The organism is Streptomyces sp. YJ-C3 (assembly GCF_053891275.1).
Window position 1 is genome coordinate 3,430,975 of record NZ_CM132685.1, and the last position, 54,563, is coordinate 3,485,537.

Consider the following 54,563-nt stretch of genomic DNA (forward strand, 5'->3'; position numbering starts at 1 on the left):
CGAGCGATCCGGCCTCGAACCGGGCGCGCTGTGCCTGGAGGTGACCGAGTCGGCGCTGATCGGCGCCGACGACGACCTGCTCAAGCCGCTCAGGCGCCTCTCGGAGATGGGCGTCGACATAGCGCTCGACGACTTCGGGACGGGTTACTCGAACCTCGCGAACCTGCGCCGCCTGCCGGTGAACGTGCTCAAGCTGGACCGGTCCTTCACCCAGGGCATGCAGCAGTTCCCCGCGGACCCGGTCGACCTGAAGATCGTCGAGGGCATCGTGTCGCTCGCCCACAGCCTGGACCTCGCGGTCACGGTCGAGGGCGTCGAGACGGGCGCGCAGGCCGAGCAGCTGCGCGAGCTCGGCTGCGACACGGCGCAGGGCTGGTACTACGCCCGCCCGGGCCCGCCGGACCGGCTGCACGAGCTGGCGCTCGCGGACGCGACGGGGTGAGCGCGTGAGCCCCGCCGGGATCCGCTGGGCGTACGCCTTTATCGACCGGCCTTACGAGCACTTCGGCGCGGCCTGCGACTTCTGGGCCCGGGCCACCGGGTCGGTGCTGTCCGCACCGCGCGGCGAGCGGGACGAGTTCGCCACGCTGCTGCCGTCCGGCGCGGACCCGTGCGTCAAGGTGCAGGGGGTCGCCGAGGGGCCAGGCGGCGCGCACGTCGATCTGGCGGTCGAGGACGTACCGGGGCAGGCGGGGCGGGCCCGCGAGCTGGGGGCCACCGGGGTCTTCGCCGCACCGGGTCTGGAGGTGCTGCGCTCTCCCGCCGGGCATCTGTTCTGCCTCGTGTCATGGGAGGGGGAGCGGGTCGTACCGTCGCCGACGGCCCCCTCGAACAGGCTCGACCAGGTGTGCCTCGACACGGCGCCGGGCGCGTACGACGCGGAGGTCGCGTTCTGGGCCGAGCTCACCGGGTGGCCCGAACTCCCGTGCACCGGTGCGGAGTTCCGCAGGCTGGAAGCGTCGCCGGTGCGGCTGCTCTTCCAGCGCCTCGACACGGACGCGCCGCCGTCGGCCCATGTGGATCTGGCCTGCGGGGATCGCTCCGCGGTGCGGGTGCTGCATGAGTCGCTGGGGGCGGAGTTCGTGCGGGACGGGCGGGCGTGGACGGTGATGCGGGATCCCGCCGGGGGTCTTTACTGTGTGACGGACCGCGCGCCGTAGGGGCGCGGGGAACTGCGCGACCGGCCACGACGAAACCCGCACCCGGCGACGGGACGCGACCACCCGAGCTGGATTCCGCCCGCGAGGGCCCCGCACTCGGCGACCGGGCGCAACGCCGAACCGGATACCGCCCGCGAGGGCCCCGCACCGTCACCCGTCCCGCCCCACCAACATCCGCTGAAGCTCCCGCGCAGCCCGCGGCGGGGCCACGTCGGAGCGGTGTGCCAGCGCGATGGTCCGATGCAGACCGGGCCGTGCCAGAGGGGTGACCCGGAGATCCGCCCCGGCCCGCGTCGCCACCATCCGCGGCACCACCGCGACCCCGAGCCCCGCCCGCACGAACCCCAGCACCGCGTCCATCTCCCCGCCCTCCACCGCGAAATCCGGCTCGAACCCCTCCGCCCGGCACGCCGCGACGGTCAGCTCCCGCAGGTCGTACCCGTGCCGGAACATCACCAGGCGTTCGCCCTCCAGGTCGCCGACGCGGACGGACGCGCGTCCCCGGCCGGGCGGGGACGCGCCGGGCGACGACACCACCACCAGCTCCTCCCGCAGGAGCTCCACCGTCGTCAGCGCGGGCGCCGGCGCCGGCAGCGGCAGGACGACGAGGGCCAGGTCCAGCGCGCCACGCGCGAGCTCCCGTACGAGGTCGTGGGAGCCGCTCTCCTCGATGAGCAGCTGGATGCCGGGGTACCGGTCGTGGAACGCGCGCAGCACGTCCGGCAGCAGGCCCGTGCACAGCGACGGTGTCGCCCCGAGCCGCACCCGCCCGCGCTTGAGCTGGGCGAGCTCCTGCACCTCGTGCCGCGCCGTGTCCGCGTCGGCGAGGATCCGCCGGGCCAGCGGCAGGAGCGCCTCGCCCGCGTCGGTCAGCGTGATGTTGCCCCGGGCCCGCTGGAACAGATCCACCCCCAGCTCCCGCTCCAGCGCCCGGATCTGCTGGGACAGCGACGGCTGGGCGACATGCACCAGCTCGGCCGCGCGCGTGAAGTGCCGGGTCTCCGCGACCGCGACGAAGTACGAGAGCTGTTGGAACTGCATGAGGCCCAGGATAGGCGTTGATAGAGAGTGCCTATGGAAATGAGCCGGACCATGTCTTGGACCGATCGGGCCCTTCGGCCCTACCGTCTGGTGACATGGCTCTGGCAACGCGGACGGACCGACGACCGTCCATGACGCGCACGATCTGGGACAGCTCCCTCGGCAAGAAGACCGTGATGGCTGTCAGCGGACTCGTGATGCTGCTCTACCTGGTCGCGCACATGATCGGGAACCTCAAGATCTTCTTCGGTCCGGAGGAGATCAACCACTACGCCCGCTGGCTGCGCACCATGGGCGGCCCGGTCCTCCACCACGAGTGGGGCCTGTGGATCGCGCGGGTCGTGCTCGTCGTCGCCGTCGTGGCCCACGCGACGTCCGCGTACCAGCTCAGCCGCCGCGACATCAAGGCGCGCCCCAGCAAGTACGTGCACAAGAAGCCGCGTGCCAGTTACGCCACGCGCACGATGCGCTGGGGCGGCATCATCCTCGGCCTGTTCATCGTCTGGCACATCCTCGACCTGACCACGGGCACCGTGCACCCGGGCGGCTACGAGCACCTGCACCCGTACCAGAACATCATCGACACCTTCTCGACCTGGTACGGCAACGTCATCTACATCGTCGCGATGCTCGCCCTGGGCCTCCACGTCCAGCACGGGTTCTGGAGCGCCGCCCAGACCCTCGGCGTCGGCAACCGCACCCGCGACCGCGTCCTGAAGACCGTCGGCAACGCCCTCGCCGCACTGCTCACGCTCGGCTTCATCGCCGTGCCCGTGGGCGTCATGACCGGATTGGTGAGCTGAACCATGACCACGTACGCGGAATACTCCACCGGCGAACCGGTCGTCGACACCAAGGCGCCGGCCGGGCCCGTCAACGAGCGCTGGGACACGCGCCGCTTCGAGGCGAAGCTGGTCAACCCGGCCAACCGGCGCAAGCACACCGTCATCGTCGTCGGCACCGGCCTCGCGGGCGGCAGCGCGGGGGCCACGCTCGCCGAACAGGGCTACCACGTCGTCCAGTTCTGCTACCAGGACTCGCCGCGCCGCGCCCACTCGATCGCCGCGCAGGGCGGCATCAACGCGGCCAAGAACTACCGCAACGACGGCGACTCCGTGCATCGCCTCTTCTACGACACCGTCAAGGGCGGCGACTTCCGCGCCCGCGAGTCGAACGTGCACCGCCTCGCCCAGATCTCCGTCGAGATCATCGACCAGTGCGTCGCCCAGGGCGTGCCGTTCGCGCGGGAGTACGGCGGTCTCCTCGACACCCGGTCCTTCGGCGGCGTACAGGTGTCCCGTACGTTCTACGCCCGCGGGCAGACGGGCCAGCAGCTGCTGCTCGGCGCCTACCAGGCACTCAGCCGCCAGGTCGCGGCAGGGAACATCGAGTTGCATCCGCGTACCGAGATGCTCGACCTCGTCATCGTCGACGGCAAGGCACGCGGCATCGTCGCCCGCGACCTGATCACCGGGAAGATCGACACGTACTTCGCGGACGCCGTCGTCCTCGCCTCCGGCGGCTACGGCAACGTCTTCTACCTGTCGACGAACGCCATGAACAGCAACGCCACGGCGATCTGGCGGGCACACCGGCGCGGTGCCTACTTCGCCAACCCCTGCTTCACGCAGATCCACCCCACCTGCATCCCGCGCACCGGCGACCACCAGTCGAAGCTCACGCTGATGAGCGAGTCGCTGCGCAACGACGGTCGCATCTGGGTGCCCAAGGCGAAGGGCGACACCCGCCCGGCCAACGAGATCCCCGAGGACGAGCGCGACTACTACCTGGAGCGCATCTACCCGTCCTTCGGCAACCTCGTGCCCCGCGACATCGCCTCGCGCGCCGCGAAGAACGTGTGCGACGAGGGCAGGGGCGTCGGCCCCGGCGGACAGGGCGTCTACCTCGACTTCGCCGACGCCATCGAGCGCATGGGACGCAAGGCCGTCGAGGCGAAGTACGGCAACCTCTTCGACATGTACCAGCGGATCACCGACGAGGATCCGTACCGGGTGCCCATGCGGATCTACCCGGCCGTGCACTACACGATGGGCGGCCTGTGGGTCGACTACGACCTGCAGACCAGCATCCCCGGGCTGTTCGCGATCGGCGAGGCCAACTTCTCCGACCACGGCGCCAACCGGCTCGGCGCCTCCGCCCTGATGCAGGGCCTGGCGGACGGCTACTTCGTCCTCCCGGCCACCATCAACGACTACCTGGCGAAGCACCCCCACAAGGACGAGGTGAACGCCGCGCACCCCGCGACCGTCGAGGCCGTGCGCGAGACCGAGGACCGGCTCGCGCGGCTGCTCGCCGTCGACGGGGACCGCACCCCGGACTCCTTCCACCGTGAACTCGGCGAACTCATGTGGGAGTTCTGCGGCATGGCCCGCACCGAGGACGGTCTGCGCAAGGCCCTCGACCGGATCCCGCAGATCCGCGAGGAGTTCTGGCGCCGCATCAAGGTGCCCGGCGTCGGCGAGGAGTTCAACCAGTCCCTGGAGAAGGCGAACCGCATCGTCGACTACCTGGAGCTGGCCGAGCTGATGTGCCTCGACGCGTTGGCCCGCGCCGAGTCCTGCGGCGGCCACTTCCGCGAGGAGTCGCAGACGCCCGACGGCGAGGCCGCCCGCAGGGACGAGGAGTTCTCCTACGCGGCCGCCTGGGAGTTCACCGGCACCGGCGAGGCACCCACCCTGCACAAGGAAGACCTGGTCTTCGAGTACGTCCACCCCACTCAGCGGAGCTACGCATGAAGCTCACCCTGCGCGTCTGGCGCCAGAAGAACGCCGACGCCGAAGGCGCCATGTCCACGTACGAGGTGGACGGGATCTCGCAGGACATGTCGTTCCTGGAGATGCTCGACACCCTCAACGAGGAACTCATCGTCAAGGGCGACGACCCCGTCGCCTTCGACCACGACTGCCGCGAGGGCATCTGCGGCGCGTGCTCGCTCGTCATCAACGGCGACGCGCACGGCCCGGAGCGCACCACCACCTGCCAGTTGCACATGCGGTCCTTCAAGGACGGCGACACGATCGACATCGAGCCGTGGCGGGCCTCCGCGTTCCCCGTCATCAAGGACCTGGTCGTCGACCGGACGGCCTTCGACCGCATCATCCAGTCCGGCGGCTACATCACGGCGCCGACCGGAGCGGCCCCGGAGGCGCACAGCACGCCCGTGCCCAAGCCCGACGCCGACTTCGCGTTCGAGCACGCCGAGTGCATCGGCTGCGGCGCGTGCGTGGCGGCGTGTCCGAACGGCGCGGCGATGCTCTTCACCTCCGCGAAGATCAACCATTTGAACGTGCTGCCGCAGGGCGCCCCCGAGCGCGAGACTCGCGTCCTCGACATGGTGGCGCAGATGGACGAGGAGGGCTTCGGCGGCTGCACGCTCACCGGCGAGTGCGCGACGGCCTGCCCCAAGGGCATCCCGCTGTTCTCCATCACGAGCATGAACAAGGAGTGGCTGCGGGCGAACCGCAAGGTCAGCCGCGGCTGAGCCACCCATGACGTCCCGCGAACAGCGCGGGGTGGGCGGGACCGGGAGTGGTGCTCTCCCGGTCCCGTCATCGTGTCCGGCCCGGAGCACGCGCGGCGGCGTTGTCAGTGGCCGGGGGTAATCTGCGCGCATGATCATGAACCGCAAGGGGAGGGAGCGGTTTCTCGACGCCGTCACGGGCTTCGAGACCGCTGTGCGCGAGCAGGACGGTGCCCGCTCGGAGCAGGAGTTCCAGAAAATACACCGGCACTTCGGGGACGCGAAGCAGGCGGAGATCGACGCGGGCGCGCCCCGCCTCGCCGCGCTGCTGACACAACTCCCCGCGGGCCCGCGGGGGATGGTCGCCGTCACCGTCGGCGCCTGCGTCGAGCGCGGCGCCGACGCCGGCCGGTGCGCGCCCGCCCTGCTCGACGGGCTCGCCGACGCGGTGCGCGGCGCCGGGGAGTTCTGCGCGCGCTGGACGGAGACCGGGGGAGGCGACCTGCCCGACCCGGAGACCGACGCCCCGGACGACGCCGTGCTGGAGCGCGTGGGCCCTGAGGCGGCGATGGCCTGGTGGACGCTCCCGCAGTGGGAGATGGCCGCGGTCGCGATGCTCAACCACCCGGCGGTGCGCACCGGACTCGACCCCGCCGTCCGCACCGGCCTGCTCACCTCGCTGCGGGCCGTGCAGGAGGCGTCGGGCCACGACTTCAAGTGCCTGACCTACGCCCTCCTCGTCCTGGACGACGCACCCCTGGTGGTGCTGCACCGGGAGAGCGGCGCCGGTTTCGCGCTGCGGATGACCGGCATCGGGGACAACTTCCAGCTCCACACACTGCTCGCCGACGTCCTCGCCGGCGGCGGCCATGTCGCGGCGCGCGTCCCGTCCGCGCAGGAGGCCGCGGTGTGCCGGGACGCGCCGGGCCAGGTGCCCACCACCGGCTCCTTCAACCTGGCGGCCCCGGACGGCGGTTGGATATGGAACGAGGGCACCCCCAGCGACATCCCCGTCGTCGACGGCGCCCGCCTCCTCGTCCTCGACCCGCCGCCCTACGAGCGCGGCTGGCCTGCCGGGCGGTTCTTCCCCGGCATGACCGGCGACCTCACCCTGGAGCGGGTCCTCGGGGCGGACGAGACCGCCCGTTGGTTCACTCATGTACAGCCGGCCACATGAGCGCCGAACTCGCTGCATTCGAAGGTGAGTTGGAGACGCACCTCACCGTCGAACCCGCCGCGGACCCGGCCGCGCGGCGCCTCGCGGACTGGGCCGCCGCCCGTGGCCTCGGCGTCACGCACATCGTGCTCGCCCGCGGCCGGCACCGCTCCCAGCCGATGGTGACGCTGCGCGGCCGGAGCCGGGCCGACGCGTGGATCCACGGCCCGGTCGCCCGGACCGCCGCCGCTCTCGCGCGGGACGGCTTCGTCGTCGTACGCGCCAAGACGGAGGCGGCGCCGTGGGCGGCGGGCGTACCGCAGAGCGACGCGGCCGCCCGGCTCGCCGCGCCGCACCTGCACTTCGAGCACCACGTGAAGCTGCTCCTCGCCGAGGGCGTCGACCCGGGCTCCCTCGCCGCGCGCGCCACGGACCACGGCGCGCACGTGTCGTGGAACGCGCGCCGGACCCGCCCCGACGGCCGCCAGGAACGCTTCGTGACCCAGCGCTGTCACGGCGTGGGCCGCGCCACCGCGCAGCGCCGGCTCGACGCGCTGGTCGCGGATCTCGCGGTGGCCCCCGGCACCCGGGTGCTGGAGGTCGAGCGCGAGTACGTCCTGCACGACACCCGCCTCGACCTCGACGCGGGCTGGCTCGACCCCCTGTCCTCGTCGCCCCGCCCGGAAGGAGCGCTCACATGACCGGATCGACGAACGCCCCCGACGACCCGGTGTGGCGGCGCGCCCTGTACCGGGGCGAGGAGCTCCCGCACACCCCGCCGGACGAGGAGATGCGGCGGGGGCTCGCGCTGCCCCGCACCCTGCTGCCCGCGCCGGAGGGGCTGAGCCAGCCGCCCGTCTTCGACCCGGCCCTCCTGCAGTACCCGTACGCCTTCCGCGCGGGCGACCCCCGGTTCGACGACGAGGCGACGGCCCGGGCCTGGTTCCGGGCCCGGCGCACCGCCCTCGACCTGGTGCTGGCGGCCGTCGCGGACAGCGCCCTGGGCGCGCGGCTCGTGCTGCGCGGCAGCGTGCTGATGGCGACGTGGTGCGGCGGCGCCGCCCGCGAGCCGGGCGACCTCGACTTCCTCGCGCCGGCCGGCTGGGCGTTCGAGGGGCCCGAGGCGCAGGCCCTGTTCCCGCAGATCGCGCAGGCGGCCGAGGCCACCGCCGCGGCCTGGCCGCACGCGCAGGTGCGGATCGACGCGGCCGGCGCGGTCACCGAGGACATCTGGACGTACGACCGCGTCCCCGGCCGGCGCCTGCTCCTGCCGTGGACGGCGCCTGGCACGGCCGGCGGCACGGTGCAGATCGACGTCGTCCACGACGAACCGCTCGCCGCCCCGGCCGTCCCCACGCCGCTGCGCCCGCTGGGTGACGGACCCGCCCGTACCGTCGGTGCCGTCACGCCCGAGCTGTCGCTGGCGTGGAAGATCATGTGGCTGATCGGCGACATCCACCCGCAGGGCAAGGACCTGTACGACGCCGTGCTCCTCGCCGATCTGGCGCCGCTCCGGTACGACGTGCTGCGCGGCGCCTTCGTCCTGGCCGGTGACGAGCTGCTGCGGCCCGGCGGACGCTGGTGGCTGGAGGAGATGCGGGCCTGCGCCGACATCGGCTGGGAGCACTTCCAGAGCGAGTATCCCCACGTGACGGGCACCGCGGCGCAGTACCTGGAACGCCTGTCCGCGGCGCTGGAACCCCTCGTCGCCCGCGCCGAGCGGGACGCGGAGGCGCCCTCGTACGAGCGCTGGGCGCGCTGGGTGGGCCCGCTCGTGGACCACGTCAGGGCCACCGCGCCGGACGTGCCCGCCTCCGCCGTGGGGCGCCTGGCCTCGGCGGGACGTCCCGGGGCACAGGCGGCTGTCGTCGTGGTGCGCGAAGTGCTGGGCCGCGCGCGGGTGACCGTCGACGAGGCGCTCGCCCTGGTGCTCGCCGGCGACGAGCGCTGGCACAGGTGGCGCGAGAGCCCCGACTCCTGGCACATGGTCCTGGACGAGCTGAGGTGAGAGGTGTGCGGGGCGTGCCGACAACTCCCCGCACACCTCTGACGCCTCGTCACCTACTGCGGGTAACGTCGACCCATGTATCCGGGAGCGTACGACCGAGCCAGGCCGGCCGTCGTCACGGCCGACGGCGGCATCACCCTCACTTACGGCGAGTTGGAGGAGAACTCGCTGCGTCTCGCCGACCATCTGCACGCGGCGGGGCTGCGCAGAGGCGACCATCTGGCCCTGCTGTCCGACAACGATCCGCGGGTCATGGAGGTGTACTGGGCCGCGCTGCGCTCGGGCCTCTATCTCACCGCCGTCAACCACCATCTCACCGCCGAGGAAGCCGCCTACATCGTGCGGGACTGCGGGGCGGCCGCGCTGATCGTCGCCGATGCCACACTCGCTGAACTCGGCGCGTCGGTCGCCGCGTTGGTGCCCGAGGTGACGCACCGGCTCGGCTTCGACGACGGGACGTACGACGCGGCGCTGGCGGCCGCGTCGGCCGAGCCGCCCGCCGTCCAGCCGCGCGGTACCGACATGCTCTACTCGTCCGGCACGACGGGCCGCCCCAAGGGCATCGAACCCACCCTGCCCGACGGCGACATCCGGACCGACCCCTCGATGTACCAGCTGCTCTTCCAGCCCATGTACGGCTTCGACGAGAACACCGTCTATCTGTGCCCGGCCCCGCTGTACCACGCGGCGCCCCTGCGGTTCTGCGGCACGGTCATCGCGACGGGCGGCACGGTCGTCCTCATGAAGTCCTTCGACGCGCACGGCGCGTTGGAGGCGATCGAGCGGCACAGGGTCACGCACAGCCAGTGGGTGCCGACCATGTTCGTGCGCATGCTGAAGCTCCCGGACGCCGTGCGCGAGCGCAGTGACACGTCGTCGATGAAGGTCGCGATCCACGCGGCCGCGCCCTGCCCCGTCGAGGTGAAGCGGCGGATGATGGACTGGTGGGGGCCCGTCCTGTACGAGTACTACGCGGCGACCGAGGGCAACGGGATCACCTTCATCGGGCCGGAGGAGTGGCTGCGCAAGCCGGGCTCGGTGGGACGTGGCGGGATCCTCGGCGAGCTGCGGGTCTGTGACGGGGCGGGGAAGGTGCTGCCGCCGGGGGAGACGGGCGTCGTCTACTTCGAGCGGGAGGAGCTGCCCTTCCGGTACCACGGGGACGAGGGCCGCACCCGCGAGGCCCAGCACCCCGATCACCCGCACTGGACCACCACCGGCGACATCGGCCACGTCGACGAGGACGGCTATCTCTTCCTCACCGACCGCAAGGCCTTCACGATCATCTCCGGTGGCGTCAACATCTACCCGCAGGAGATCGAGGACTGCCTCGTCCTGCATCCCGCCGTCGCCGACGTGGCCGTCATCGGGGTGCCGGACGAGGAGATGGGGGAGTGCGTCCGCGCGGTGGTGCAGGCCGCCGAAGGAAGCGTCCCCGGACGGCAGCTGGGGAGCGAACTGATGGCGTACGTGCGGGAACGGATGGCGCACTACAAGGTGCCGCGGGAGGTGCAGTTCGTGGGCGCGCTCCCGCGTACGCCGACGGGCAAACTGGCCAAGGGCCGGCTGCGCTCACCCGCCGAGCGCCCGCGCTAGATAGGGGGCCGTGCGACTGCCGGCGGCGGTCGCGACATCCCGGGGCGGGCCGGTCGCGACGACGTGCCCGCCCGCGTCCCCGCCGCCGGGCCCCATGTCGACGACCCAGTCCGCGCCGGCGACCACGGCCATGTCGTGCTCGACGACCACGACCGAGTGGCCCGCATCGACCAGTCCGTCCAGCTGCCGCAGGAGCACCTCCACATCGGCCGGATGCAGCCCGGTCGTCGGCTCGTCGAGCAGATACAGCGTGTGGCCGCGGCGCACCCGCTGCAACTCGCCCGCCAGCTTGATCCGTTGGGCCTCGCCACCGGACAGCTCGGTCGCGGGCTGGCCGAGACGGAGATAGCCGAGCCCCACGTCGAGCAGCGTGCGCAGGCTGCGCAGCACGGGCTCGGCCGCGTCGTCGTCCGCCGCGGTGAAGAACGCGGCCGCGGCCTCCACGGTCAGATCGAGCACCTCGGCGATGTTCCGCCCCCGGTACGTCACTTGGAGGGTCTCGGGGTTGTAGCGCGCGCCCGCACAGTCCGGGCACGGCGCGTACGTGCTCGGCAGGAAGAGCAGCTCGACGCTGACGAAACCCTCGCCCTGGCAGGTCTCGCAGCGCCCGCCCGACACGTTGAAGGAGAAGCGGCCGACGCCGTAACCACGCTCCCGCGCCTCGTCCGTGCCCGCGAAGAGCTTGCGTACGACGTCGAACAGTCCGGTGTACGTGGCCAGGTTGGAGCGGGGCGTACGGCCGATCGGCTTCTGGTCGACGACCACGAGCCGTCCGACACCCTCCAGGTCCTGGGTGATCGCGCCGATCAGGGTCGACTTGCCGGACCCGGACACCCCGGTGACGGCGGTGAACGCACCCAGCGGAACCTCCACCGTCACGTCCCGCAGGTTGTGCCGGGTCACCGGACCGACCTTCAACCACCCCTTGGGCGATCGGACTCGGCGCTCGGCCGGCGGCTCCTCGGCGAACAGGAAGCGGGCCGTCGCCGACTCCCCGACCGCGCGCAGGTCCGCCACCGGACCGCTGTGCAGCACCCGCCCGCCGTGCTCCCCGGCCAGCGGTCCCACATCGACCAGCCAGTCCGCGTGCCGCATCACGTCGAGGTGGTGCTCGACGACGAACACCGAGTTGCCGGCCTCCTTGAGCCGGTCCAGGACGGTGAGCAGGGACTCGGTGTCGGCGGGATGGAGTCCGGCGGACGGCTCGTCGAGCACGTACACGACACCGAACAGTCCGGACCTCAACTGCGTGGCCAGACGCAGCCGTTGCAGCTCGCCCGAGGAGAGGGTCGGCGTCGGACGGTCGAGTCCCAGGTAGCCGAGGCCGAGTTCGGTGACCGTCGCGATGCGGGCCCGCAGGTCGTCCGTGAGGACCCGAGCCGTCTGTGAGGCGTCCCCGGACGCGGCGTCGGCGAGGATCCCGGCCAGCTCCGCCAGCGGCAGCCGCGCCAGCTCGGCGATCGTCCGGCCCGCGAAGGTCACCGCGAGCGCTTCCGCCCGCAGCCGGGCGCCGCCGCACACCGGGCACGGGGTGCTCTCCAGGAACTTCTCCGCCTTCGCGCGCAGTGTCTGGCTCTTGGAGTCGGCGAACGTCTTCAGCACGTACCGGTTCGCGCTCATGTACGTGCCCTGGTAGGGGCGCTGGATGCGGTCCGCGTCCCGTACGGGGTGCACCGTGACCACCGGCTGCTCGTCGGTGAACAGGATCCAGTCGCGGTCCGCCTGCGCCAGCTCCCGCCACGGACGCCCCACGTCGTGGCCGAGCGTGTCGAGGATGTCCCGCAGGTTCTTGCCCTGCCAGGCGCCCGGCCACGCGGCGATCGCGCCCTCGCGGATCGACAGCGACGGATCGGGGACGAGGAGTTCCTCGGTGGTGCGGTGCACCCGGCCGAGGCCGTGGCACCGCGGGCACGCGCCGGCCGCGGTGTTCGGCGAGAAGGCGTCCGAGTCGAGCCGCGGTGCCCCCGCCGGGTAGCTGCCCGCGCGCGAGAACAGCATCCGCAGGGAGTTCGAGAGCGTGGTGACCGTGCCGACCGAGGAACGGGACGTCGGCACCGAGCGGCTCTGCTGCAGCGACACCGCCGGCGGCAGACCGCTGATCCCGCCGACCTCCGGCGCGCCCACCTGGTGGATCAGGCGCCGCGCGTACGGAGCGACCGACTCGAAGTAGCGGCGCTGCGCCTCCGCGTAGATCGTGCCGAACGCGAGCGAGGACTTGCCCGAGCCGGACACCCCCGTGAACACCGCCAGCACATCCCGCGGAATGTCCACGTCCACGCCCTTGAGGTTGTGCTCACGGGCGCCGCGGACCCGGACGAAGCCGTCGTGGCGCGGGTCGGGCGAGGACGGGTGGGGCATGGGTGCGGCTCTCCGGGTCGGCGGCGGTCACGGTCCGGCCACACGCGGGCCGGAGGGCAAATCACACGATTCTAGGCCGCGGCCCACGGTGTCCGCGCGCGCTGGCGTGGAGTACCAGAAATGATACTGTCGTGCCGTTCTCCGTACTCTTTGAGATGAGCGAGGGACCTTGCCCGCTGATCGTGCGCTGCCCTGTCCCGATGCCGTCGAGCTCATCGGCCGCATCCGGGACGTCGCCCAGAACTCGCTCGTGCCGTGCGCCGCCGAGGCGGAGGCCGCCGGAGCCTTCCCCCGCGAGGCCTTCAGGACCCTGGGCCGCATGGGCCTGCTGGGCCTTCCCTACGGGCCGGAGCACGGGGGCGGCGGCCAGACCTACGAGGTGTACCTGCAGGCACTCGAAGAAGTGGCGACCGCCTGGGCCACCGTCGGCGTGGGCGTCTCGGTCCACGCCATGTCCTGCTTCCCCCTCGCCGTCTTCGGCACGCGGGAGCAGCGCCGCAGGTGGCTGCCGGACATGCTCGGCGGCGAACTCCTCGGCGCGTACTGCCTGTCGGAACCCGAGGCCGGCTCCGACCCCTCGGCGATGCGCACCCGGGCCGTCCTCGACGGCGACCACTACGTGCTCGACGGCGTGAAGGCCTGGACGACGCACGGCGGACACGCGGACTTCTACACGGTGATGGCCCGCACCTCCGACCACCGCTCGCGCGGCATCTCCTGCTTCCTCGTCCCCGCCGACACCCCCGGCCTGGCCGCGGATCCGCCCGAGCGCAAGATGGGCCTCACCGGCTCGGCCACGGCCACCATGCGCTTCGAGGGGGTGCGCATCCCCGTCGAGCGACGCATCGGCGGCGAGGGGCAGGGACTGCAGATCGCCCTCGCCGCGCTCGACTGCGGCCGCATGGGCATCGCCGCGGTCGCCACCGGACTCGCCCAGGCCGCCCTCGACGAGACGGTCCGCTACGCGTGCGACCACGAATCCTCCGGCGAGCCGCTCATCGCCCAGCAGGGCCCCGCCTTCGCGCTGGCCGACATGGCCGCCTCGGTCGCCGTCGCCCGGGCCACCACCCTCGCCGCCGCCCGCCGCAAGGACCGGGATCTGCCTTTCGGGCAGGAGGCGTCCATCGCCAAGCTCGTCGCCACCAACCACGCCATGAAAGTCACCGGCGACGCGGTCGACCTCTTGGGCGACGACGGCTACTCCCGGCACCATGCCGTGGAGCGCTACATGCGCGAGGCCAAGGTCATGCAGATCTTCGAAGGCACCAACCAGATCCAGCGCCTGGTCATCAGCCGCGCGCTCGGCAGGGGTGGGTCGGGCTCGCTGACCGCGCCTGCCGCCCCGCCCACCCGGACCGCCCACGCTTGAGGAGCACCTGATGCGCATCGACCGAACCGCCGCGATCGTCACCGGCGGGGCCTCCGGGCTCGGCGCCGCGACCGCCGAGGCGCTGGCCGCACAAGGGGCGACGGTCTACGCCCTCGACCTCCCGGACAGCATCGAGCAGGCCCCCGCACGCGACGGCGTCCACTACGTCCCCACCGACGTCACCGTGCCCGAGCAGGTGCGGGCGGCCGTCACCGCCGCGACCTCCTCGGGCGTGCCGCTGCGCACCGTCGTCAACTGCGCCGGCATCGGTCCGTCGATGCGGATCGTCGGCAAGCGCGGAGTCCACGACCTCGACCTGTACGCGAAGGTCGTCCAGGTCAACCTGGTCGGCACGTTCAACGTCCTGGCGCTCGCCTCGGAGGCCGTCGCCGCACAGGACGCCGACGAGCAGGGGCAGCGCGGCGTCATCGTGAACACCGCGTCCATCGCCGCGTACGAGGGGCAGATCGGCCAGGCCGCGTACGCGTCGTCCAAGGGCGGAGTGGTCGGCCTGACCCTGCCGGCCGCGCGGGACCTCGCTCAGTACGGGATCCGCGTCTGCACCATCGCCCCGGGCATCGTCGAGACGCCCATGCTGGCCACGGTGTCCGAGGAGTTCCGCTCCGAGCTCGCCGCCGGCGTGCCCTTCCCGCACCGGCTCGCCGGACCCGAGGAGTACGCCCGGCTGGTGCTGGCGATCGTCGACCACGACTACCTGAACGGGGAGACCATCCGCATGGACGGAGCGCTCCGGATGGCGCCCCGCTGACCCGGGCGGGCCGGGCGGGCCGGGCGCCGGGTCAGGACGCGACGGCGTGCACGATCAGCGACGCGAGTTCGGCGTAGGCGTCCGAGTCGCTCAGCCCGGTGCGCGTGGTGACCTCGCCCCGCTGGATCGACTGCATGGTGGCGGCGGCGACCTCTCCCACGAAGGCCGCGTGCACCTCGCGGAAGGCGCCCGCGGTGACCCCCTCCGTGATCAGCTGCCGGATCCGGTCGGCGGCGTGCCGGGTGTTGGCCTCGTAGACCTCGCGGGTGGCGTCGAAGTCGGCCATGTCGTCGAGGAACTGCCGCGACAGCGGCCGCAGTTGCTCGGCGACGGCCGTGAGGTACACGACCACCCGCTCCGCCGGTGCCGAGGTGTCGGCGACCTGCTTCTCGACCGCGGCCGTCGCGTTCTTGAAGTAGTGCTTCACCACCTCGCGCACCAGGCCCTGCTTGCTCCGCGCGAGCTGGTACAGCGTCGTCTTCGAGCAGCGCAGCCGCTCGGCCAGGTCGTCGAGGGTGAAGGAGGCGAACCCCTCCGCGACGAGCAGCGCCACCAGCCGCTCCAGAAGGTCCGTCTGGCGGGCGGTGCGTCGGGCGGCTGGCATGACCACAGACTATCCGCCCGACGGGCGCCCGCGATCACGACAGGTCCCGCAGGGAGCCGGGCTCAGGCCTGGCTCAGGCCGGACTCAGGCGTGCCACCCGGGCCAGCCGCCGGTACGACTCCAGCAGATCCTCGCGGTCGTACGTACTGGTCGTGACCAGCACCTCCTGCGCGCCGCTCTCCTTGATCACCCCCTCCAGGGCGTCCGTGACCTGCTGCTCCGTGCCCACGATGTGGCCGCGCAGCCCGGACTCGTACAGCTCGCGCTCCTTCGGGGTCATCTCCAGGGCCGCGACGCGCTCGGCGGGCGGCAGCGGCGGGAAGGTGCCGTGGGTGCGCGCGTGCGCCATCGACCAGGCCTCCGGCATCAGCAGCCGGCGGGCCTCCGGCTCGCTGCCGGCCACGGCGACCGTCCCGGAGATCACGACGTACGGCTCCTCGGCCCAGGCCGACGGGCGGAACTCGGCGCGGTAGCGCTCGATGCCGCGCAGCATCTTCTCCCGGCCACGGAGATCGCCGATCACCATCGGCAGGCCCGCGCGGGCGGCGATCGACGCGCCCTCGCCCATCGCCAGCACGAACGGCGACACGGGCAGCCCCTCGCTCGGCCGGGCGTGGACCCGGGTCGACGACGTGCCCGTGAAGAACGCGAGCAGCTCGTCCAGCTGCCCGGCGAAGTCGTCCGCGTCGGCCGCGTCCTTGTCGCGGCCCAGCGCCTTGCGGACGCCGTCCGTGAACCCGACGGACCGGCCGAGCCCCATGTCGGTCCGGCCGGGGAACAGGGACTCCAGGACACCGAACTGCTCGGCCACGACCAGGGGTTGGTGGTTGGGCAGCATCACGCCGCCGGTGCCGACCCGCAGGGTGCGGGTCGCCGCCGCGACGGCCGCCGCGAGAACGGCCGGGGCGGACCCCGCGACGCCGGGCACACCGTGGTGCTCGGCGACCCAGAGCCTGTGATAGCCGAGGCGCTCCAGATCCTGTGCGAGCGAGACGGTGTCCCGCAGCGCCTCCGCGGCGGTGTGCCCCTCGCGGGTGCGGGAGCGGTCCAGGACGGAGAAACGGGTCGTTTCGATCACGGTGGTCACGTCCGTTTCAACACGGTGGCTCCGCGGGGATTCCCGGACGCGCCCCATAAGGTGCCGTCATGACCCGGGATGCAAGGCCGCTGGCCGTTTTCGACCTGGACGGGACGCTCGCCGACACCGCGCACCGGCAGCGGTTCCTGGAGGGCAGACCGCGGGACTGGGACGCGTTCTTCGCCGCCGCGCCGGACGATCCGCCGCTCGCGGAGGGGATCGCGCTTGCGCGCAAGAGCGCTGAGGAGTGCCGGGTGGTGTACCTGACCGGGCGGCCCGAGCGCTGCCGCGCCGACACCGAGGAGTGGCTCGCCGCGCAGGGCCTGCCGGAGGGGCCGCTGCACATGCGGCGGGACACGGACCGCAGGCCCGCCCGGCGCACGAAGCTGGACGTGCTGCGCCGGCTGGCCCGCGGCCGTACGGTCCGGATGCTCGTCGACGACGACGAGCTGGTGTGCGACGAGGCGGAGCGCGCCGGATTCACCGTCGTACGGGCCCGCTGGGCGAGCCCCTCCGCGGCGCTGAAGGACGCCCAGGAGCGCGACGGGCGGACCTGAGCGCCGGGTCCCGTCAGTTGTCGTCGTCCAGGCGGAAGCCCACCTTGAGGCCCACCTGGTAGTGCTCGACCTCCCCGTCGACGATCTGGCCGCGGACCTGCGTGACCTCGAACCAGTCGAGGTTGCGCAGGGTCTGTGAGGCGCGCTTGATCCCGTTGCGGATCGCCTGGTCGACGCCTTCGTGGGAGGTGCCGACGATCTCGGTGACGCGATACGTGTGGTTCGACATGATTCCACCGTGCCCCAGGGAGCCGTGGACCGCGAGGGGGCGGAGGGGTGCACCTGTTCGACTTACTTCCGGGTAACTCTTGACCCTTCCGATTGGTACATACCAAAATCCAGCCACACCCGTACGAGCCGAGTGCTCTTCCCCCACGTCGGGCGATCCTCCCTGTCCGCAGGCAGAAAGTGACCCCCCGTGAGATCCCGCCGTGCCGTGCTGTCCCTCGGTTCCCTCGTCGTCGTGACCGGCACGCTGATCAGCGCGTGCGGTGCCCTGCCCGGCGGCAAACAGGAAGGACGGCGCGCGGTCACCGTGTGGCTGATGCGCAACAGCGCGTCGGACGCGTTCCTCAAGCGCTTCACCAAGGACTTCGAGGCCGAGCACGCCGACATCCGCCTGGACATCCGGATCCAGGACTGGACCGGGATCGGCGAGAAGGTCACCGGGGCCCTCAAGAGCGCCCACAGCGACGACACACCCGACGTGATCGAGGTCGGCAACACCCAGGTCCCGCAGTACGTCGACGAGGGCGGCCTGATCGACCTGTCGCTGGAGTCCGCGCGCGACCTCGGCATGGAGGACTGGCTGCCCGGCCTCGCCGAGCCCGGCATCGACAAGTCGCGGCAGTACGGCATCCCCTGGTACGCGGCCAACCGCGTCGTCATCTACAACACCGACCTCTTCGAGCAGGCCGGCATCGAGGATCCGCCCCGCACCCGCGCCGAGTGGCTCGACATCACGCGGCGCCTCGACACCGGCGGCCGTCAGGGCATCTACCTCGCCGGACAGGACTGGTACACGCTGTCCGGGTTCATCTGGGACGAGGGCGGCGACCTGGCCCGCGAGTCGTCGAGCACCTGGACCGGCACCCTGGACTCGCCGGCCGCGCTGCGCGCCATGGACTTCTACCAGCAGCTCCAGGCGCTGGGCGACGGCCCGAAGGACGCCGACGAGGAACACCCCTCCCAGGCCGACCGGTTCGCCAAGGGCGACGTCGGCCAGATCATCTCGGTACCCGGCGCGGCCCAGCAGATCCTCAAGAAGAACCCGTCCCTGAAGGGGAAGCTGGGCTACTTCCCGATCCCCGGCAAGACGGCGGCCCGGGCCGGCTCCGTCTTCACCGGTGGCTCGGACCTCGTCGTCGCGGGCAACACCGACGACCGGGACGGCGCGGTAGCCGTGGTGAAGGCCCTGGCCGGGGCGAAGTGGAACACGGAGCTGGCCAGGACCATGAACTACGTCCCCAACAAGACGACCCTGGCCGACGCCGTGACCGACGAGCCGGGTGTCGCCGCGATGGCCGTCGGCGCCGCCCACGGCAAGGCGACCCCCGCGTCGCCGCTCTGGGCCACCGTGGAGGCCGCCGACAACCCCATCAAGGCCTACATGTCCCGGGTCCTGTCCGGCGCGGACCCGGCCACCGAGGCGAAGAAGGCGTCCCGCGAGATCACCCGCCGCCTGGACGAGAGCGGCGAGTAGCCCACCGGGCCCCGCCCCCGCTCAGGTGCGGGCGGGGCGCTGCGCGGCGGTGCTCAGCGACAGCGCGAACCGTCCGGCCTGGTCCGTCCACCACCCCGTCAACTCCATCCCTGCCGAACCGAGTTCGTCCCGCACCCCTTCCTTGCGGAACTTCGCCGACACCTCCGTCCGCAGCTCCTCGCCCGCCGCGAAGTCGACCGCGAGGTCCAGCGCCCGGATCTTCACGGTCTGGGCCGACGCGGCGCGCAGCCGCATCTCGATCCACTCCCGCTCCGCGTCCCACAGCGCCACGTGGTCGAACGCCCCGAGGTCGAAATCGGCGCCGAGCTCGCGGTTCACCACGGCCAGCACGTTCTTGTCGAACGCGGCGGTGACCCCCGCAGCGTCGTCGTACGCGGCGACCAGCGTCGCCTCGTCCTTGACCAGGTCGGTCCCCAGCAGGAAGAAGTCCCCGGGCGACAGCATGCCGCGCACCGCCGCGAGGAACTCGGCCCTTTCGGCGGGCAGCAGATTGCCGATCGTGCCGCCGAGGAAGGCCACCAGGCGCGGACCCGGCGTGGCGGGCAGCGCGAGCGGGCGCGTGAAGTCGGCGATCAGGGCGTGGATGCCGAGCGAAGGGCGCTCGGCGAGCAGCGAGGTCGCGGCGCCCCGCAGCGCGCTCTCGCTCACGTCCACGGGCACGTACGCCGTCAGCCGCGGGAAGGCGTCCAACAGGTGGCGGGTCTTGTCGGACGAGCCCGAGCCCAGCTCCACCAGGGTCCGGGCGCCCGTCGCCGCCGCGATCTCCGCGGCACGGGCCACGAGGATCTCCCGCTCGGCGCGGGTCGGGTAGTACTCGGGCAGCGTGGTGATCTCGTCGAACAGCTCGCTGCCGCGCGCGTCGTAGAACCACTTGGGCGGCAGCGACTTCGGGGTACTCGTCAGGCCGCGCAGGACATCGGACCGCAGCGCGGCCCCGGTGGCGTCCTCGGCCAGGGTGCGGGTCAGCTGGAAGGCAGGGGAGGGGCTCACGCGGACGGCTCCTTGAGCGGGGTCAGCAGGACGTCGGTACGGCTTGCCGCGAGCAGGGTGCGGTCGGGGACCTCGACCCAGTGCGGATCGTCGTCGTACGGCTCGGAGGCGACGACGGTGCGGCGGCCGGGCTCGGCGAGATACCAGAGGGTGTCGCCCCACGCGGTCGCGGTGATCGTCTCGCCGTCGGTGAGAAGGAAGTTGAGACGCGCGCCGGGCGCCACCTCGGCGACCTCGGTGACCGTGTCCGCCAGTGCCTGCGCCTCGTCGTCGCCCGAGCGCAGCCGGTACAGCACCAGCGCCCACAGGAAAGCGGCGTCGCAGCGGGCCTCCAGGGACAGCAGGTCGATCGCGGGCAGCGTGGGCACCAGGGCCGTCAGCGAGCGCGGCCAGCCGGGCACCGCGCCGTTGTGGCTGAACAGCCACGGCCCGGAGGCGTACGGCGCGGCCGCGGCCTCCCCGTCGGCCCCGGCGAGGGTCGCGTCGCGGACGGCCGCGAGCAGCGCGCCCGAGCGGACCACCCGGGCCAGGTCCGCGTACGACGGGTCGCCCCAGAGGGGTACGGCGCGGCGGTACCGGGCGGGCACCGGATCCCCGTCCGCGTACCAGCCGACCCCGAAACCATCGGCGTTGACGGTGCCGTGCCGCTGTCTGCGCGGCTCCCACGACTGGCGGAACAGGCTGTGCGGCGGCGCGTCCAGTACCTCGCCGAGCGGCACCGGCGGCCCCAGATAGGCCAGGTGACGGCACATCAGGAGGCCTCCCGCGGGTGGGCGTCGCGGGCCGTGCGGAAGCCCGCGAAGATCTGCCGGCGGACCGGGTAGTCCCAGTTGCGGAACGTGCCCCGGCACGCCACCGCGTCCACCGCGAACGAGCCGCCGCGCAGCACCTTGTGGTCGGGGCCGAAGAACACCTCCGAGTACTCCCGGTACGGGTAGGCGACGAAGCCGGGGTAGGGCAGGAAGTCGCTCGCCGTCCACTCCCACACGTCCCCGATCAACTGCCGCACGCCCAGCGGGGATTCGCCCAGCGGGTAGCTGCCCGCGGCCGCCGGGCGCAGATGGCGCTGGCCCAGGTTCGCGTGCTCCGGCGTCGGGTCGGCGTCACCCCACGGGTAGCGCGTCGAGCGGCCCGACGCCGGGTCGAAGCGGGCCGCCTTCTCCCACTCGGCCTCGGTCGGCAGGCGCCGCCCGGCCCACCGGGCGTACGCGTCGGCCTCGTACCAGCTCACGTGCAGCACCGGTTCGTCGGGCGGGACCACTTCCGTGACCCCGAACCGGCGGCGCAGCCACTGGCCCGCCTCCCGCCGCCAGAACAGCGGAGCCTCGAAACCGCCGCCCTGGACCATGTCCCAGCCCGCGGGCTCCCACCAGCGGGCCTCGCGGTAGCCGCCGTCGGCGATGAACTCCATGTACGCGGAGTTCGTCACCGGTGTCGTGTCGATGTGGAAGGGCGGGACGAGCCGGGCGTGCGCGGGCCGTTCGTTGTCCAGCGCCCACGGCTCGGCCGTCGTGCCCATCGTGAACGGGCCGCCGGGCACCAGGACTTCGGCCGGGCCGCGGAACGGGCCCTCCAGCGGATCGGGATCCGGCGCGGTGAGCGCCGCGCCGCCCGACCGGAGCTGATGAGTGATCAGCATCGTCTCGTCGTGCTGCTGTTCGTGCTGGGCGATCATGCCGAAGGCGAAGCCGGAGCGGGTCAGCCGCGCTGCGCCGTCCGCCTCGAACGACGCCGTGTCCAGGACGTCGAGCGCTCTGCCGCGCACCTCGGCCGCGTACCCGCGTGCCTCCTGCGGCGCGAGCAGCGGCAGCCGGGGCCGCTCGGCACGCGGATGCTCGAACGCGTCGTACAGCGGGTCGATCTCGGGCCGCATCGCCTCCCGGCCCGCGACGGCTCGCAGCAGCCACTGCTCCTCCTGGTTGCCGATGTGCGCGAGGTCCCAGACCAGCGGTGACATCAACGGCGAGTGCTGCGCGGTGAGTTCGGGTTCCTCCACGCAGCTCGTCAGCAGGGTCGTGCGGCGGCGTGCCGCCAGCAGGGCGTCCGTCGCGCGTCGGCGCAGCGCCTCCGGATCCGTGGTGACGTTCTCCTCGGTGGTCATGAGCGGACGGTCCTCCCCTGTGCGGGTTCGGGAAGCAGGTCGAGCACGTCGTCGGCGGGACAGCGGCCGCGCACGACGTGGCGGTGCGTGAAGTCCGCGACCGCCTGCCGCACGTCGGGGCCCGCGCCGAGCCTGGGCAGCGCGTCCAGCGCCGTCGTGAAGCAGGCCGTCGCCGCCTCGCGCAGTTCCGGGTCGGCGAGGCCGAGCCGGGCGGCGTCCCGCCACAGCGGGTTGTGCGGCGCGGGCAGCGAACCGGTCCGCTCCGCAAGGGGCTTGACGGCCCGGTACGCCGTCTCGGCCGCCTCCGGATCGTCGAACAGGGCGGTCGTCACGGCGAGCGGCACGAGCCACCCGTCGTCGCCCGGCTGCGCGTCGATCATGCGCAGTTCGAGGTGGCCGCGCGGCCGTACCGGCGGGAACAGGGTGGTCAGGTGATAGTCGAGATCCGCGCGGGTCGGCGGCCGTGGCGCACCACCGCGGATCCAGTCCCGGAAGGACAGCCCGTCGGGGACGTGCCAGGGGCCGTTGTCCGCGCGGACGCACATCACCGGCGCGTCGAGGACGTGCCGGGCCCAGGCGGCGCGCGGCTCGCCGTCCAGCGGCGGCGCCCCCGACCGGCCCACGTCGATGCGCTCCCACAGCAGTTGCCGTGTGGAGCGCCAGCCCGTCGGACGGCCGGACAGCATCGGCGAGTTGGCGAAGGCGGCGACCAGGACGGGCCCGAGCAGATGGGCCAGCCGCCAGCGCCGGCCGTGGCCGAGCGGACCCGGCTCCTCGTGGCCCGCGTCCAGGCACACCTGCACGGAGGCGGAGGAGCACATCATGGACCGCCCGGCGGGACCGGCGCGGTCCAGGGACGTCTCCAGGGCGTCGTAGCGGGGTTCGTGCAGAACGCGTCGCGGGGGCCGCCACGGATCGGTGCCGTGGCCGGACAGGACGAGTCCGTGGCCGCGGAGCGCGGCGCGGACGGCGGTCAGATCGGCCTGCATGGCCGAGACGCACTCCGTCAGCGAGGCGGCGGGGAACGAACTGAGCTCCAGCTGTCCGCCGGGTTCCACGGTGAGCGCCGAGCGCAGCGGCAGGGCGCGCAGTGCGACGTAGGCCGCATCGAGTCGTGCGGGGGGTAACGGGAGCCGCGGGCGGTGCGGCTCGTGGACGATCCACTCCAGTTCCACACCCACGGTGCGGGGCGGGCCCGTCTTGAAGCAGATGCCCCGTACCAGGGCCTCCACCTCGGCTTCGGTGACGAGGTCACCGAGCGTCGTACAGTCTCCCTCGGTCATGCCGGGATCCTCCTGATCCTCACGCATCCCATGGTCCCCGCTGGGGGCCATGCCGTCGATTCGGCCCGGGTCGGGCCGTTTCGGACAACGCCGGTCCCACCCAAGACGGTCCCGGCGGTTCGCACAAGAGTGCCCCGGGGTGTCTTTGCCGGGTTCCCGGCACGTGCTCGGCAGGACGAAAAACTGTTGCCCCGGACGTCACCGGTCACTCACGATCTGTTCATGGCAACGACGGGGGACCGGGCGTGAGCGCCCGGCTGCGCGAGATCGCGCAGAGCACGGAGAAGATCGTCGCGGCGGGCCGGTACGCGACGGGGGACGGCCGCACGGTCACGATCGGCGACGCGGTGGCGCGGGCCCGGGCGGGTACGCGGATGTACGGGCCCGAGCCGGTCGCGGTGCCCGACGCGCCCGGCGCCACGACCGGCGTCGAGGTCACGGGGGAGAGCAGCCTGGCGGCCGCCCGGCGCATGGTGGGCGAGCGTCCCGGGCCGGTCGCCGTGCTGAACTTCGCGTCTGCACGCAACCCGGGCGGGGGCTATCTGAACGGGGCGCAGGCGCAGGAGGAGGCCGTCTGCCGCTCCTCCGCGCTGTACACGTGCCTGATCGAGGTCCCGGAGTTCTACGCCCACCACCGCGCCGACCGCGACGTCTTCTACAGCGACCGGGTCATCCACGCGCCCGGCGTACCGGTGTTCCGGGACGACCGCGGCGCCCTGCTCGACGAGCCGTACCAGGTCGGCTTCCTGACCTCGCCCGCGCCGAACGCCGGGGTGATCGCGCGGCACACCCCGGAGCGGGTCGCCGAGATACCGGGCGCGCTCGCGTCCCGCGCCGAGCGCGTCCTGGAGGTCGCCGCCGCACAGGGCTACCGGCGCCTCGTGCTCGGCGCATGGGGCTGCGGTGTGTTCCGCAACGATCCGGCGCAGGTGGCCGAGGCGTTCCGCGCCCTGCTCGACGGCCGCTTCGCCGGCTGTTTCGAGCAGGTCGTCTTCGCCGTCCTCGACCGCACCCGGGGCGAGACGACCCGCGCGGCGTTCGCCCGCGTCCTGTCCGGACGTCAGCTCCAGCCGTAGAGCTCCCGCAGCCGCAGCACCACCAGATTGAAGCGCCCCCGGTCCAGGGCGCACGCCTCACGCCGCATGCCGCGCTCGTGCAGCCGCAGTACCCGGTCCACGTCCACCCACGAATCGCGGCCGTCGCGGTCCCAGGGACCCGAGCCGATCGCCACCCACTCGCGGTCGTGGTCGTGCCGCTTGCTCGACAACTGCACGGCCAGCAGCGTCCCCGCGTCCTCCCGCGCGACGACGAGCACCGGCCGGTCCTTGCCGCGCCCGTCGTTCTCCTCGAAGGGCACCCACGTCCAGACGATCTCGCCCGGATCGGGATCGCCGTCGTGCGCGGGCGCGTACTCGGTGCGCACCCGTCCCACCTGGCGCGGCTCGGCCTCCACCGTGGCCGTCGCGCCGCTGCGGCCGGGGTGGTCGTACGCGTGGTCATCCGTAAAGGCAGTCACGCGGGTCACGTTAGAGCCTGGACGGCCCAATCCGCGCGGCGGGTGCACCGGATGACGCCCAGGCTCGGGACATGGCCCGACGAATACACCGAAGCGCCCTGTCCGCGCTCGCCGTTCTGCTCACGCTGACCGCCGTCCCCACCGCCACCGCAACCACCCCGGCCCGCTCCGCGCCGCCGCCCCCGCGCACCGTCTCGGCCTGGCTGCCCTACTGGAACCAGGAAGCCGCCTACCGCGACGCCCTCGAGCACGCCGCGCAGATCCGCACGATCAGCCCGTTCTGGTACGAGACCAAGTCCGCGACCCGCGTCGACGGTCACCCCGGAGCGGGGGAACGCCGCATCGTCGACGGGCTGCACGCCCGGGGCATCCAGGTCGTCCCGACCGTCATGGAGCAGATGAAGCCCGGCGCCCTCGGCGCCGTCATGACCAGCCCCGCCCGACGCGCGGAACACGTCGACGCGCTGCTCGCCGTCGTCCGCAGCCGCGCCTACGACGGGCTCGACCTCGACTACGAGACCATCGCGCCGACGCCCGACGCCAAGTACCCGGCGGTACGCGACGGTTACGCCGCCTTCGTCACCGACCTCTGCGCTCGGCTGCACGCCCTGGACAAACAGTGCTTCGTCACCGTCACCCCCAAGACCCGGACCACGGGCCGCGTGTGGGACTACCGGAAGCTGGGCGCCGTCGCCGACCGGCTGCGCATCATGGCGTACAACATGCACCACGCCGAAGGCGCGCCGGGACCCATCTCGACACCGCAGTGGTACGACGAGATCCTGGCCCGCGCGACCGCCGAAGTCCCGCGCGTCAAACTGGAGATGGGCCTGCCGGCGTACGGCTGGGACTGGGCGGTCGGCGACAAGGCCCGGGCGAAGCACGTGACCTCGCAGGACGCCGAGGCGCTGCGCCGCAAGGTCAAGGCGCCCTACGCCCTCGACCCGGACTCCCGCACTCCGCACTTCACGTACAAGGACGGGAAGACGCGCCGCACCGTCTGGTACCAGGACGCCCGCGGCACCGCCACCCATCTGCCCGCGCTGCGCAAGTACGGCGTGCCGTACACCGTCCTGTGGGCCCTCGGGTTCGAGGACCCGGCGCTGTGGCGGACCCTGGCCACCGGATAGACCCCGGATCCCCGGCGGCGGACCGGCACCCGAACCGGCACCCGAACCGGCGCCGGTCCGCCGCCGGTTGCGTTCCGGACGGCCTCCTGCGGGCCCTCGGCACGCCCGCAGCCGCCGTCTGGAAGGATGCCGTACGTCATGGTGCAGATACCGAAGCAGCAGCCCGCCCAGCCCTCCGGAGCCCCCGAGGCCGCCTCCGCCGAGCCCACTGGGTCCGCCGGGCCCGCCCGGGGCGCCGTACCGACGAGCGCGGACGTCGCGCGCCTGGCCGGAGTCTCGCGCGCCACGGTCAGCTACGTCCTGAACAACACCAGCGCGGTCCGCATCAGCGAACCCACCCGGCGCCGCGTCCACGAGGCCGCCAAGGAACTCGGCTACGTCCCGCACGCCGCCGCCCGCAGCCTGCGCGCCGGACACACCCGCATCGTCCTGATGCCGACCCCCGAAGTGCCCGTCGGCCCGCTCTACAGCGGCTTCCTCAACGAGCTGCAGTGGGCCCTCAGCCGCCTCGACTACACCGTCGTGCAGTACGGCAGCGTCGGCCTCGCAGGCGACGACGCGGCCCGGGCCTGGGCCGAGCTGCGCCCGGTAGCCGTCCTCGCCCCGGTCGGCATGGGACCCGACGGCATCAATGTCCTCAAGCGCTCCGGCGCCCGGGCCGTCATCACCCTGGGCCCCGACCCCGTCGAGGGCGCACACGCCCTGCTCATGGACCACCGCGAGGTCGGACGCGCCGCGGGCGAGCACCTCCTGGCGCGCGGCCACCGCCGCCTCGGTGTCGTCATGCCCCGCGAGGAGGGCCTCGACGCCTTCGCCCTGCCCCGCCTCGCGGGCGTGCGGGAGACCGGCGCGGAGGTCGTGCCGCTGCCTCTCGCCTACACCGAGGACGACGCGTCCCGCGTCGCCGGGCAGATCCGGGAGCTCGGCCTGGGAGCCGTGTTCGCGTACAACGACGAGTACGCGATGCTGCTGATGCGCGCCCTCCAGGACGCGGGCGTCGCCATTCCCGACGCGGTGGCCGTCATCGGCGCCGACGACCTGATGCTGGGCCGCCTGCTGCGTCCCCGCCTCAGTACGGTCCGGATCGACCTGCCCTCGGGCGAGGAGCTCGCCGGGCTCGTCGACCGGCTGGTGCGCGACCCGGCGGCGGAACCCGAGGTACGGGACGTGATGGGCGCGAGCGCGGTGCCCCGCGCATCGACCTGAGGCACCCCGGACACCCCGGGAACACGAAGAGGCGGCCGCCGTGGGCGACCGCCTCTTCCCGCAGTGTCCTGGGCTCAGCCCTCGTCGGACTGCTGGGCCTGAGCCTGCGCCTGCTGCTCGGCGACCGACTTGCGGACCTCGTCCATGTCCAGCTTGCGGGCCTGGCCGATCACGTCGTCGAGCGCCTCCTGCGGCAGCGCGCCGGGCTGCGCGAACACGGCCACCTGATCACGGACGATCATCAGCGTCGGAATCGACTGGATGCCGAACGCGGCGGCCAGCTCCGGCTGCGCCTCGGTGTCGACCTTGCCGAAGACCAGGTCCTGATTGGCCTCGGCGGCCTTCTCGTAGACGGGGGCGAACTGCTTGCAGGGCCCGCACCAGGACGCCCAGAAGTCGATCAGCACGAATTCGTTCTCCGTGACCGTCTGATCGAAGTTCTCCTTGGTCAGCTCCACGGTGGTGCTGCTCATGGTGTTTTCCCTCTTCCTGCTTCCTGGGTTCGGGGCGAAGCCGTAGGGGGCAAAGCCGCTGTGCACAACGGTCCGCGGGGCGGACGTATTCCGCGCTCGTACCCATGTGGCTCACGGGCACACCTACGACCACACTGGGGCCTATGAAGGAAGCCATGGAGTACGACGTCGTAGTGGTGGGAGCGGGACCGGTCGGCGAGAACGTCGCGGACCGGGCACGGGCGGGCGGGCTCAGCGCCGCGATCGTGGAGAGCGAGCTCGTAGGGGGCGAGTGTTCGTACTGGGCGTGCATGCCCAGCAAGGCGCTGCTGCGGCCCGTCATCGCCCGCGCCGACGCCCGCCGCGTGCCGGGCCTGCGCCAGTCCGTGCAGGGTCCGCTGGACGCCGCCGCCGTGCTCGCCCACCGCGACGACTACACCTCCCACTGGAAGGACGACGGACAGGTCGGCTGGATCGAGTCCATCGGCACCGACCTCTATCGCGGCCACGGCCGCCTCGACGGACCCCGCCGCGTCACGGTCACCGCCGACGACGGCACCGTCACCACCCTCACCGCCCGGCACGCCGTGGCCGTCTGCACCGGTACCCGCGCGGCCCTGCCGGACCTGCCCGGCCTCGCCGGGGCCAAGCCCTGGACCAGCCGTGAGGCCACCAGCTCCGACCATGTGCCCGGCCGCCTGGTCGTGGTCGGCGGGGGAGTCGTGGCGACGGAGATGGCCACCGCCTGGCAGGCGCTCGGCTCGCAGGTCACCGTGCTCGTACGCGGTGACGGGCTGCTCAACCGGATGGAACCGTTCGCCGGGGAACTGGTCGCGGACGCGCTGCGCGAGGCCGGCGCCGACGTGCGCACGGGCGTGTCGGTGACGGCCGTCGAGCGCGAGGGCGCCACCGTCACGGTCACCCTCGGCGACGGCTCGACCCTGGAGGCCGACGAGATCCTCTTCGCCACGGGCCGCGCCCCGCGCACCGAGGACATCGGCCTGGAGACGGTGGGCCTGAAGCCCGGGTCGTGGCTGAGCGTCGACGAGACCCTGCGCGTCGAGGGCAGCGACTGGCTCTACGCGGTCGGCGACGCCAACCACCGCGCCCTCCTCACCCACCAGGGCAAGTACCAGGCCCGTATCGCGGGCGCCGCGATCACGGCGCGGGCCGCCGGTGTCCCGATCCTGGAGACGGACCGCTGGGGCGCCCATGCGGCCACCGCCGACCGGTCCGCGGTCCCGCAGGTCGTCTTCACCGACCCGGAGGCGGCGAGCGCGGGCCTGACGCTGGCCGAGGCGGAGGCCGCGGGCCACCGGGTGCGCGCCGTCGACTACGACATGGCGAACGTCGCCGGATCCGGTCTCTACGCCGACGGCTACACCGGCCGCGCCCGGATGATCGTCGACCTCGACCGGGAGATCCTCCTCGGCGTCACCTTCGTCGGCCCGGGCGTCGGCGAACTCATCCACTCGGCGACGATCGCGATCGCCGGCGAGGTCCCGATCGACCGGCTGTGGCACGCGGTGCCCGCGTACCCCACGGTCAGCGAGGTGTGGCTGCGGCTGCTGGAGACGTACCGGGACCAGTAGGCCCGGCCGGCGCGTCGCGGGCCACCGCCCCGTCCGGACCCACCGAAGTGTCCGAACGGGGCGGGCGGGGCGAAGCTGAAGGTCACTGCCTCCCGAGGAGCGTGATCGACGTGGCCCGCAACCGCCGTCTCATCCTCAGTCCGCCGTCCGCGGTCTGGGCGCTGCTGTCCGACGGCTACCGCTTCGGTGAGTGGGTGACGGGCACCCAGCAGGTCCTGACCGCGGACCCGGACTGGCCCGCGGTCGGCGCCGCGCTCAAGGTGCGGGTCGGGCTCGGCCCGCTGACTCTCGACGACACCAGCGTCGTCCGGATCTGCGAACCGGAGCGCCGCCTGGAACTGGAGGCGAAGGCGGACCCCTTCGGCGCGGCCCGCATCGCCATGAACCTGCTGCCCTGGGGTGAGCACACGCTCTTCGTCCTCGACTGGCACCCGCTGCGGGGCCCCGGGACCCGGATGCACGGGCTCCCGGTGGACTACCTGGTCAGGGTCCGCAACGGCATGATGCTGACGAAACTGGCCCGGATCGCGGTACGGGAGCGCGAGCGGGCCGGTCACGTGACGGCAGGCCCGGACCGCGGCTAGTGCTGCTGCGGCTTCTGCGGCGTCGCCTCGCTGGGGCGGACGACCACGAAGCCGTCGCCCTCCAGCATCAGCTGGACCGCCTCGCCGGAGCCGCCGCGGATCATCGAGCCGATGGACTGCGAACGGTGCAGCGAGGTACGGAGGCTGGTGGTCCAGCCGACCACCGCGTCGGTGTCCACGTACACCGGCTGCTGCGGGGAGACCGGCAGCACCAGCGGATTGCCCTCGCAGACCAGGCCCAGCTTGCCGTGCCCGGTGAAGACGCTGTTGAACAGGCCGCCGCCGGAGATGCCCGCGCCCTTCACGGTCTTGATCTCGTAGGACAGCGAGGCGTCGAAGCACAGCACGTTGCGGCCGTTGACCGTGAACGTGTCGCCGGGCTCGATGTCGACGACGAAGACGTTCTGCGCCTCCTGCGCGAACCACGCCTCGCCCTGGCCGTGCACCTTCATCAGGGCCAGGCCCTCGCCGGTCACGGCCCGCTTCAGCATGCCGCCGACGCCCTGGCCCTTCCGTTCGAACTGCAGATTCCCCCGGTAGGCGATCATCGCCCCCTGCCGCGCCAGCATCTCGCCGTTGACCACGTAGCGGATCGACTTGGCGTTCTGGACGGTCATGCCCGGCGCGACAGCGGGCTGCACCATGTACTCGTTCGCGAAAAGATCACCCTTCATGCGGGCATCGTCGCCCGGAGGGATCCGTTCCGACAAGCATGAAAGCCGAACGGCCCGCGGGCGAGGAGGCGGTCGGCTCTCCGGTCACTCGCCGCTGTACTGGTCGCCGGTGACGGTCACTTGGCGTCCGGCCGCCGTGTCCGTCGACGTACTGCTCAGGCAGCTGCCCGACGCCGGGTCGGTGACCGTGGGCAGCCCGCCCGTGGAGGTGACGCCGCCCTCGGTGCCGGTCGGCTTCCCGTACGTCACCGTGACGCGCTGCCCGCAACCCGCCGTCTGGTACGGCTCGACGAACCCGGAGTCCGACGCCTTGAAGCGGCCCGACGCCACCGGGAGCCGGAAGCTGCCGATGTGGGCGACCGCGGCGCCGGTCGCGGTGTTCACGACGTCGCCGGTCATCAGCTGCGTGGTGCCGTCGTCGCTCGCGCGCTGCAGCACGATGCTGTACATCGTGCCCTTGGTGTAGTCGAAGCGGACCGCGCAGCTGACGCCCGCGCCGCCGTCCGCGCCGTACTGGCAGTTGCTGTCGGTGGTGGTGGCGTCGGCGTTGAACGAGCTGAAGACCGCCTGGAGTTGGGACTTGCCGTTGCTGCCGACGGGCTTGGGCTGGAAGCCGGCGTAGGGGCGGGTGCCGCTCTCCAGGGTCGTGTAGTACGCGAAGTAGATGCCGGACGCGTCGGGCGCCGCCTCGAACGACATCGGCAGGGTCAGTTTCGTGACCGGGGTCGGCGCCCCGGTCGACCAGCGGACGGTGGGGGTGGAGGCCCAGCTCTGGCCGCTCGCGCCCAGGGTGAGCAGTGCGGTGGCGCCGAGGGTGGTGAGGACGCGACGGGTGCGTGTGGAGGGAAGTCTCATGAGCGGCAGGATGTAAGCGTTTGCTGTCAACTCGCAAGAGGGGGCGACGAGTTACTGCTTTTTACTATGGCTGGGAGGGTGGGAGGCGTAGTAATCGCTTGCGCCGTACCGGATGAATGGCTGCATCGCGAAGAAGTGTTCGCGAAGTACTCTTCCGGAAGGAGTCTTCTGCTTCTAGGGTCGGCGCATGGCAGACCTGCCCGATTCCCCGCGCCCCGCGCCGCACGGCGACATCACCCTCGACACCGCCGCCCTGCGCGTCCTCGCGCACCCCATGAGGCTCGCGCTGCTGAATCGGCTGCGACAGCAAGGGCCCTCCACCGCGCGGCAGTTGGCTCAGCACTTCGACCTGGATTCCGGGGCCGCCAGCTACCACCTGCGGCGGCTCGCCGCGGGCTCATCGAGGAGGACGCCGAGCGGGGCAACCGGCGCGACCGCTGGTGGCGGGCCCTGCACCGCGGCTCGCAGCACGACCCCGCCGAGCGCGGCGGAACCGAAGGGCGCGCGTACTCGCAGGCCGTGGCCCTCGCCGCCGCCGAGACGCTGCGCCGGGCCGCCGCGCAGCTGCCCGGCATGCCCGACGAGTGGTTCGGGGTCTCGGCCTTCACCGATCTCACCGTCCACGTCACACCTGAGGAACTCGCAGCGCTGAAGCAGGAGTTGTACGCCGTCGTGGCACGGTACCGGGACAAGGAGCCCGCGCCGGGCGCGGCCGCGGCCACCGTGCAGTTCCAGGCGTTCCCGGCGGACCGGGCCCTGGAGCCGTGACCGCCACGACGCATGCCCCCGCCGCCCACCGCGACGCGAACGTGCTGCGCTGGCTCGGCGCCTACACCACGTCCGTCACCGGGGACGTCGTCTACTTCACCGCCCTGACCTGGGCCGCCGCCGAAGCCGCGGGACCGGCGCGGGCCGGGTTCGTACTCGCCGCGGGAGCCGTGCCGCGGGCCGTCCTGATGCTGTTCGGCGGCGTCCTGGCCGACCGGCTGGGCCCGCGCCGGGTACTCATCGGCAGTGATCTCGTACGGTGCCTGACGATCCTGGCCGCCGCCGCGCTGACGTACGCCCGCGGACCCGAACTCCCCGTGCTGTGCGCGCTCGCGGTCTGCTTCGGCGTCGCCGACGCGCTGTTCCTGCCCGCCGTGGGCGCGCTGCCGACACGCCTGACCGTGCCGGGGCAGCTCACGCGGGTGCAGGGCATGCGCTCCCTCGCGGTGCGCTTCGCCAACACCGCCGGGCCGTTCGCCGCCGCGGCGGCGCTGACCGCGGGCGGCGCGGCGGGCGCGTTCACCGGGGTCGGCGCCCTGTTCGGCCTCTCGCTCGCCCTGCTGCTCGTCCTGCGGGTGCCGGGCGGCACGGTACGGGCCGAGACCTCCGGGTGGAGCCAACTGTGCGACGGACTGAGGTACTTGAGAGGGCGGCGGCGCCTCCTGCGCCTCGTCGCGGTCATCGGGCTCGGCGAGATGTGCTTCAGCGGCCCGGTCGGCACCGCCCTCGTCCTGCTGACCGGGGAGCGCGGCTGGAGCCCCGGCACGCTGTCCCTGCTCCTCGGCGCGTTCAGCGTCGCGGGCGCCGTCGTGGGCGTCGCGCTCACCGCCCTGCCCCGCGTCCCGGCGCCCGGCGCCGTGCTCGCCGGCTGCCTGCTCGCCACGGCCGCCCTGGTCACCGCGCTCGGTCTGGCCCGACCGGGACCGGCCGTCGCCGTGGCGCTGTGCGCGCTGCTCGGCGCCGCGAGCGGCATCCCGATGATCCTCGGGCACGCGCTGCTCCAGCAGTGGACCGCACCCGGCTACGTCGGCCGCGTCACCTCCGTCACCTCGCTGTGCACGCTCGGCCTCAGCCCGTTCCTGTTCCCGCTCGCCGGGCTCGTCACCGCGGCCTGGGGCGCCGGGGTGTTCCTGGCGGGGTGCGGCGCGGTGAGCCTGCTGGCCGCCGCGCTCGCCGCCTCACCGGCGCTGACCGCCCCGCCCCCGGCCCGGTGACCGGTCCTGCTTGACGGCCTTCAGGACCACGAACTTCGGGTCACTGGCGACGAGTTCACTGTTGCCGAAGAGACGGCGCAGCTTCAGGTGGTAGCCGAGGTGCCGGTTGCCGACGACCCACAGCTCGCCGCCCGGCCGCAGCGCGGCCCGCGCCTGCGTGAACATGCGCCAGGCCGTGGCGTCCGTCGTCGCCTGGTGCGTGTGGAAGGGCGGATTGTTGAGGACCAGGTCGACACTCGCGGCGGGCACCTGCGCCAGGCCGTCCCCGACCCGGAAGACGGCCTTGCCGGGCCGGTCGCCGCAGCTCTCCGCGTACGTCGCCTCGGCCGAGGCCACCGCCTGGTGCGACTCGTCGGTGAACAGGACCTCCGCGTCCGGGGCCGTCAGCGCGGCGGTCGTCCCGACGACGCCGTTGCCGCATCCCAGGTCGACGATCCGCGCGGCGCCCGTGGCCCGCGGCAGATGCTGCAGGAAGAACCGGGTGCCGATGTCCAGGTGCTCGGCGCAGAACACCCCCGCGTGATTGACGACCGTGCGCCCCGCCGACGGGCCGATGCCGTCGGGCAGCCGATAGCGGTGCGGCCACGGGTTCCGGCCGGGGGACAGCGGCAGGTCCGGCGTGCTGAAGACCAGCCGCGCCTTCTTCTCGGCGAGCGACGTGCGGGTCGGACCGATGATCCGCTCGAACAGGTTCAGCGTCGAGGTGTGGATCTCCTTCACCATGCCGGTGCCGACGACCACGGTGTCCGCGTGCAGCGCGGGCCGCAGCCGGTGCAGCTGGTCCTCCAGCAGGGCGAGGCTCTTCGGCACGCGGACCAGGAGCACGTCGACGCGGTCCGGCGGGGTGTCCCGCGTGGTGAGCAGCCGGGCCCCGGACCGCCCGGCCCGCGTCAGGTTCTCCTCCGTCGCCCGCTGTCCGAGGTACGAGTCCGAGATCAGCGTCGGCGCGCAGCCGTCGGCCCCGGTCAGTGCCGTGCCGAGGGCGCCCCAGCGGTCGCCCACCACCACGACCGCGCCGGACAGGTCGGTGCCGCTGCCGGCGAGGTGCTGGAGCAGATATGTGTCGGCGGCGTCCCAGGCGCGCAGCTGGTCGCGGGGGTCCGCCGGGAAACGGGTGAGGTCCACGTCTCCCCACGGTGTGGTCAGACGGTGGGCCGGGGCGGGCTGATCAGTGCGGTTCATCGTCCGCCCAGGCTAGCCGAGCTCCTGCTCACAGCGATGCGGCCGGGCTCGCGCACCGGCCGCACCGTGCGCCCTGGAGTGGCTCAGGCCTCCGGGAAATCCCCCGAGAGGGCCGCCGCCATCCGCAGATGCGGCGCGGCCTCGGCGTCCCGGCCCTGGCGCTCCAGCGTCCGCCCGAGCATCAGCCGGGCGTAGTGCTCGACCGGGTCGCGCTCGACGATGATGCGCAACTGGTCCTCGGCGCGCCGCAGTTGAGCCGAGTGGTAGTAGGAGCGGGCGAGCAGCAGACGCGGACCGACCTGCTCCGGGACCTCCTCGACGAGACCGTCCAGGATCCCGGCGGCGGTCGTGAACTCCTTCGCGTCGAAGAACATCCGCGCCCGCTCCCAGCGCTCCGCGGCCGTCCCGTGCGTGTAGTACTTCTGCTCCACGGTCACCTCCTCTTCGACGCGATCAACGGAGGGGGCGCATGGCATATTCCCCAGGCCTTTCTGTGCAGGTCACCCGACCGATCGGCCCAGGTCGGCCCGGAGCGCCGCCTCCAGTTCGAAACGGGCGTCCGGGTCGTCGAGTGCGGGGCCGAACAGGCGCTGGAGGTGATGCAGCCGGCGGCGGGCCGTCCGCGGATGGATCGCCAGCCGCTCGGCCAGCTCGGGCGCGCTGCCGTGCGGGCTCTGCAGGTGTGCGAGCAGGGTGTGGGCGAGCCGGTCGCGCTGTTTCGGGGTGAGCGCGGCCAGCGGTGCCAGCCTGCGGGCGGCCATGAGCCGCACCAGCGCGGGGTCCGCGAGCAGCAGCAGCCGGGCGAGCCGCAGCGGACCGTCGCCCGGCCCGTGGGCGCGCAGGGTGCGGGCCCACCGCAAGGAGTCGGCGGCCTGGCGCAGCGGCACCTCGGGCCCCGCGATCCCCGCCCGCTCACGCAGCAGGCGCTGAATCCGCGGGTCCCGCAGTAGCGCGGTCGGGTCGGGCACGAGAAGGCAGGGCGCGGACCCGTCCAGGTCGACGAGCACACCGGGCGGCACCCGGTACCGGCGCCCTGCCGGGCCCGTCTCGGGGTGACCTCAGGGCGCCTTCCGGACCGACCGGGCCCCGGGCCGGGAGAGAGTGGAGGCATGGACACCACGGACAGATCCGCACCCGGCGCGGGACCCGCGCACCGGCTGGTCCCCGGCGACCCGGCCTCCCCGGTCCTTCTCCACGTGCCCCACGGCTCCCGCACGGTCCCGCCCGACGTCCGGGCCGGCCTGCTGCTCGACGACGCCGCCCTGGAGCGGGAACTGGACCTCATCACCGACGCCCGCACCCAGGACATCGCCGAGCACGCCGCCCGGTCCGCGGCCGTGACCCCGTGGCGCTTCGTCAACGAGCGCTCCCGGCTCGTCGTCGACCCCGAGCGGTTCCCCGACGAGCGGGAGGAGATGCGCGCGGCCGGTATGGGCGCCGTGTACACCCGCACCACGCAGCGCGCGCCGCTGCGCCCCGAACCGCCCGCCGACGAGAGCGCCCTGCTCACCACGTACTTCCACCCGTACGCGGAGGCGATGACCCGGGCCGTCGAGGAGCGTCTGGCGGCGACCGGCCGGGCCGTCGTCATCGACGTCCACTCGTACCCGAGCCGCGCCCTGCCCTACGAACTGCACGGCACGGACCCCCGCCCGCCCGTCTGCCTCGGCACCGATCCCTTCCACACCCCCGACGCGCTGCTGGCCCTGGCCCGCGAGGCGTTCGCCCCGCTCGGCGCGATCGGTCTGAACACCCCCTTCGCCGGGACGTACGTCCCCCTGCGGCACTACGGCACGGACGCCCGGGTCAGCGCCCTCATGCTGGAACTGCGCCGCGACGTCTACCTGGACGAACCGGTCACTGCGCACGACGGCCTGACGAAGGCCGCGGCGTGTCTCGCCGAGCTGATCGAGGCGGTGGACCGTGTCTGAGCCGTTCCTCTACGTCGTCGTGTGCGCGGCCCGGATCGCCGACGGCGTCGGGCGGCTGATCGACGACGCGCAGGCCGCGGGCTGGGACGTCGGGGTGATCGCGACACCCACGGCGCTCGGCGGCTTCTTCGACCGCGCCGCCGTCGAGGAGCGGACGGGCCGCCCGGTGCGCTCCGCGTGGCGCTCGCCCACGACGCCCCGCCCGTTCCCGCCTGCGGACGCGATCGTCGTCGCGCCCGCCACGTTCAACACGGTCAACAAGTGGGCGGCGGGCATCGCCGACACCCTCGCCGTGGCCACGCTCTGCGAGGCGTACGGGGCGCGTGTACCCGTCGTCGCCGTGCCCTGCGTGAACGAACAACTCGCCCTGCACCCCGCCTACCAGGACAGTGTCCGGCGGCTGCGCGGGATGGGCGTACGGTTCGCCGCGGGCGAGTTCCGCTGGGAGACGGCGACGGAGCTGCTCGCGCAGGTCAGAGCGGGCAGCTGACAGGTGCCCGGCACCACCGGAATCGATACCCGGATCCGTACACCACAGAGAGGCGCACCACCTTGTCCCATGAGAAAGAGCACCAGAGGCGTCTCTTCGCCCGGCAGTCCCGCGTACGGGGAATGATGCTCGGCCTGGCTCTGGGGGACACGGTGGGAGGCGCCCGGGGCACGTTGCCGGCCGCGGGAACGCTACGAGCCGGCGTCAGCACACAGCTGGCCTGCTTCACCGCCGAGGGCGTCATCCGCGCCCAAGTACGCGGAAACCACAAGGGGATCTGCTATCCGCCGGGCGTGATCCTGCACGCCTACTGCCGGTGGGCCCACCTGCAGGGCATTGAGCCGGAGAAGATGCGGCGCCGCTGGAACGCGTCAGGCACCACGACGTGGCCGGACGGCTGGCTCGCGGGCGTGCCCGTACTGGCCGAGCGGCGCGGCAGCGCACCGGCGACGGTGACGGCCCTGTCGCGGATCGAGGAGGGCCAGGACAGGATGGCCACCGCGAGCCGGGGCTGCCACGCGCTGACCCGCAGCCTCCCCGCCGCGGCCGCCGGCCCCGGAGGAATCTCCCGGGCCGGCGCGCTGGCCGCGCTCACCCACGGCGATTCGGCCGCACAGGCCGCCACCGTTCACGCGACCGTGCTGGCACACCACTGTCTGAGCCATCCCGCCGCTGAGAGCGGTGCGTCCTCCCGGACCGGAGCGTCCGTCCGGGAGGCGCTGCATGCAGGCGTCACCGCGCTGCCGTCCGTAGGAGAGCCCCTCACCGGCGAGGAGCACCGCCGACTGACCGCAGCGTTCCGGCAAGCGGTCGACGAGCCGGTGGACGCGGGACGTCTCGCACGGCTCGCACCGGACGCCACCGCCCCCTCGGCCCTGCTCGGCGGCCTCTACACAGCGGCCGCGTTCCCCGAGCCCGCCGCCTTCCGGACCGCGCTGGAGTTCGCGGCGGGCGCCCCGGACGGTGACTCGGTCGCCTGCGTCACCGGCGCGCTCCTCGGCGCCGTCCACGGAGCCGAGGCGCTCCCGGTCGACCTGGCCGGCCGCCACGAACTGGCCTGGGTCCTGGACACCTTGGCCCGCGACCTGGTCCTCGAATTCGACGACTCACCCAGCGGCAGCGAGTACATCCAGGGGTGGGACCCGTACTGGTGGCACCGCTATCCCGGCTGGTGACGATCAGGGCAGCGTGGAGCTGGTCCACTCCGTCGCCGGCTCAGGACCCCCGCACGACGGCGAGCGTCTGCGGCGTCAGGTCCGCGAGCGTCGGATAGCCGTCCACCGCCATGATCAGATCGGCCTCGGCGAGCAGCGTGCGCAGGACGTGGACCAGGCCGTCCTCGCCGCCGGCCGCGAGTCCGTAGGCGTACGGGCGTCCGACACCGACCGCCGTCGCGCCCAGGGCCAGTGCCTTGACGATGTCGGCGCCCGAGCGGATCCCGGAGTCGAAGAGGACCGGCAGGCCGTCCGCGGCCTCGACGACGCCGGGCAGCGCGTCGAGCGCGGGCAGACCGCCGTTGGCCTGTCGGCCGCCGTGGTTGGAGCAGTAGATGCCGTCGACGCCGCCGTCGCGCGCCCGGCGCACGTCCTCCGGGTGGCAGATGCCCTTGAGGATCAGCGGCAGATCGGTGAGCGACCGCAGCCACGGCAGGTCGTCCCAGGTGAGCGGGTTGCCGAAGAGGCCGACCCAGGACCCGACGACGGCCTGCGGGTCGTCGGACGGCGTCAGCTCCTTGAAGCGCGGGTCCGAGGTGTAGTTGGCCAGGCAATGACCGCGCAGCTGCGGGAAGTTCGAGGTCGACAGGTCGCGCGGGCGCCAGCCGGTCACCCAGGTGTCGAGGGTGACGACGATGCCCTTGTACCCCGCGGCCTCGGCCCGCTTGACGAGGCTCTCGGCGAGCGCCCGGTCGGTCGGCGTGTACAGCTGGAAGAAGCCCGGGGTGTCGCCGAACTCCGCGGCCACGTCCTCCATCGGGTCCACCGACAGGGTCGAGGCCACCATCGGCACACCCGTCCGCGCCGCCGCCCGGGCCGTCGCCAGATCCCCGTGCCCGTCCTGCGCGCACAGCCCGATCACGCCGACCGGCGCCATGAACAGCGGCGAGGGCAGCCGCAGTCCGAACAGGTCGACGGACAGGTCCCGCTGGGCCGCGCCGACCATCATGCGCGGCACGAGCCCGTACCGCTCGAACGCCCGCACATTCGCCCGCTGGGTGTGCTCGTCGCCCGCGCCGCCCGCCACGTACGACCACACGGACGGCGACAGTGCGGCCCGCGCCCGCTCCTCCAGGGCGCCGAACTCCATCGGGAGGGAGGGCACGACACCGCGCAGTCCGTCGAGGTAGATCTCGTACTGGTAGTCGCCGAACTGCGGGCTCATCGCACACCTCGTCATCGAAGTCCTGAAGTTGACGCCGGATCCGGGAAACGGACCGGCGCACCCCAATCTGCCAGCACTTTCGCGCCCGGCAAAGAGGTCAGCCGACCTTGAGGGCGAACTCCAGGGAGGTCGTGAAGATCTGCTCCACCCCGTCCTCGTCCAGGCCGGTCCAGCCGTGATTCGCCCCGGGCACCGTCCGCAGTTCGACCGGCGCTCCCGCCGCCCGCAGTGCCGCCGCCAGATCCTGACCGTGCGACACCGGAACCATCACGTCGTCCTCACCGTGCAGGACGAGGAAGGGCGGCGCGTCCGCGTGCGCCTGCCGCACCGGGCTGGCGGCGACGGCCAGTTCGGGGACGGCCGCCGGCGCCGCTCCGAGCAGCAGGGCCTCCATGGTGGCCGGAGCGGCGGGGTCGAACGGTGGCCGCGCGGTCGTCAGGTCCGCGGGCCCGTACCAGACGACCGCGCCCGCGAGCGGCGGATCGGTGTGGGTCAGGGCCAGGAGCGAAGCCAGATGGCCGCCCGCGGACTCGCCCCACACCACGGTGCGCCGCGGATCGACACCGAGCTCGTCCGCGCGGATCCCGAGCCATCGCAGCGCGGTGCGCAGATCCTCCAGCGGCGCCGGGAAGTTCGCCTCCCCACTGAGCCGGTAGTCGACGCAGGCGACGGCGAGCCCCGCCGCCGCGATCCGCTCGAACGGGCCGGGCTCCCAGGGCCGGGTGCGCGCACCCATGTCGTCGCGGCGTCCGCGCCGCCAGGCCCCGCCGTGGGCGAACAGCACCACAGGAACGGGCGATGCGGCTTCGGGGCCGGGCAGCCACAGGTCCAGCTCCAGCGGCCGGCCGCCGTCCACGAGCCCGTAGGGAACGCCCCGCAGCACGCGGATCCCGCCCGCGCGCCCGGCGGCCGGGGGCAGGGGCGCGGCGTCCGGGTGCGGGGCGGCGATCAGTCCCAGCAGCTCGGCCGGCGTCATGAGGTCCTCCAGTGCTGGTCGGGCAGGAACTGGACATCGTACTTCTGGGGCACGGTGGCGAACTTCTGCGGCTCGGGCACGAACGGCGTGCGCGGCAGGCCGTGTTCCTCGGCCGGGGTGCCCAGCGTCTCGAAGAACCGCTCGAAGGTGCCGCCGGGGCCGGCCGCGACACCGACGATCTGGGTGTGGTGGCGCTCCATGCGGTAGGCGTGCGGGCAGTTCTTCGGGACGAAGCCGAAGTCCCCGGGCGTGAGCAGGCGTTCGGTCTGCTCGCCCTCGGTGTCCTCGACGAACAGACGGACCGCGCCGTGCGTCACGTAGAAGACCTCGTAGGTGTCGGCGTGCAGATGCGCCGGGATGATGTCGCCCTTGGGGCCCTCGCAGGTGAAGAAGTTGAAGGTGTTCTCGGTCTGCTCGCCGCCCGCGTAGACCGTGATCAGGTCCCCGAACAGGTGGGCCCGGTCGCCCTCGCCCTTCTCGATGACGTACGGCTTTCCGGGCGCGGGCGGGATGCGGGAGGCGCTCCGGTAGCGCGTCGCGTACTCGATGGTCATGACTGCTCACCCTCACTGTGTCAGGCCGCCTGACGGTTTATGTCAGGTACCCTGACATGTGACGCGGCCGGCGGGCAAGGGCCCGGACCCGGGCCGTGCGTGAGCGCGAGGATGCGATGACCGGGACCCGACGTGATCTGCCGCAGCTCCTGGGCGAGGCCCGGCGCTGGTTCGAGGAAGGGCTGCTCGCCGCGCTGGCCGCCGACGGGGTGGCGGCGGTGACGCCGCCGCAGATACAGCTGTTCGCCGCGCTCGACGAGGACGGCACCACCGTGGCGGAGCTCGCCCGGCGCACGGGTGTGACCCGGCAGACCGTGCACCAGTCCGTGCACACCCTGGTCGCCGCCGGGCTCCTGGAACAGGTGCCGGACCCCTCGTCGGCCCGGCAGCGGCTGATCGTCCGTACGGCCGACGGGCGGCGCGCCCACGAGCGGGCGCGCCGCGCCGTCGACGGACTGGAGCGGCGGCTCGCCGACCGCATCGGCGCGGAGGCGGTGGCCGCGCTGCGGTCCGCGCTGGAGGCGCCGTGGGGCGAGCCGCCCGCCGGTCCGGTCAGTCGTCCACCGCGGCGGTGACCTCGGCCAGGTCCACGAACTTGAAGTCGGTGGAGGGGCGTTCGGGGTCGCCGGGCGCGTCGTGCCCGTCCTGCACGACCAGGAGGCCGTGCGGGTAGCGGCGGCCCAGCGGGGCGTTCAGCGCGGCCGCGCCGTCGCACTCCTCGGAACCGTCGAGCGCCGCGGAGGCCGGGACGACCCGGAAGCCGCCCTCGTACTCGTTGCCGTCGGACACCTCGCGGTCGTACGCCGCGAAGGTGTCGTCGCCCTGGCTGGACGCGAGCAACAGACCCTCGCCGTCCTTCCGCGCGACCAGGGTCAGGCCCTCGACGTCCGCGGTGAGGTGGCTGCCGCCGAAGCCGGGGTCGGCGCCCGCGACGCACTCCTCGGTCGCCTCGTCGTAGGTGCCGGGCACCCCGTACGCGCGCACCTTGTCGACCAGCTTCGGCGTGCCCGTGAGATCGGCGCGCAGCCGCCAGATCCCGACATCCTCCTGGCCCGCGTACAGCGTGCCGTTCGCCGGGTCCACCACCATCCCCTCGACCTGCGGGAGTTCACCGGGCTCGGCGCACGGTGACCACGTCCTGCCGTCCGGCAGGCGGAAGGCGGCGGGCAGGTCGAGGGTGCGGACCGTGCGGTAGCCGACGGTGCCGTCCCGGTGGCCGGTCAGCTCCAGGAGGGCGAGCCGGGTGCGCTCCCGGCGGCTGACGAGGGCGTAGGAGCGGCCCGTCGACCGGTCGGTCCAGGTCGCCAGGCCGTACGCGGTGCGCTGTTCGTCGATCTCCTCCTGGGATCCGGAGAAGACCGCGGGAGCGTCCGGGTCGGTGACGTCCGTGAGGGGTCCGCCGGGGCGGTCGCGGTCGATGCGGTAGACGCGGAGCCGGTCGCTGCCGCGGTCCGTGGTGACCGCGAGGTCGGACAGGCGCGCGCTGTGCACCAGGTCGACATTGTTGAACCGGCCCGGCGCGTGGTCCGGGCCCGGCGCGGCGGGCGCCGGTACCGACTGCACCTCGCGCGCGTCCAGGTCGTACACGCGCAGGCCGCCCTGTTTGGCGGTGGCGATGACGAGGCTGCGGTCCGGGTCGGCGGCGTCGCGCCAGATCGCCGGGTCGTCGGCGTCGGCGTTCCCGCCCGCCTCGTCGTCGTGCAGGGCGGCCGTCTCGGCGCGCGGTGTCACGGCGGGCGGCGGGGCGGCGGCGCGGACCGGCGCCGTGACTGTCACGGCGAGCGCGGCGACGGCCGTGGCGAGGACGGCCAGGGGCGTCCGGAGGGTGACCACGGAAGGGCTCCTTCATGTCGGGGACATGGCGAACTCATCCTGTGATCTTGGCGTGAGGGGGAGGGGAGGCGGGGATGGCCCGGGCGCGTACGGCGGGTGAACTCGGGGGCGAGGAGCGATCGCGGCGACACGGAAAACGCAAACAAAATCGTTGACAATCTTGTTGGCCTAGATTTAGCGTCGACAGGCACTCACTCAGGGAGGGCAGATGCCGAAGGAAGCCCGTCCAGGCTCCGGAGAGCAGGCCAAGCAGTACGCGCTGGAGCGGTTGCGGCAGGCGATTCTGCGCGGCGAGATGGCACCGGCCCAGCGGCTGGTGGAGAACGAACTCGCCGAGCAGTACGACGTCACCCGCGCGAGCATCAGGGCGGCGCTGCTCGACCTCGCCGCCGAGGGGCTGGTCGAGCGGATCCGCAATCGCGGGTCACGAGTGCGCGTGGTCACGGTCGAGGAGGCCGTGGAGATCACGGAGTGCCGGATGGTGCTCGAAGGGCTGTGCGCGGCCAAGGCGGCGAAGGACGCCACCGACGCCCAGCTCGACGAGCTGACCGACCTGGGCAAGGCCATGTCCAAGGCGGTCGCCGACGGCGATCCGATCTCCTACTCCGAGCTCAACCATGACCTGCACGCCCGCATCCGGGACATCTCCGGCCAGCACACGGCCGTCGGGCTCCTGGAGCGGCTCAACGCCCAACTGGTGCGTCACCGCTTCCAGTTGGCGCTGCGCCCGGGCCGTCCGCAGCAGTCCCTGAGCGAGCACCTGGCCGTGATCGAGGCGATCCGGGCCAGGGATCCACAGGCGGCCGAGACGGCCGTCCGCGCCCACCTCCGCAGCGTGATCGACGCCTTGCGCGCCGGCTGACGCCGCCCCGGGCGGGCGCACACCTGTCAGCAAGGAGATGCAGCATGACCAACGGCAACGCGCCCGCCGCCCCGCCCCGATCGACACTGGTGATCACCGCCCACGCAGGGGACTTCGTGTGGCGGGCCGGTGGCGCCATCGCCCTGGCCGCGGCCCGGGGCGAGAAGGTCACCCTCGCGTGCCTCACGTTCGGCGAGCGCGGCGAGTCCGCGAAGGCCTGGCGCGAGGGCCGGGGGCTCGACGAGATCAAGGCGATACGCCGTGACGAGGCCGAGCGCGCCGCCGCCGAACTCGGCGCCGAGGTCCGCTTCTTCGACGCCGGCGACTACCCGCTCGTGGCCACCGCCGAGCTGACCGACCGGCTCGTCTCCGTCTACCGCGAGACCCAGCCCGACGTCGTCCTCACGCATCCCGCCGAGGACCCGTACAACGGCGACCACCCGGCCGCCCACCGCATGGCCCTGGAGGCCCGCGTCCTCGCGCAGGCCATCGGCTACCCCGGCGACGGCGAGATCATCGGGGCCCCGCCCGTCTTCTGCTTCGAGCCGCACCAGCCCGAGATGAGCGGCTTCAGGCCCGAGGTCCTGCTCGACATCACCGAGGTCTGGGACACCAAGCGCAAGGCCATGGAGTGCCTCGGCGCCCAGCAGCACCTGTGGGAGTACTACACCGACCTCGCCGTGCGCCGCGGCGTGCAGCTCAAGCGGAACGCGGGCCCGAACCTGGGCCTGGCGCACAGGACCATGGCCGAGGCCTACATGCGCCCCTACCCGCAGATCGCGAAGGAGCTCGCCTGATGCCCGGCGTCATCGTCACGAACCCGCCGAAGGCCGGCCCGGAGGAGGTCGAGGCGCTCGCCGGATTCGGCGTCGCCACCGTGCACGAGGCGATGGGCCGCACCGGACTGCTCGGCCACCGTCTGCGCCCCAACCAGCAGGACACGCGCGTCGCCGGCACCGCGGTCACCGTCCTGTCCTGGCCCGGCGACAACCTCATGATCCACGCGGCCGTCGAGCAGTGCGGCGAGGGCGACATCCTCGTCGTCACCACCACCTCCCCGTCCACGGACGGCATGTTCGGCGAACTGTTCGCCACCGCCCTCCAGCGGCGCGGAGTGCGCGGCATCGTCACGAACGCCGGTATCCGCGACACCGCGGAGCTGCGCGCCATGGGCTTCTCCGCCTGGTCGGCCGCCGTGTCCGCGCAGGGCACGGTGAAGGCGACGGGCGGCAGCGTCAACGTCCCCGTCGTGATCGGGGGCCAGGTGATCCGCCCCGGTGACGTGATCGTCGCCGACGACGACGGCGTCGTGGTCGTGCCCCGCGAGCGCGCCGCGCAGGCCGCCGAGAAGTCCCGGGCCCGCGAGGACAAGGAGGCCGCCACCCGCGCCGCCTTCCTGGAGGGTCAACTCGGCCTGGACCGCTACGGGTTGCGCACGACGCTGGAGGACCTCGGGGTCGAGTACCGGACGTACGAGCAGCACACCGGAGCCGGGGCGTGACCGGGCCCGCGGGGGTGCGCTGCCTGCTGATGCGCGGCGGCACCTCCAAGGGCGCGTACTTCCTGGCCGAGGACCTGCCCGCCGAACCGGCGGCCCGCGACGACCTGCTCCTGCGGATCATGGGAAGCCCCGACCCGCGCCAGATCGACGGGCTCGGCGGGGCGCACCCCCTGACGAGCAAGGTCGCGGTCGTCTCGCCCTCCGGCGACCCCGAGGCCGACGTCGACTACCTCTTCCTCCAAGTAGGCGTCGAAACAGCGGAGGTGGCGGACCGTCAGAACTGCGGCAACCTCCTGGCCGGAGTCGGCCCGTTCGCGGTCGAGCGCGGTCTGGTCCCGCCCGGACGGGACGAGACCGCCGTCCGCATCCGCATGGTCAACACCGGGGACCTCGCCACGGCGACCTTCCCGACCCCGGGCGGCCGCGTCGCGTACTCGGGTGACGCGGAGATCTCCGGCGTACCCGGCACCGCCGCGGCGGTCGTCGTCGAATTCCCGCCCGGAAACGGCCCGTTGCTGCCCACCAGGCACGTCCGCGACACCGTCTCCGGGACCGAGGTGACCTGCGTCGACAACGGGATGCCGACGGTCCTCGTCCCCGCAGAGTCCCTGAAGGTCACCGGTGACGAGGACCCGGCGGATCTGGAGGCGAACGAGGAGTTGGCGCTCCGCCTGCGTGACATCAGGCTGGCAGCGGGGGAGTTGATGGGGCTCGGCGACGTCTCGGCGGCCACCGTCCCCAAGCTGACACTCCTCGCCCCGCCGCGCCACGGCGGCGCGGTCACCACCCGCACCTTCATCCCCGTACGCTGCCACACCTCGATCGGGGTCCTGGGCGCCGCGAGCGTGGCCGCGGGGCTGCGGATCGAAGGCAGCGTGGGGGCCGGCCTCGCGGCGCCGCCCGCCGACGGTGACCGGCTGCGCATCGAGCACCCCACCGGATTCACCGACATCGACAGCAGCCTCACCACCGGCCCGGACGGCCTGCCCCGCGCCCGCCGCACCGCCGTGGTCCGCACCGCCCGCAAGATCTTCGACGGCACCGTCTTCCCCCGGCCCGCCGCGACTCCTCTGCCCGCACGATCCTCAGGAGGTCAAGGATGACTCCGCCCCTCGGCGACATCGCCCACGTCGGCCACGCCCAGCTGTTCACCCCGGACCTGGACGCCAGCGTCGCCTTCTTCACCGACTTCCTCGGTCTCACCGTCAACGGCCGCGACGGCGACACCGTCTACTTGCGGACCTTCGACGACTACGAGCACCACAGCCTCGTCCTCACCGCGCGCGAGCAGCCCGGCCTCGGCCGGCTCGCCCTGCGCACCTCCAGCGAGGAGGCGCTCCAGCGCCGTGTGAAGGCGGTCGAGGAAGCAGGCGGCAGCGGCCACTGGGCCGAGGACGAGCCCGGCCTCGGCAAGCTCTATGTCACCACCGACCCGGACGGCCACGAACACGCCCTCTACTGGGAGAGCGAGCACTACCAGGCCCCCGACGCGCTCAAGCCAGCCCTCAAGAACCAGCCGCAGGCCAAGCCCGACCGGGGCGTCGGCGTCCGCCGCCTGGACCACATCAACTTCCTCGCCGCCGACGTCCTGGCCAACGCCGAGTTCCAGCAGAACGTGCTGGGCGCCCGGCCGACCGAGCAGATCCGGCTCGACACCGGCCGGGTCGCCGCCCGCTGGCTGACCTTCACGGACAAGTCGTACGACGTCGTCTACACCGAGGACTGGACCGGCAGCGAGGGCCGGCTGCACCACATCGCCTTCGCGACCGACACCCGCGAGGACATCCTGCGCGCCGCCGACCTCGCCATCGACACCGGAGTCTTCATCGAGACGGGACCGCACAAGCACGCCATCCAGCAGACGTTCTTCCTCTACGTCTACGAACCCGGCGGCAACCGCATCGAGCTCTGCAACCCCCTCACCCGCCTCGTCCTCGCCCCCGACTGGCCGCTCGTCACCTGGACCGAGGCGGAGCGCGCGAAGGGCCAGGCCTGGGGCCTGAAGACGATCCGGTCGTTCCACACCCACGGCACACCTCCCGTCGCGACGCCGCCCGCAGAGGCCTGAGCGAGCCACCGGCCCCGGGGACCGCCACCCACCCCGGGGCCGAATTGTTTCTTAGATTGTCAACAAAAGTGTTGACGACGGGGTCGGGACTTCTTAACGTGCCGCTCACACCCCCCCGCTCCGGCCGCCGCACGGCCGTCCCCATCCCACCGCTCCAGGGACCCTCCTCCCGGACGAGAGGAAACAACGATGTCCTCCTCTGTGACCCCGCCGACCGCGCGCCGCGGCGCCAGAATGGCCAAGCTGGTCTTCGCCCTGTGCTGGCTCGCCGTCCTCTTCGACGGCCTCGACATGTTCATCTACGGCTCCGTGCTGCCGCACATGCTCGACACGAAGGCGCTCGGCCTCGACCCGGACCAGGCCGGCGACCTCGGCAGCTACGCCACCTTCGGCATGCTGATAGGCGCCCTCACCGCGGGCACCGTCTCCGACCGCATCGGCCGCAAGAAGATGATGGTCGGCTGCGTCACCCTCTTCTCGCTGGCCTCGGGCCTGTGCGCGATCGCCCCGAACGTCACCACGTTCGGCCTCGGCCGCACCCTCGCCGGCATCGGCCTCGGCGGCCTGCTGCCCACCGCGATCACGATGGTCTCCGACTACGCCCCCCGCGGCCGCGGCGCGCTGATCGTCGGCGGCCTGATGACCGCGCACCACGCGGGCGGCATCCTCTCCGCGTACGTGGCCACCTGGGTCGTCGAACCGCTCGGCTGGCGGGCCGCGTTCTGGTTCTGCGTCGTCCCGCTGCTGTTCGTGCCGGTGATGGCCAAGGTGCTGCCGGAGTCCCTCAGCTTCCTCGTCGCCAAGGGCCGCACCGACGAGGCGCAGCGGCTGTCCGCCGCGTACGACGTGGAACTGCCCGCGGTGAAGACGCGGCGACCGGACGGAGCGGGCCGCTGGGACGCGCTCGTCGACCTGTTCCGCGCGAACCAGTGGGTCCAGACCCTGCTGTACTGGCTGGCCTCCTTCGGCGGCCTGCTCCTCGTCTACGGTGTCGCGACCTGGCTGCCCACCCTGATGCGCGCGGAGGGCTACGACCTCGGCTCCTCGCTGCAGTTCGTGGTCGTCTTCAACCTCGGCGGCATCGTCGGCATGCTGGTCGCGGGCCGCGCCGCCGACCGCTTCGGCGCCCCGCGCATCTCCGCGATCTGGTTCCTGTGCACGGCGATCAGCGTCTACCTGCTGAGCATCCACATGGCACTCGCGCTCACCTTCGTGATGGTCTTCCTCGCGGGTGTCTTCCTGAACAGCGCCCAGACCATGATCTACGCGACGGTCTCGATCCGCTCCGCCCCCGAGAGCCGGGCCACCGCGGTCGGCTGGACCTCCGGCATGGGCCGCTTCGGCGCCGTCTTCGGCCCCTGGCTCGGCGGTCAGCTGCTCGCCTCCGGCAACGGCGACCGGGGCTTCACGGCCTTCGCCCTCACCGGCGTCTTCTCGATGGTCTTCATCGGGATCGCGTCCCTGCGGAAGGGGCAGCAGGCCGCGCAGCGGAGCACGGACCAGCCGGTGCCGGCCGTGCACTGAGCCGAACGTCCGCGCCTCTGCGGCCACTTGAGCGCGTCCGCGGACCCGAGGGCGTCGAGGGCCGGGCGCCTGCGCGCAGTAAGGGCAGGCGCCCGGCTCGTCCGCTCAGTGCCGGGCGCCCCGCCCCCGCAGCACCGTGGCCGAGACGACCGCGCCGAGGGCGCACAGCACACCGGTCACGAGGACAGCGGTGTGCACCCCGTTCATGAAGGCCGCGTGGCTGCCGTCGGTGACCGCCGCCCGCAGCTGCGCGGGCATCGCGTCGGAGACCGGGGCCGCGCCCATGGCCACGGCGTCCTTCGCCTCGGCGAGACCGTCGGCGGCCCGCTCCGCAACACCGGCCGACCGGAGCTCGGCGCCCAGCGTCGCGCCGACCCGGCCGCTGATCAGCGACATCAGCACGGACGTGCCGAGCGCGCCGCCCACCTGCAGCGCGGTGGCCTGCAGCCCGCCGGCCACTCCGCCGTCCTCGACCGGCGCGCTGCCCACGATCGCGGCGGACGACGCGGACATCACCATGCCGACGCCCAGACCGAGCAGGATGAACGGCGGCCACATCGCCGCGTATCCGGAGTCCGCGCCCCAGCCGAGCATCAGGAACGATGCGGCGCCCTGCAGCACCATGCCCAGCGGCATCGTCAGACGCGGCCCGAACCGGTCGGTGAGCGCCGCCCCCAGCGGCGACGCGACGACGGACGCGAGGCTCAGCGGCAGCGTGCGGACACCGGCCTCGACGGGCGAGAACCCGCGCACGTTCTGCAGGTACAGCATCACGAAGAAGATCCCGCCGAGCAGCACGAAGAAGTTCAGCGCGGTGACCACGGTGCCGACGGTCAGCGCCGGGCTGCGGAACAGCCGCATCGGCAGCAGCGGGTGCGCGACGCGCGACTCGTACACGCCGAACAGGACGAGCATCACCACGCCCGCGGCGATCGCGCCGAGGGTGCCGGCCGAACTCCAGCCCCACGTCTCGCCCTTGACCACGCCGAACACCACGACCAGCATCCCGAGCGCGAGCAGCACGACACCCGGGACGTCGAACTTCTGGCCGGCCGCCGCGGTGTTCCTGCTCTGCGGCAGGACGAGAACGCTGACGATCAGGGCGAGGACGCCGACCGGCGCGTTGAGGTAGAAGACGGACTCCCAGCTGACGTGCTCGACGAGCAGGCCGCCCACGATGGGCCCGAGCGCGGTCGACACCGAGGACACCATGGCCCAGATGCCGACGGCCATGCCGAACTTCCGCGGCGGGAACACCGCGCGCAGCAGCCCGAGCGTGTTCGGCATCAGCAGGGCGCCGAAGAAGCCCTGCGCGGCGCGGAACGCGATGACGAGCTCGACGGAACCGGCCAGCCCGATGGCCACCGAGGCCAGCGTGAATCCGGCGACGCCGATCAGGTAGAAGGTCCGCCGCCCGAACCGGTCGCCGAGCTTGCCGCCGAGGATCAGTGCGGCGGCGAGCGCGAGCAGATAGGAGTTCGTCACCCACTGCAGATCCGCGGTGGAGGCGTCGAGGGAGCGGCCGATCTCCGGATTCGCGAGCGACACGACGGACCCGTCGAGCCCGACCATGAACAGGCCGAAGGCGACGGCGATCAGCGTCAGCCAGGGGTTGGCGCGTCGCCCCGCGGGCGCCGCGCCCGGCGGGGCCGGCACCCGGGCAGGGGAGGGGGCAACAGAGGAGGAGGGCATACGACTGCCTTGTCTTGTCTCGTACGACAGGGGAACGTGCCCGGGCGGGCACGGAGAAGCCCTGCTCCCGGCGGGCGGGGGCAGGGCGTGGGCGCGGCGGACCGGCGGGGTGTCAGCCCGCGGTCGGCCGCAGCAGGGAGTCCAGCGCGTTGAGCGCGCCCAGGGCGGAGCCGAGCGCGTCCAGCTCACCGCCCGTCAGATGCCGCAGTGCCTCGGCGAGATGACGCCGGGCGATCCCCTCGGCCTCGGCGATGCGCTCACGGGCCACCGCGGTGGTGTGCAGATGAGCCACGCGCCGGTCCGCGGGATCGCAGCGCCGGTCGAGGAGGCCGGAGCGGGTGAGGTGCGAGACGAGGGCGCTCACATTGTTCGGCTGCATCAGCAGCTCGTGCGCCGCCTCGCGCACCGTGATGCCGTCCCGGTCCGCCACCAGACGGAGCAGGGCGATCTGCGCCTCGGGCAGCCGGTCGTGCGGGAAGTCCGTCAGGATCCGGCGGTCCAGGGTCCGGTGCAGCGTCGGCAGGGACGCCGCGAGCGCGGATGCGACGCGCTCGACGTCCTTGCGGGCGGCACGGGAGGAGGACATGACGATCAAGATAGCTATGACGAGATAGGTATGTCAACATACCTATTCGTCGTCCACGCGCCCCACCCGGTGTCCTGGACCCGTGGCCGCACCGGCGACTGCTCCCGGGGGCCTACACGTATCGCACACGGCTCCTCCCCGGGTATGACACGGGCCGCCCGCGCCTACCGCGGACGCGGGTCCGGAGTCCGGCTCAGAGGCTGACCTGCGGGCCCGCGCGGGCAGTGACGATAGAGGAACGATCCTGCCGACCCTCTGACGTGCGACGACGCACCGTCGGGCGGTCGCACCTGCCCACGATCCCGACGGGAGCCCCTTTCGCCGTGGCTACGTTCCTCTACAAACTCGGGCGGCTGTCCTTCAGGCGCCGCCGCTATGTGGCCCTGTTGTGGGTGCTGCTGCTCGGCGGGATCGGCTTCGCGTCGTCGGCCGCGCCGGCCCCGCCCGCCGACTCGTTCTCCATGCCGGGCACCGAGTCCCAGAAGGCCTTCGACCTCCTCGACCAGAAGTTCCCGGCGGCCAACTCCGAGGGTGCGACCGCCCGCGTCGTCGTCCGCGCCCCCGAGGGCGAGAAGCTGACCGACCCCGCGGCCAAGGCCGACGTGCGGAAGCTGGTGACGCAGCTCGGCGAGGGGCCGCAGGTCGCTTCGGTCGCCGACCCGTACAAGGCGAACGCCGTCAGCAAGGACGGCTCCACCGCCTACGCCTCCGTCACGTACAAGGTCGCCGGCACCGAGCTGACCGACAAGGCGCACGAGGCACTGACCAAGTCCATCGACGACGCGCGTGCCGACGGCTTCACCGTCGAGGCGGGCGGCGACGCGGTCGAGGCCGACCAGGAGATGGGCGGCAGCGCCGAGCTGATCGGCATCGCCATCTCCGCGGTCGTCCTGATCCTCACCTTCGGTTCGATGGTCGCCGCGGGCATGCCGCTGCTGACCGCGATCATCGGCGTCGGCATCGGCGTCTCCGGCATCGCCGCGCTCGGCAGTGTCCTGAACCTGTCCGGCACCACGTCCACGCTCGCCTCGATGATCGGCCTCGCCGTCGGTATCGACTACGCGCTGTTCATCGTCTCCCGCTACCGAGCCGAGCTGGCCGAGGGCCGCGAGGGCGAGGAGGCCGCCGGACGCGCGGTCGGCACCGCCGGATCCGCGGTCGTCTTCGCGGGCCTGACCGTCGTCGTCGCCCTCAGCGGCCTCGCGGTCGTCAACATCCCGATGCTCACCAAGATGGGCCTGGCCGCCGCGGCGACCGTCGCCATCGCCGTCCTCATCGCGCTCACCATGATCCCGGCGCTGCTCGGCTTCGCGGGCAAGAAGGTGCTGCGCCGCAAGGACCGCAAGCAGGCGGGCCCGATCGCCGGCTCCGGCAAGCCCAACCTCGGCACCCGCTGGGCCCGCTTCGTGCTGCGCCGCCCGCTCGGCGTCCTGCTCGTCGGTGTCCTCGGCCTCGGTGCGATCGCCGTCCCGGCCACCAGCCTCGAACTGGGCCTGCCCGACGACGGTTCGTCGGCGCCGGACAGCACCCAGCGCAAGGCGTACGACATGCTGTCCGAGTCCTTCGGCGCGGGCTTCAACGGCACGCTGATGGTGACCGTCGACGGCAAGGGCGCGGCCGGCACCGCGAAGCAGGTCGGCGCCGACCTCGCCAAGGTCGACGGCGTCGTGGCGGTCACCCCCGCCCAGGTCAACCCGGCCGGCGACACCGCCATCATCACGGTCGTCCCGAAGACGGGACCGAGCGACCACAAGACCGAGGAACTGGTCAAGGAGATCCGCTCGGACGCCACGTCCTGGGCGGCGGACAACGACGCGGAGATCCTGGTCACCGGCGCGACGGCCATGACGATCGACTTCTCGCAGACCCTCGACGACGCGCTCGTCCCGTACCTGCTCCTGGTGGTCGGTCTCGCCTTCCTCCTGCTGATGCTGGTCTTCCGCTCGGTCCTCGTCCCGCTCAAGGCCGCGCTCGGCTTCCTGCTCTCGGTGGCAGCGGCGCTCGGCGCCGTGGTCGCCGTCTTCCAGTGGGGCTGGCTCGCGGACGTCTTCGGGGTCGAACAGCCCGGCCCGATCATGTCGATGATGCCGATCTTCATGATCGGTGTGGTCTTCGGTCTCGCCATGGACTACGAGGTGTTCCTCGTGACGCGGATGCGCGAGGCCTACGTCCACGGGGCGCGGCCCGGGGAGGCCATCGTGACCGGCTTCCGGCACGGCGGCCGGGTCGTCGGCGCCGCCGCGATCATCATGATCAGTGTTTTCTCCGGCTTCATCATGGAGAACAACAGCATGATCAAGATGATGGGCTTCGGCCTGGCGATCGCCGTCCTCTTCGACGCGTTCGTGGTCCGGATGGCGATCGTGCCCGCGGTCATGGCGCTGCTCGGCAAGTCGGCCTGGTGGCTGCCCCGTTGGCTCGACAAGGCGCTGCCGAACGTCGACGTCGAGGGCGAGAAGCTGCAGCAGAGCCTGTCCGGTCCCCGGCCCGTCGAGGACGACCGCGAACTGGAGCCCGCACGCGGCTGAGTCCCCTCGATCCGTGGGGCGCGCGGGCCCGTTCCGGTCACCGGGGCGGGCCCGCCGCCGTGTTCATCGCCTCCCCGTGAAGGCGGCGGCCACGGGGAACACACCCGCACAGTGCCGTGGCCACCGCCGGGACGCGCACGCGCAGTCGGTCGGCCGGGGCGCATCCACGGACCCCAACGGCCCGGCCCGCTCAGCGGTGACGGCCGGCCGGACCCTCCCCCTCAAACGGTTGTCCGGTCGATCGGATGTGCCCAGGCGCGCTCGGCCGGACGGGCCTCAGCCGGAGTCCGCCGAGGTGAGTGCCCCGGCCACGACCGACACGACGACCTTGCGGACCGCCTCCGGCTCCGGCGGGCCGTCGTCCCGGCCCGCGAAGAGCAGATGCCCCGTGCCGATGAGGGTGAGGGCCAGGGTGTCGACATCGGCGTCGGTCGCGATCCGGCCCGACTCCCGCTCCGCGCCGAGGTATTCGACGATCATGGCCGTGGCCTGGGTGAGCACGGGCACGCCGCGCTGCCCGGCGGCGCGCAGCCGGGCGCGCAGCCCGTCCCTGAACGTGATGAGACCCACCATCGCCACGGCGACCGGGCCGAACAGGTCGGCGAGGGCCGCGGTGAGGTGATCGACGACGGTGCCGGTGCCGGCGGACGCCCGCAGAGCGCGGGCCCGGGCGTCGGTCCGGGCGACGCGGTCCAGGACGAGTTCCGCCAGGAAGGCGTCGAAATCGGCGAAGTGCCGGTGCAGCACGCCCTTGGCGCACCCCGCCTCGACGGTGACAGCCCGGCTGGTCAGCGCGCTCGCGCCGTCCCGCAGGAGTACACGCTCCGCGGCGTCGAACAGCTGGGCGCGCACATCGTGAATGGCCACACCGGTGGGCACCTGCGTCGCTCCTCGAGGTCGTGGGGGAGTGGTGCAACCGTAGATGAGTGGGCAGGTGCCCATTAGAGTGGGCGCATGCCCACTCACCGTTCCGTCCCCGCCCCCGAGCCGTCCGAGGCGCCGCACCGGGCGCGTGACATGGCCGAGTCCTTCGGCGCGGACCCCGAGCGCTACGACCGGATCCGCCCGCGCTATCCCGACGCCCTGATCGAGCACGTCGTCGGCGGCGCCCCGGGCCCCGACCTCCTCGACGTGGGCACCGGCACCGGCATCGCCGCCCGCCAGTTCCAGGCGGCCGGCTGCACGGTCCTCG

The 54,563-nt window shown here is 72.8% G+C and carries 55 protein-coding genes and 1 pseudogene (2 of these 56 only partly in view); 33 read left to right on the forward strand and 23 right to left on the reverse strand.

What is annotated here, in order from left to right; all coding sequences use genetic code 11:
* Positions 1 to 442, forward strand: partial view of a putative bifunctional diguanylate cyclase/phosphodiesterase gene (locus tag ACVHNB_RS14955; RefSeq protein WP_428950682.1) — the final stretch only. 1,706 nt of this gene lie to the left of the window's left edge; only the last 442 of its 2,148 coding nucleotides appear in the window; its start codon lies beyond the left edge, outside the window; the stop codon is at positions 440 to 442.
* A gap of 4 nt (positions 443 to 446) precedes the next feature.
* A complete protein-coding gene (locus tag ACVHNB_RS14960; RefSeq protein WP_428950681.1) occupies positions 447 to 1,160 on the forward strand; it encodes a VOC family protein in 714 nt (237 codons plus the stop codon).
* A 150-nt stretch (positions 1,161 to 1,310) separates the two neighbouring features.
* Here the strand turns inward: ACVHNB_RS14960 and ACVHNB_RS14965 are convergent, their stop codons facing one another.
* Complete coding sequence (locus tag ACVHNB_RS14965) at positions 1,311 to 2,201, reverse strand: LysR family transcriptional regulator (RefSeq protein WP_428950680.1); 891 nt, start codon at positions 2,199 to 2,201, stop codon at positions 1,311 to 1,313.
* Positions 2,202 to 2,296: 95 nt separating this feature from the next.
* Between ACVHNB_RS14965 and ACVHNB_RS14970 the strand changes: the two genes are divergently transcribed.
* The 7 genes from ACVHNB_RS14970 to ACVHNB_RS15000 all read left to right on the forward strand — a co-directional run bounded on the left by ACVHNB_RS14970 (position 2,297) and on the right by ACVHNB_RS15000 (position 10,442).
* Positions 2,297 to 3,004, forward strand: coding sequence for a succinate dehydrogenase (locus ACVHNB_RS14970; protein WP_428950679.1), 708 nt, complete (start codon positions 2,297 to 2,299; stop codon positions 3,002 to 3,004).
* Between the two features lie 3 nt (positions 3,005 to 3,007).
* A complete protein-coding gene (locus ACVHNB_RS14975; RefSeq protein ID WP_456228307.1) occupies positions 3,008 to 4,957 on the forward strand; it encodes a fumarate reductase/succinate dehydrogenase flavoprotein subunit in 1,950 nt (649 codons plus the stop codon).
* Entirely contained in the window at positions 4,954 to 5,703 is a 750-nt protein-coding gene (locus ACVHNB_RS14980) for a succinate dehydrogenase/fumarate reductase iron-sulfur subunit (protein ID WP_428950677.1), read from the forward strand. The genes ACVHNB_RS14975 and ACVHNB_RS14980 overlap by 4 nt, the downstream gene beginning before the upstream one ends.
* Before the next feature lie 130 nt (positions 5,704 to 5,833).
* A complete protein-coding gene (locus tag ACVHNB_RS14985) occupies positions 5,834 to 6,859 on the forward strand; it encodes a hypothetical protein (protein WP_456228308.1) in 1,026 nt (341 codons plus the stop codon).
* Positions 6,856 to 7,539, forward strand: coding sequence for a hypothetical protein (locus tag ACVHNB_RS14990; RefSeq protein WP_456228309.1), 684 nt, complete (start codon positions 6,856 to 6,858; stop codon positions 7,537 to 7,539). Before ACVHNB_RS14985 ends, ACVHNB_RS14990 begins: the two co-directional genes overlap by 4 nt.
* Positions 7,536 to 8,846 (forward strand): nucleotidyl transferase AbiEii/AbiGii toxin family protein, encoded by a 1,311-nt coding sequence (locus ACVHNB_RS14995; protein WP_456228310.1) that lies wholly within the window; start codon positions 7,536 to 7,538, stop codon positions 8,844 to 8,846. Before ACVHNB_RS14990 ends, ACVHNB_RS14995 begins: the two co-directional genes overlap by 4 nt.
* Before the next feature lie 75 nt (positions 8,847 to 8,921).
* Positions 8,922 to 10,442, forward strand: coding sequence for an acyl-CoA synthetase (locus ACVHNB_RS15000; protein WP_456228311.1), 1,521 nt, complete (start codon positions 8,922 to 8,924; stop codon positions 10,440 to 10,442).
* On the opposite strand, the gene ACVHNB_RS15005 is transcribed toward ACVHNB_RS15000, so the two are convergent.
* Positions 10,419 to 12,800 (reverse strand): ATP-binding cassette domain-containing protein, encoded by a 2,382-nt coding sequence (locus ACVHNB_RS15005; RefSeq protein WP_428950672.1) that lies wholly within the window; start codon positions 12,798 to 12,800, stop codon positions 10,419 to 10,421. The two genes, ACVHNB_RS15000 and ACVHNB_RS15005, sit on opposite strands and share 24 nt — an antisense overlap.
* Before the next feature lie 169 nt (positions 12,801 to 12,969).
* Here ACVHNB_RS15005 and ACVHNB_RS15010 point away from each other — a divergent pair, with 169 nt between their 5' ends.
* Complete coding sequence (locus ACVHNB_RS15010; RefSeq protein ID WP_428950671.1) at positions 12,970 to 14,169, forward strand: acyl-CoA dehydrogenase family protein; 1,200 nt, start codon at positions 12,970 to 12,972, stop codon at positions 14,167 to 14,169.
* Between the two features lie 10 nt (positions 14,170 to 14,179).
* Positions 14,180 to 14,938, forward strand: a complete 759-nt coding sequence (locus ACVHNB_RS15015; RefSeq protein ID WP_428950670.1) for an SDR family NAD(P)-dependent oxidoreductase — start codon at positions 14,180 to 14,182, stop codon at positions 14,936 to 14,938.
* Positions 14,939 to 14,969: 31 nt separating this feature from the next.
* Here ACVHNB_RS15015 and ACVHNB_RS15020 read toward each other — a convergent pair whose 3' ends face one another.
* Both ACVHNB_RS15020 and ACVHNB_RS15025 read right to left on the reverse strand, forming a co-directional pair.
* On the reverse strand, positions 14,970 to 15,542 hold the full coding sequence (locus ACVHNB_RS15020; RefSeq protein ID WP_428950669.1) for a TetR/AcrR family transcriptional regulator: 573 nt from the start codon (positions 15,540 to 15,542) through the stop codon (positions 14,970 to 14,972).
* 73 nt (positions 15,543 to 15,615) lie between these two features.
* The gene (locus ACVHNB_RS15025) at positions 15,616 to 16,677 is read right to left on the reverse strand and encodes an MsnO8 family LLM class oxidoreductase (protein ID WP_456228312.1); all 1,062 of its coding nucleotides are present in this window, start codon (positions 16,675 to 16,677) and stop codon (positions 15,616 to 15,618) included.
* 11 nt (positions 16,678 to 16,688) lie between these two features.
* Between ACVHNB_RS15025 and ACVHNB_RS15030 the strand changes: the two genes are divergently transcribed.
* Positions 16,689 to 17,177, forward strand: coding sequence for a phosphatase domain-containing protein (locus ACVHNB_RS15030; RefSeq protein WP_456228313.1), 489 nt, complete (start codon positions 16,689 to 16,691; stop codon positions 17,175 to 17,177).
* A 13-nt stretch (positions 17,178 to 17,190) separates the two neighbouring features.
* On the opposite strand, the gene ACVHNB_RS15035 is transcribed toward ACVHNB_RS15030, so the two are convergent.
* Complete coding sequence (locus ACVHNB_RS15035) at positions 17,191 to 17,406, reverse strand: dodecin (RefSeq protein ID WP_428950666.1); 216 nt, start codon at positions 17,404 to 17,406, stop codon at positions 17,191 to 17,193.
* A 189-nt stretch (positions 17,407 to 17,595) separates the two neighbouring features.
* Here ACVHNB_RS15035 and ACVHNB_RS15040 point away from each other — a divergent pair, with 189 nt between their 5' ends.
* The gene (locus tag ACVHNB_RS15040; RefSeq protein WP_456228314.1) at positions 17,596 to 18,879 is read left to right on the forward strand and encodes an extracellular solute-binding protein; all 1,284 of its coding nucleotides are present in this window, start codon (positions 17,596 to 17,598) and stop codon (positions 18,877 to 18,879) included.
* 21 nt (positions 18,880 to 18,900) lie between these two features.
* Here the strand turns inward: ACVHNB_RS15040 and egtD are convergent, their stop codons facing one another.
* Genes egtD through egtA form a run of 4 tightly spaced genes read right to left on the reverse strand, consistent with a single transcriptional unit; the run spans position 18,901 to position 23,274 of the window.
* The gene (gene egtD, locus ACVHNB_RS15045; RefSeq protein ID WP_456228315.1) at positions 18,901 to 19,890 is read right to left on the reverse strand and encodes an L-histidine N(alpha)-methyltransferase; all 990 of its coding nucleotides are present in this window, start codon (positions 19,888 to 19,890) and stop codon (positions 18,901 to 18,903) included.
* Complete coding sequence (gene egtC, locus ACVHNB_RS15050) at positions 19,887 to 20,642, reverse strand: ergothioneine biosynthesis protein EgtC (RefSeq protein WP_428950663.1); 756 nt, start codon at positions 20,640 to 20,642, stop codon at positions 19,887 to 19,889. The genes egtD and egtC overlap by 4 nt, the downstream gene beginning before the upstream one ends.
* Positions 20,642 to 21,991, reverse strand: coding sequence for an ergothioneine biosynthesis protein EgtB (gene egtB / locus ACVHNB_RS15055; protein ID WP_456228316.1), 1,350 nt, complete (start codon positions 21,989 to 21,991; stop codon positions 20,642 to 20,644). The genes egtC and egtB overlap by 1 nt, the downstream gene beginning before the upstream one ends.
* On the reverse strand, positions 21,988 to 23,274 hold the full coding sequence (gene egtA, locus ACVHNB_RS15060; RefSeq protein WP_456228317.1) for an ergothioneine biosynthesis glutamate--cysteine ligase EgtA: 1,287 nt from the start codon (positions 23,272 to 23,274) through the stop codon (positions 21,988 to 21,990). The genes egtB and egtA overlap by 4 nt, the downstream gene beginning before the upstream one ends.
* A 245-nt stretch (positions 23,275 to 23,519) precedes the next feature.
* On the opposite strand from egtA, the gene ACVHNB_RS15065 reads away from it, so the two are divergent.
* Positions 23,520 to 24,350 carry a TIGR02452 family protein gene (locus ACVHNB_RS15065; RefSeq protein WP_456228318.1) on the forward strand — a complete coding sequence of 277 codons (831 nt, stop codon included), beginning with the start codon at positions 23,520 to 23,522 and terminating at the stop codon, positions 24,348 to 24,350.
* On the opposite strand, the gene ACVHNB_RS15070 is transcribed toward ACVHNB_RS15065, so the two are convergent.
* The gene (locus ACVHNB_RS15070) at positions 24,335 to 24,790 is read right to left on the reverse strand and encodes a type II toxin-antitoxin system PemK/MazF family toxin (RefSeq protein WP_428950659.1); all 456 of its coding nucleotides are present in this window, start codon (positions 24,788 to 24,790) and stop codon (positions 24,335 to 24,337) included. The genes ACVHNB_RS15065 and ACVHNB_RS15070 overlap by 16 nt on opposite strands.
* Positions 24,791 to 24,861: 71 nt before the next feature.
* On the opposite strand from ACVHNB_RS15070, the gene ACVHNB_RS15075 reads away from it, so the two are divergent.
* Together ACVHNB_RS15075 and ACVHNB_RS15080 are read left to right on the forward strand one after the other, a co-directional pair.
* Positions 24,862 to 25,920 (forward strand): glycosyl hydrolase family 18 protein, encoded by a 1,059-nt coding sequence (locus tag ACVHNB_RS15075; protein WP_456228319.1) that lies wholly within the window; start codon positions 24,862 to 24,864, stop codon positions 25,918 to 25,920.
* Between the two features lie 126 nt (positions 25,921 to 26,046).
* Positions 26,047 to 27,126, forward strand: a complete 1,080-nt coding sequence (locus ACVHNB_RS15080) for a LacI family DNA-binding transcriptional regulator (RefSeq protein ID WP_428950657.1) — start codon at positions 26,047 to 26,049, stop codon at positions 27,124 to 27,126.
* Between the two features lie 74 nt (positions 27,127 to 27,200).
* Here ACVHNB_RS15080 and trxA read toward each other — a convergent pair whose 3' ends face one another.
* Positions 27,201 to 27,599 carry a thioredoxin gene (trxA, locus tag ACVHNB_RS15085; RefSeq protein ID WP_428950656.1) on the reverse strand — a complete coding sequence of 133 codons (399 nt, stop codon included), beginning with the start codon at positions 27,597 to 27,599 and terminating at the stop codon, positions 27,201 to 27,203.
* A gap of 143 nt (positions 27,600 to 27,742) precedes the next feature.
* Here trxA and ACVHNB_RS15090 point away from each other — a divergent pair, with 143 nt between their 5' ends.
* Entirely contained in the window at positions 27,743 to 29,170 is a 1,428-nt protein-coding gene (locus ACVHNB_RS15090; RefSeq protein WP_428950655.1) for a dihydrolipoyl dehydrogenase family protein, read from the forward strand.
* 110 nt (positions 29,171 to 29,280) lie between these two features.
* Positions 29,281 to 29,754 (forward strand): SRPBCC family protein, encoded by a 474-nt coding sequence (locus ACVHNB_RS15095; protein WP_428950654.1) that lies wholly within the window; start codon positions 29,281 to 29,283, stop codon positions 29,752 to 29,754.
* Here the strand turns inward: ACVHNB_RS15095 and ACVHNB_RS15100 are convergent.
* Both ACVHNB_RS15100 and ACVHNB_RS15105 read right to left on the reverse strand, forming a co-directional pair.
* Entirely contained in the window at positions 29,751 to 30,428 is a 678-nt protein-coding gene (locus ACVHNB_RS15100; protein WP_428950653.1) for an AIM24 family protein, read from the reverse strand. The two genes, ACVHNB_RS15095 and ACVHNB_RS15100, sit on opposite strands and share 4 nt — an antisense overlap.
* 84 nt (positions 30,429 to 30,512) lie before the next feature.
* Positions 30,513 to 31,283 (reverse strand): DUF3472 domain-containing protein, encoded by a 771-nt coding sequence (locus tag ACVHNB_RS15105; protein ID WP_428950652.1) that lies wholly within the window; start codon positions 31,281 to 31,283, stop codon positions 30,513 to 30,515.
* Positions 31,284 to 31,557: 274 nt separating this feature from the next.
* Here ACVHNB_RS15105 and ACVHNB_RS15110 point away from each other — a divergent pair.
* From ACVHNB_RS15110 to ACVHNB_RS15120, 3 genes and pseudogenes are all read left to right on the forward strand, one after another.
* Positions 31,558 to 31,617 (forward strand): annotated as a pseudogene (locus ACVHNB_RS15110) (hypothetical protein); the annotation flags it as partial.
* 185 nt (positions 31,618 to 31,802) lie between these two features.
* Positions 31,803 to 32,051 (forward strand): hypothetical protein, encoded by a 249-nt coding sequence (locus ACVHNB_RS15115; RefSeq protein ID WP_456229016.1) that lies wholly within the window; start codon positions 31,803 to 31,805, stop codon positions 32,049 to 32,051.
* Positions 32,048 to 33,265, forward strand: coding sequence for an MFS transporter (locus ACVHNB_RS15120; RefSeq protein ID WP_456228320.1), 1,218 nt, complete (start codon positions 32,048 to 32,050; stop codon positions 33,263 to 33,265). Before ACVHNB_RS15115 ends, ACVHNB_RS15120 begins: the two co-directional genes overlap by 4 nt.
* Here the strand turns inward: ACVHNB_RS15120 and ACVHNB_RS15125 are convergent.
* From ACVHNB_RS15125 to ACVHNB_RS15135, 3 genes are all read right to left on the reverse strand, one after another.
* Positions 33,230 to 34,447 (reverse strand): methyltransferase, encoded by a 1,218-nt coding sequence (locus ACVHNB_RS15125; RefSeq protein WP_456228321.1) that lies wholly within the window; start codon positions 34,445 to 34,447, stop codon positions 33,230 to 33,232. The genes ACVHNB_RS15120 and ACVHNB_RS15125 overlap by 36 nt on opposite strands.
* A gap of 83 nt (positions 34,448 to 34,530) precedes the next feature.
* The gene (locus ACVHNB_RS15130; RefSeq protein WP_428957452.1) at positions 34,531 to 34,821 is read right to left on the reverse strand and encodes a tetratricopeptide repeat protein; all 291 of its coding nucleotides are present in this window, start codon (positions 34,819 to 34,821) and stop codon (positions 34,531 to 34,533) included.
* A 126-nt stretch (positions 34,822 to 34,947) separates the two neighbouring features.
* Entirely contained in the window at positions 34,948 to 35,466 is a 519-nt protein-coding gene (locus tag ACVHNB_RS15135) for a helix-turn-helix domain-containing protein (RefSeq protein ID WP_456228322.1), read from the reverse strand.
* A gap of 90 nt (positions 35,467 to 35,556) precedes the next feature.
* On the opposite strand from ACVHNB_RS15135, the gene ACVHNB_RS15140 reads away from it, so the two are divergent.
* The 3 genes from ACVHNB_RS15140 to ACVHNB_RS15150 all read left to right on the forward strand — a co-directional run bounded on the left by ACVHNB_RS15140 (position 35,557) and on the right by ACVHNB_RS15150 (position 38,043).
* Entirely contained in the window at positions 35,557 to 36,378 is an 822-nt protein-coding gene (locus ACVHNB_RS15140) for an N-formylglutamate amidohydrolase (RefSeq protein WP_428950648.1), read from the forward strand.
* Positions 36,371 to 36,868, forward strand: coding sequence for a flavoprotein (locus ACVHNB_RS15145; RefSeq protein ID WP_456228323.1), 498 nt, complete (start codon positions 36,371 to 36,373; stop codon positions 36,866 to 36,868). Before ACVHNB_RS15140 ends, ACVHNB_RS15145 begins: the two co-directional genes overlap by 8 nt.
* 62 nt (positions 36,869 to 36,930) lie before the next feature.
* Positions 36,931 to 38,043: an ADP-ribosylglycohydrolase family protein gene (locus ACVHNB_RS15150; protein ID WP_456228324.1), complete on the forward strand. Its 1,113-nt coding sequence runs from the start codon at positions 36,931 to 36,933 to the stop codon at positions 38,041 to 38,043.
* A 40-nt stretch (positions 38,044 to 38,083) separates the two neighbouring features.
* Here ACVHNB_RS15150 and ACVHNB_RS15155 read toward each other — a convergent pair whose 3' ends face one another.
* From ACVHNB_RS15155 to ACVHNB_RS15165, 3 genes are all read right to left on the reverse strand, one after another.
* Complete coding sequence (locus ACVHNB_RS15155) at positions 38,084 to 39,247, reverse strand: alpha-hydroxy-acid oxidizing protein (protein ID WP_456228325.1); 1,164 nt, start codon at positions 39,245 to 39,247, stop codon at positions 38,084 to 38,086.
* 97 nt (positions 39,248 to 39,344) lie between these two features.
* Positions 39,345 to 40,223, reverse strand: coding sequence for an alpha/beta hydrolase fold domain-containing protein (locus tag ACVHNB_RS15160; protein ID WP_456228326.1), 879 nt, complete (start codon positions 40,221 to 40,223; stop codon positions 39,345 to 39,347).
* A complete protein-coding gene (locus tag ACVHNB_RS15165; protein ID WP_456228327.1) occupies positions 40,220 to 40,777 on the reverse strand; it encodes a quercetin 2,3-dioxygenase in 558 nt (185 codons plus the stop codon). The genes ACVHNB_RS15160 and ACVHNB_RS15165 overlap by 4 nt, the downstream gene beginning before the upstream one ends.
* A gap of 116 nt (positions 40,778 to 40,893) precedes the next feature.
* Between ACVHNB_RS15165 and ACVHNB_RS15170 the strand changes: the two genes are divergently transcribed.
* The gene (locus ACVHNB_RS15170) at positions 40,894 to 41,352 is read left to right on the forward strand and encodes a MarR family winged helix-turn-helix transcriptional regulator (protein WP_456228328.1); all 459 of its coding nucleotides are present in this window, start codon (positions 40,894 to 40,896) and stop codon (positions 41,350 to 41,352) included.
* Here ACVHNB_RS15170 and ACVHNB_RS15175 read toward each other — a convergent pair.
* On the reverse strand, positions 41,330 to 42,610 hold the full coding sequence (locus ACVHNB_RS15175; RefSeq protein ID WP_456228329.1) for a phytase: 1,281 nt from the start codon (positions 42,608 to 42,610) through the stop codon (positions 41,330 to 41,332). The two genes, ACVHNB_RS15170 and ACVHNB_RS15175, sit on opposite strands and share 23 nt — an antisense overlap.
* A gap of 208 nt (positions 42,611 to 42,818) precedes the next feature.
* Here ACVHNB_RS15175 and ACVHNB_RS15180 point away from each other — a divergent pair, with 208 nt between their 5' ends.
* The 6 genes from ACVHNB_RS15180 to ACVHNB_RS15205 all read left to right on the forward strand — a co-directional run bounded on the left by ACVHNB_RS15180 (position 42,819) and on the right by ACVHNB_RS15205 (position 48,565).
* Positions 42,819 to 43,472: a GntR family transcriptional regulator gene (locus ACVHNB_RS15180; RefSeq protein WP_428950640.1), complete on the forward strand. Its 654-nt coding sequence runs from the start codon at positions 42,819 to 42,821 to the stop codon at positions 43,470 to 43,472.
* A gap of 44 nt (positions 43,473 to 43,516) precedes the next feature.
* The gene (locus ACVHNB_RS15185) at positions 43,517 to 44,269 is read left to right on the forward strand and encodes a PIG-L deacetylase family protein (protein ID WP_428950639.1); all 753 of its coding nucleotides are present in this window, start codon (positions 43,517 to 43,519) and stop codon (positions 44,267 to 44,269) included.
* Positions 44,269 to 44,973 (forward strand): 4-carboxy-4-hydroxy-2-oxoadipate aldolase/oxaloacetate decarboxylase, encoded by a 705-nt coding sequence (locus ACVHNB_RS15190; protein ID WP_456228330.1) that lies wholly within the window; start codon positions 44,269 to 44,271, stop codon positions 44,971 to 44,973. Before ACVHNB_RS15185 ends, ACVHNB_RS15190 begins: the two co-directional genes overlap by 1 nt.
* Entirely contained in the window at positions 44,970 to 46,076 is a 1,107-nt protein-coding gene (locus ACVHNB_RS15195; protein WP_456228331.1) for a 4-oxalomesaconate tautomerase, read from the forward strand. Before ACVHNB_RS15190 ends, ACVHNB_RS15195 begins: the two co-directional genes overlap by 4 nt.
* Positions 46,073 to 47,041, forward strand: coding sequence for a VOC family protein (locus tag ACVHNB_RS15200; protein WP_428950636.1), 969 nt, complete (start codon positions 46,073 to 46,075; stop codon positions 47,039 to 47,041). Before ACVHNB_RS15195 ends, ACVHNB_RS15200 begins: the two co-directional genes overlap by 4 nt.
* Before the next feature lie 189 nt (positions 47,042 to 47,230).
* Positions 47,231 to 48,565 carry an MFS transporter gene (locus tag ACVHNB_RS15205; RefSeq protein WP_428950635.1) on the forward strand — a complete coding sequence of 445 codons (1,335 nt, stop codon included), beginning with the start codon at positions 47,231 to 47,233 and terminating at the stop codon, positions 48,563 to 48,565.
* Between the two features lie 105 nt (positions 48,566 to 48,670).
* On the opposite strand, the gene ACVHNB_RS15210 is transcribed toward ACVHNB_RS15205, so the two are convergent.
* Both ACVHNB_RS15210 and ACVHNB_RS15215 read right to left on the reverse strand, forming a co-directional pair.
* Positions 48,671 to 50,257: a DHA2 family efflux MFS transporter permease subunit gene (locus ACVHNB_RS15210; protein ID WP_456228332.1), complete on the reverse strand. Its 1,587-nt coding sequence runs from the start codon at positions 50,255 to 50,257 to the stop codon at positions 48,671 to 48,673.
* 112 nt (positions 50,258 to 50,369) lie between these two features.
* A complete protein-coding gene (locus ACVHNB_RS15215) occupies positions 50,370 to 50,843 on the reverse strand; it encodes a MarR family winged helix-turn-helix transcriptional regulator (RefSeq protein WP_428950633.1) in 474 nt (157 codons plus the stop codon).
* A gap of 323 nt (positions 50,844 to 51,166) precedes the next feature.
* Here ACVHNB_RS15215 and ACVHNB_RS15220 point away from each other — a divergent pair, with 323 nt between their 5' ends.
* On the forward strand, positions 51,167 to 53,371 hold the full coding sequence (locus tag ACVHNB_RS15220; RefSeq protein ID WP_456228333.1) for an MMPL family transporter: 2,205 nt from the start codon (positions 51,167 to 51,169) through the stop codon (positions 53,369 to 53,371).
* A 276-nt stretch (positions 53,372 to 53,647) separates the two neighbouring features.
* On the opposite strand, the gene ACVHNB_RS15225 is transcribed toward ACVHNB_RS15220, so the two are convergent.
* Positions 53,648 to 54,250 (reverse strand): TetR/AcrR family transcriptional regulator, encoded by a 603-nt coding sequence (locus ACVHNB_RS15225; RefSeq protein ID WP_428950631.1) that lies wholly within the window; start codon positions 54,248 to 54,250, stop codon positions 53,648 to 53,650.
* Between the two features lie 75 nt (positions 54,251 to 54,325).
* Here ACVHNB_RS15225 and ACVHNB_RS15230 point away from each other — a divergent pair, with 75 nt between their 5' ends.
* Positions 54,326 to 54,563, forward strand: the 5' portion of a protein-coding gene (locus ACVHNB_RS15230; RefSeq protein ID WP_456228334.1) for a class I SAM-dependent methyltransferase. 587 nt of this gene lie beyond the right edge of the window; 238 of the gene's 825 nt are visible here — the first part of the coding sequence; it begins with the start codon at positions 54,326 to 54,328; its stop codon lies off the right edge, out of view.

Excerpts from the sequence above, each read along its gene's own strand:
- ACVHNB_RS15020 (WP_428950669.1), bottom strand. The coding sequence starts at position 15,542 with ATGCCAGCCGCCCGACGCACCGCCCGCCAGACGGACCTTCTGGAGCGG.
- egtC (WP_428950663.1), bottom strand. The coding sequence starts at position 20,642 with ATGTGCCGTCACCTGGCCTATCTGGGGCCGCCGGTGCCGCTCGGCGAG.
- ACVHNB_RS14970 (WP_428950679.1), top strand. The coding sequence starts at position 2,297 with ATGGCTCTGGCAACGCGGACGGACCGACGACCGTCCATGACGCGCACG.
- ACVHNB_RS15200 (WP_428950636.1), top strand. The coding sequence starts at position 46,073 with ATGACTCCGCCCCTCGGCGACATCGCCCACGTCGGCCACGCCCAGCTG.
- ACVHNB_RS14975 (WP_456228307.1), top strand. The coding sequence starts at position 3,008 with ATGACCACGTACGCGGAATACTCCACCGGCGAACCGGTCGTCGACACC.
- ACVHNB_RS15125 (WP_456228321.1), bottom strand. The coding sequence starts at position 34,447 with ATGAACCGCACTGATCAGCCCGCCCCGGCCCACCGTCTGACCACACCG.
- ACVHNB_RS15170 (WP_456228328.1), top strand. The coding sequence starts at position 40,894 with ATGACCGGGACCCGACGTGATCTGCCGCAGCTCCTGGGCGAGGCCCGG.
- ACVHNB_RS15030 (WP_456228313.1), top strand. The coding sequence starts at position 16,689 with ATGACCCGGGATGCAAGGCCGCTGGCCGTTTTCGACCTGGACGGGACG.
- ACVHNB_RS15000 (WP_456228311.1), top strand. The coding sequence starts at position 8,922 with ATGTATCCGGGAGCGTACGACCGAGCCAGGCCGGCCGTCGTCACGGCC.
- ACVHNB_RS15080 (WP_428950657.1), top strand. The coding sequence starts at position 26,047 with ATGCCGTACGTCATGGTGCAGATACCGAAGCAGCAGCCCGCCCAGCCC.
- ACVHNB_RS14965 (WP_428950680.1), bottom strand. The coding sequence starts at position 2,201 with ATGCAGTTCCAACAGCTCTCGTACTTCGTCGCGGTCGCGGAGACCCGG.
- ACVHNB_RS15140 (WP_428950648.1), top strand. The coding sequence starts at position 35,557 with ATGGACACCACGGACAGATCCGCACCCGGCGCGGGACCCGCGCACCGG.
- ACVHNB_RS15035 (WP_428950666.1), bottom strand. The coding sequence starts at position 17,406 with ATGTCGAACCACACGTATCGCGTCACCGAGATCGTCGGCACCTCCCAC.
- ACVHNB_RS15160 (WP_456228326.1), bottom strand. The coding sequence starts at position 40,223 with ATGACGCCGGCCGAGCTGCTGGGACTGATCGCCGCCCCGCACCCGGAC.
- ACVHNB_RS15205 (WP_428950635.1), top strand. The coding sequence starts at position 47,231 with ATGTCCTCCTCTGTGACCCCGCCGACCGCGCGCCGCGGCGCCAGAATG.
- ACVHNB_RS15105 (WP_428950652.1), bottom strand. The coding sequence starts at position 31,283 with ATGAGACTTCCCTCCACACGCACCCGTCGCGTCCTCACCACCCTCGGC.
- ACVHNB_RS15005 (WP_428950672.1), bottom strand. The coding sequence starts at position 12,800 with ATGCCCCACCCGTCCTCGCCCGACCCGCGCCACGACGGCTTCGTCCGG.
- ACVHNB_RS15210 (WP_456228332.1), bottom strand. The coding sequence starts at position 50,257 with ATGCCCTCCTCCTCTGTTGCCCCCTCCCCTGCCCGGGTGCCGGCCCCG.
- ACVHNB_RS15100 (WP_428950653.1), bottom strand. The coding sequence starts at position 30,428 with ATGAAGGGTGATCTTTTCGCGAACGAGTACATGGTGCAGCCCGCTGTC.
- ACVHNB_RS14985 (WP_456228308.1), top strand. The coding sequence starts at position 5,834 with ATGATCATGAACCGCAAGGGGAGGGAGCGGTTTCTCGACGCCGTCACG.
- ACVHNB_RS15025 (WP_456228312.1), bottom strand. The coding sequence starts at position 16,677 with ATGGGGCGCGTCCGGGAATCCCCGCGGAGCCACCGTGTTGAAACGGAC.
- ACVHNB_RS15015 (WP_428950670.1), top strand. The coding sequence starts at position 14,180 with ATGCGCATCGACCGAACCGCCGCGATCGTCACCGGCGGGGCCTCCGGG.
- ACVHNB_RS15090 (WP_428950655.1), top strand. The coding sequence starts at position 27,743 with ATGAAGGAAGCCATGGAGTACGACGTCGTAGTGGTGGGAGCGGGACCG.
- ACVHNB_RS15185 (WP_428950639.1), top strand. The coding sequence starts at position 43,517 with ATGACCAACGGCAACGCGCCCGCCGCCCCGCCCCGATCGACACTGGTG.
- ACVHNB_RS15190 (WP_456228330.1), top strand. The coding sequence starts at position 44,269 with ATGCCCGGCGTCATCGTCACGAACCCGCCGAAGGCCGGCCCGGAGGAG.
- ACVHNB_RS15075 (WP_456228319.1), top strand. The coding sequence starts at position 24,862 with ATGGCCCGACGAATACACCGAAGCGCCCTGTCCGCGCTCGCCGTTCTG.
- ACVHNB_RS14990 (WP_456228309.1), top strand. The coding sequence starts at position 6,856 with ATGAGCGCCGAACTCGCTGCATTCGAAGGTGAGTTGGAGACGCACCTC.
- ACVHNB_RS15155 (WP_456228325.1), bottom strand. The coding sequence starts at position 39,247 with ATGAGCCCGCAGTTCGGCGACTACCAGTACGAGATCTACCTCGACGGA.
- trxA (WP_428950656.1), bottom strand. The coding sequence starts at position 27,599 with ATGAGCAGCACCACCGTGGAGCTGACCAAGGAGAACTTCGATCAGACG.
- ACVHNB_RS15180 (WP_428950640.1), top strand. The coding sequence starts at position 42,819 with ATGCCGAAGGAAGCCCGTCCAGGCTCCGGAGAGCAGGCCAAGCAGTAC.
- ACVHNB_RS15165 (WP_456228327.1), bottom strand. The coding sequence starts at position 40,777 with ATGACCATCGAGTACGCGACGCGCTACCGGAGCGCCTCCCGCATCCCG.
- egtA (WP_456228317.1), bottom strand. The coding sequence starts at position 23,274 with ATGACCGAGGGAGACTGTACGACGCTCGGTGACCTCGTCACCGAAGCC.
- ACVHNB_RS15130 (WP_428957452.1), bottom strand. The coding sequence starts at position 34,821 with ATGTTCTTCGACGCGAAGGAGTTCACGACCGCCGCCGGGATCCTGGAC.
- ACVHNB_RS14980 (WP_428950677.1), top strand. The coding sequence starts at position 4,954 with ATGAAGCTCACCCTGCGCGTCTGGCGCCAGAAGAACGCCGACGCCGAA.
- ACVHNB_RS14995 (WP_456228310.1), top strand. The coding sequence starts at position 7,536 with ATGACCGGATCGACGAACGCCCCCGACGACCCGGTGTGGCGGCGCGCC.
- ACVHNB_RS15215 (WP_428950633.1), bottom strand. The coding sequence starts at position 50,843 with ATGTCCTCCTCCCGTGCCGCCCGCAAGGACGTCGAGCGCGTCGCATCC.
- egtB (WP_456228316.1), bottom strand. The coding sequence starts at position 21,991 with ATGACCACCGAGGAGAACGTCACCACGGATCCGGAGGCGCTGCGCCGA.